54 protein-coding genes and 1 other RNA gene (1 of these 55 only partly in view) are annotated in these 55,719 nt (G+C 62.7%); 38 read left to right on the top strand and 17 right to left on the bottom strand.

Annotation, left to right across the window (positions count from 1 at the left end; translation table 11 throughout):
• Nucleotides 1–280, bottom strand: the 5' end (the start) of a protein-coding gene (gene rhlB / locus PPA02S_RS14545; protein WP_028635225.1) for an ATP-dependent RNA helicase RhlB. 1,178 nt of this gene lie to the left of the window's left edge; only the first 280 of its 1,458 coding nucleotides appear in the window; the start codon lies at nt 278–280; its stop codon lies beyond the left edge, outside the window.
• Between the two features lie 100 nt (nt 281–380).
• Entirely contained in the window at nt 381–1,037 is a 657-nt protein-coding gene (locus PPA02S_RS14540) for an alpha/beta hydrolase (protein ID WP_028635224.1), read from the bottom strand.
• 333 nt (nt 1,038–1,370) lie between these two features.
• On the opposite strand from PPA02S_RS14540, the gene PPA02S_RS14535 reads away from it, so the two are divergent.
• The 4 genes from PPA02S_RS14535 (at nt 1,371) to PPA02S_RS14520 (ending at nt 5,528) form a co-directional block, all read left to right on the top strand.
• Entirely contained in the window at nt 1,371–2,399 is a 1,029-nt protein-coding gene (locus tag PPA02S_RS14535; RefSeq protein ID WP_028635223.1) for an amino acid ABC transporter substrate-binding protein, read from the top strand.
• A gap of 67 nt (nt 2,400–2,466) precedes the next feature.
• Nucleotides 2,467–3,645 (top strand): amino acid ABC transporter permease, encoded by a 1,179-nt coding sequence (locus tag PPA02S_RS14530; RefSeq protein WP_028635222.1) that lies wholly within the window; start codon nt 2,467–2,469, stop codon nt 3,643–3,645.
• Nucleotides 3,646–3,655: 10 nt separating this feature from the next.
• Nucleotides 3,656–4,753 (top strand): amino acid ABC transporter permease, encoded by a 1,098-nt coding sequence (locus PPA02S_RS14525; protein WP_028635221.1) that lies wholly within the window; start codon nt 3,656–3,658, stop codon nt 4,751–4,753.
• Nucleotides 4,754–4,763: 10 nt separating this feature from the next.
• Nucleotides 4,764–5,528, top strand: coding sequence for an amino acid ABC transporter ATP-binding protein (locus tag PPA02S_RS14520; RefSeq protein WP_028635220.1), 765 nt, complete (start codon nt 4,764–4,766; stop codon nt 5,526–5,528).
• Between the two features lie 36 nt (nt 5,529–5,564).
• On the opposite strand, the gene algW is transcribed toward PPA02S_RS14520, so the two are convergent.
• A complete protein-coding gene (algW, locus tag PPA02S_RS14515; RefSeq protein ID WP_028635219.1) occupies nt 5,565–6,725 on the bottom strand; it encodes a Do family serine endopeptidase AlgW in 1,161 nt (386 codons plus the stop codon).
• 180 nt (nt 6,726–6,905) lie between these two features.
• Between algW and PPA02S_RS14510 the strand changes: the two genes are divergently transcribed.
• The 4 genes from PPA02S_RS14510 to cysN all read left to right on the top strand — a co-directional run bounded on the left by PPA02S_RS14510 (nt 6,906) and on the right by cysN (nt 11,226).
• The gene (locus PPA02S_RS14510; protein WP_028635218.1) at nt 6,906–7,664 is read left to right on the top strand and encodes a Nif3-like dinuclear metal center hexameric protein; all 759 of its coding nucleotides are present in this window, start codon (nt 6,906–6,908) and stop codon (nt 7,662–7,664) included.
• Nucleotides 7,665–7,909: 245 nt separating this feature from the next.
• A complete protein-coding gene (gene cysD, locus PPA02S_RS14505) occupies nt 7,910–8,827 on the top strand; it encodes a sulfate adenylyltransferase subunit CysD (RefSeq protein ID WP_028635217.1) in 918 nt (305 codons plus the stop codon).
• Between the two features lie 102 nt (nt 8,828–8,929).
• Nucleotides 8,930–9,271: a four helix bundle protein gene (locus tag PPA02S_RS14500; RefSeq protein WP_028635216.1), complete on the top strand. Its 342-nt coding sequence runs from the start codon at nt 8,930–8,932 to the stop codon at nt 9,269–9,271.
• Nucleotides 9,272–9,324: 53 nt separating this feature from the next.
• Nucleotides 9,325–11,226 (top strand): sulfate adenylyltransferase subunit CysN, encoded by a 1,902-nt coding sequence (gene cysN / locus PPA02S_RS14495; RefSeq protein WP_028635215.1) that lies wholly within the window; start codon nt 9,325–9,327, stop codon nt 11,224–11,226.
• 461 nt (nt 11,227–11,687) lie between these two features.
• Here cysN and PPA02S_RS14490 read toward each other — a convergent pair whose 3' ends face one another.
• The 6 genes from PPA02S_RS14490 to oxdA are packed head-to-tail and all read right to left on the bottom strand — an operon-like array spanning nt 11,688 to nt 17,731.
• On the bottom strand, nt 11,688–12,896 hold the full coding sequence (locus tag PPA02S_RS14490) for a GTP-binding protein (RefSeq protein ID WP_028635214.1): 1,209 nt from the start codon (nt 12,894–12,896) through the stop codon (nt 11,688–11,690).
• Nucleotides 12,893–13,540 (bottom strand): nitrile hydratase subunit beta, encoded by a 648-nt coding sequence (nthB, locus tag PPA02S_RS14485; RefSeq protein WP_028635213.1) that lies wholly within the window; start codon nt 13,538–13,540, stop codon nt 12,893–12,895. Before nthB ends, PPA02S_RS14490 begins: the two co-directional genes overlap by 4 nt.
• A gap of 36 nt (nt 13,541–13,576) precedes the next feature.
• Complete coding sequence (gene nthA, locus PPA02S_RS14480) at nt 13,577–14,176, bottom strand: nitrile hydratase subunit alpha (protein ID WP_028635212.1); 600 nt, start codon at nt 14,174–14,176, stop codon at nt 13,577–13,579.
• A gap of 29 nt (nt 14,177–14,205) precedes the next feature.
• Nucleotides 14,206–15,720 (bottom strand): amidase, encoded by a 1,515-nt coding sequence (locus tag PPA02S_RS14475; protein WP_028635211.1) that lies wholly within the window; start codon nt 15,718–15,720, stop codon nt 14,206–14,208.
• A 47-nt stretch (nt 15,721–15,767) separates the two neighbouring features.
• Nucleotides 15,768–16,634 (bottom strand): transporter, encoded by an 867-nt coding sequence (locus tag PPA02S_RS14470; RefSeq protein WP_028635210.1) that lies wholly within the window; start codon nt 16,632–16,634, stop codon nt 15,768–15,770.
• Nucleotides 16,635–16,645: 11 nt separating this feature from the next.
• Nucleotides 16,646–17,731 carry an aliphatic aldoxime dehydratase gene (oxdA, locus tag PPA02S_RS14465; protein WP_028635209.1) on the bottom strand — a complete coding sequence of 362 codons (1,086 nt, stop codon included), beginning with the start codon at nt 17,729–17,731 and terminating at the stop codon, nt 16,646–16,648.
• A gap of 356 nt (nt 17,732–18,087) precedes the next feature.
• Here oxdA and PPA02S_RS14460 point away from each other — a divergent pair, with 356 nt between their 5' ends.
• Nucleotides 18,088–19,038 carry an AraC-like ligand-binding domain-containing protein gene (locus PPA02S_RS14460; RefSeq protein WP_028635208.1) on the top strand — a complete coding sequence of 317 codons (951 nt, stop codon included), beginning with the start codon at nt 18,088–18,090 and terminating at the stop codon, nt 19,036–19,038.
• 33 nt (nt 19,039–19,071) lie between these two features.
• Here PPA02S_RS14460 and PPA02S_RS14455 read toward each other — a convergent pair whose 3' ends face one another.
• The gene (locus PPA02S_RS14455) at nt 19,072–19,551 is read right to left on the bottom strand and encodes an Lrp/AsnC family transcriptional regulator (RefSeq protein WP_028635207.1); all 480 of its coding nucleotides are present in this window, start codon (nt 19,549–19,551) and stop codon (nt 19,072–19,074) included.
• 126 nt (nt 19,552–19,677) lie between these two features.
• On the opposite strand from PPA02S_RS14455, the gene PPA02S_RS14450 reads away from it, so the two are divergent.
• Nucleotides 19,678–20,874 carry a methionine gamma-lyase gene (locus PPA02S_RS14450; protein WP_028635206.1) on the top strand — a complete coding sequence of 399 codons (1,197 nt, stop codon included), beginning with the start codon at nt 19,678–19,680 and terminating at the stop codon, nt 20,872–20,874.
• A 291-nt stretch (nt 20,875–21,165) separates the two neighbouring features.
• Here PPA02S_RS14450 and PPA02S_RS14445 read toward each other — a convergent pair whose 3' ends face one another.
• Nucleotides 21,166–21,603 carry a Z-ring associated ZapG family protein gene (locus tag PPA02S_RS14445; RefSeq protein ID WP_028635205.1) on the bottom strand — a complete coding sequence of 146 codons (438 nt, stop codon included), beginning with the start codon at nt 21,601–21,603 and terminating at the stop codon, nt 21,166–21,168.
• 135 nt (nt 21,604–21,738) lie between these two features.
• Here PPA02S_RS14445 and PPA02S_RS14440 point away from each other — a divergent pair, with 135 nt between their 5' ends.
• The 3 genes from PPA02S_RS14440 to zapE all read left to right on the top strand — a co-directional run bounded on the left by PPA02S_RS14440 (nt 21,739) and on the right by zapE (nt 24,952).
• Entirely contained in the window at nt 21,739–22,374 is a 636-nt protein-coding gene (locus tag PPA02S_RS14440; protein ID WP_028635204.1) for an alpha/beta hydrolase, read from the top strand.
• Nucleotides 22,375–22,399: 25 nt separating this feature from the next.
• Complete coding sequence (locus PPA02S_RS14435; protein ID WP_028635203.1) at nt 22,400–23,749, top strand: tryptophan--tRNA ligase; 1,350 nt, start codon at nt 22,400–22,402, stop codon at nt 23,747–23,749.
• A 108-nt stretch (nt 23,750–23,857) separates the two neighbouring features.
• Nucleotides 23,858–24,952 (top strand): cell division protein ZapE, encoded by a 1,095-nt coding sequence (gene zapE, locus PPA02S_RS14430; RefSeq protein ID WP_028635202.1) that lies wholly within the window; start codon nt 23,858–23,860, stop codon nt 24,950–24,952.
• A gap of 114 nt (nt 24,953–25,066) precedes the next feature.
• Here zapE and PPA02S_RS14425 read toward each other — a convergent pair whose 3' ends face one another.
• Complete coding sequence (locus tag PPA02S_RS14425; RefSeq protein ID WP_174435890.1) at nt 25,067–25,987, bottom strand: GlxA family transcriptional regulator; 921 nt, start codon at nt 25,985–25,987, stop codon at nt 25,067–25,069.
• A gap of 224 nt (nt 25,988–26,211) precedes the next feature.
• Nucleotides 26,212–27,252, bottom strand: a complete 1,041-nt coding sequence (locus tag PPA02S_RS14420) for an NADP(H)-dependent aldo-keto reductase (RefSeq protein ID WP_028635200.1) — start codon at nt 27,250–27,252, stop codon at nt 26,212–26,214.
• A 258-nt stretch (nt 27,253–27,510) separates the two neighbouring features.
• On the opposite strand from PPA02S_RS14420, the gene rplM reads away from it, so the two are divergent.
• The 7 genes from rplM (at nt 27,511) to PPA02S_RS14385 (ending at nt 32,372) form a co-directional block, all read left to right on the top strand.
• The gene (gene rplM, locus PPA02S_RS14415) at nt 27,511–27,939 is read left to right on the top strand and encodes a 50S ribosomal protein L13 (protein WP_008097538.1); all 429 of its coding nucleotides are present in this window, start codon (nt 27,511–27,513) and stop codon (nt 27,937–27,939) included.
• Between the two features lie 14 nt (nt 27,940–27,953).
• Nucleotides 27,954–28,346 (top strand): 30S ribosomal protein S9, encoded by a 393-nt coding sequence (gene rpsI, locus PPA02S_RS14410; protein ID WP_003251821.1) that lies wholly within the window; start codon nt 27,954–27,956, stop codon nt 28,344–28,346.
• 262 nt (nt 28,347–28,608) lie between these two features.
• Nucleotides 28,609–29,202, top strand: coding sequence for a ubiquinol-cytochrome c reductase iron-sulfur subunit (gene petA / locus PPA02S_RS14405; protein WP_028635199.1), 594 nt, complete (start codon nt 28,609–28,611; stop codon nt 29,200–29,202).
• A complete protein-coding gene (locus PPA02S_RS14400; RefSeq protein ID WP_028635198.1) occupies nt 29,202–30,413 on the top strand; it encodes a cytochrome b in 1,212 nt (403 codons plus the stop codon). Before petA ends, PPA02S_RS14400 begins: the two co-directional genes overlap by 1 nt.
• Nucleotides 30,413–31,192 carry a cytochrome c1 gene (locus tag PPA02S_RS14395; RefSeq protein ID WP_028635197.1) on the top strand — a complete coding sequence of 260 codons (780 nt, stop codon included), beginning with the start codon at nt 30,413–30,415 and terminating at the stop codon, nt 31,190–31,192. The genes PPA02S_RS14400 and PPA02S_RS14395 overlap by 1 nt, the downstream gene beginning before the upstream one ends.
• Nucleotides 31,193–31,309: 117 nt before the next feature.
• Nucleotides 31,310–31,933 carry a glutathione S-transferase N-terminal domain-containing protein gene (locus PPA02S_RS14390; protein ID WP_028635196.1) on the top strand — a complete coding sequence of 208 codons (624 nt, stop codon included), beginning with the start codon at nt 31,310–31,312 and terminating at the stop codon, nt 31,931–31,933.
• Nucleotides 31,934–31,943: 10 nt separating this feature from the next.
• Nucleotides 31,944–32,372, top strand: a complete 429-nt coding sequence (locus PPA02S_RS14385; protein WP_028635195.1) for a ClpXP protease specificity-enhancing factor — start codon at nt 31,944–31,946, stop codon at nt 32,370–32,372.
• A 72-nt stretch (nt 32,373–32,444) separates the two neighbouring features.
• Here PPA02S_RS14385 and PPA02S_RS14380 read toward each other — a convergent pair whose 3' ends face one another.
• The 4 genes from PPA02S_RS14380 to PPA02S_RS14365 all read right to left on the bottom strand — a co-directional run bounded on the left by PPA02S_RS14380 (nt 32,445) and on the right by PPA02S_RS14365 (nt 35,888).
• Nucleotides 32,445–33,023, bottom strand: a complete 579-nt coding sequence (locus PPA02S_RS14380; protein ID WP_028635194.1) for a BON domain-containing protein — start codon at nt 33,021–33,023, stop codon at nt 32,445–32,447.
• Entirely contained in the window at nt 33,020–33,613 is a 594-nt protein-coding gene (locus PPA02S_RS14375; RefSeq protein ID WP_028635193.1) for a phosphoheptose isomerase, read from the bottom strand. The genes PPA02S_RS14380 and PPA02S_RS14375 overlap by 4 nt, the downstream gene beginning before the upstream one ends.
• Before the next feature lie 86 nt (nt 33,614–33,699).
• Complete coding sequence (locus tag PPA02S_RS14370) at nt 33,700–34,071, bottom strand: YraN family protein (RefSeq protein ID WP_028635192.1); 372 nt, start codon at nt 34,069–34,071, stop codon at nt 33,700–33,702.
• The gene (locus PPA02S_RS14365; RefSeq protein WP_028635191.1) at nt 34,071–35,888 is read right to left on the bottom strand and encodes a penicillin-binding protein activator; all 1,818 of its coding nucleotides are present in this window, start codon (nt 35,886–35,888) and stop codon (nt 34,071–34,073) included. Before PPA02S_RS14365 ends, PPA02S_RS14370 begins: the two co-directional genes overlap by 1 nt.
• Before the next feature lie 186 nt (nt 35,889–36,074).
• Here PPA02S_RS14365 and rsmI point away from each other — a divergent pair, with 186 nt between their 5' ends.
• The 18 genes from rsmI (at nt 36,075) to lpxC (ending at nt 55,504) form a co-directional block, all read left to right on the top strand.
• Nucleotides 36,075–36,950 carry a 16S rRNA (cytidine(1402)-2'-O)-methyltransferase gene (gene rsmI, locus PPA02S_RS14360; protein ID WP_028635190.1) on the top strand — a complete coding sequence of 292 codons (876 nt, stop codon included), beginning with the start codon at nt 36,075–36,077 and terminating at the stop codon, nt 36,948–36,950.
• Nucleotides 36,951–37,017: 67 nt separating this feature from the next.
• An RNA gene (gene rnpB, locus PPA02S_RS22395) (RNase P RNA component class A) lies at nt 37,018–37,390 on the top strand.
• A 307-nt stretch (nt 37,391–37,697) separates the two neighbouring features.
• Nucleotides 37,698–38,153, top strand: a complete 456-nt coding sequence (mraZ, locus tag PPA02S_RS14355) for a division/cell wall cluster transcriptional repressor MraZ (RefSeq protein WP_004575120.1) — start codon at nt 37,698–37,700, stop codon at nt 38,151–38,153.
• Entirely contained in the window at nt 38,150–39,097 is a 948-nt protein-coding gene (gene rsmH, locus PPA02S_RS14350; RefSeq protein WP_028635189.1) for a 16S rRNA (cytosine(1402)-N(4))-methyltransferase RsmH, read from the top strand. Before mraZ ends, rsmH begins: the two co-directional genes overlap by 4 nt.
• Nucleotides 39,094–39,387 carry a cell division protein FtsL gene (ftsL, locus tag PPA02S_RS14345; protein WP_028635188.1) on the top strand — a complete coding sequence of 98 codons (294 nt, stop codon included), beginning with the start codon at nt 39,094–39,096 and terminating at the stop codon, nt 39,385–39,387. The genes rsmH and ftsL overlap by 4 nt, the downstream gene beginning before the upstream one ends.
• On the top strand, nt 39,387–41,126 hold the full coding sequence (locus tag PPA02S_RS14340) for a peptidoglycan D,D-transpeptidase FtsI family protein (RefSeq protein WP_161629597.1): 1,740 nt from the start codon (nt 39,387–39,389) through the stop codon (nt 41,124–41,126). The genes ftsL and PPA02S_RS14340 overlap by 1 nt, the downstream gene beginning before the upstream one ends.
• Complete coding sequence (locus PPA02S_RS14335) at nt 41,126–42,613, top strand: UDP-N-acetylmuramoyl-L-alanyl-D-glutamate--2,6-diaminopimelate ligase (RefSeq protein ID WP_028635186.1); 1,488 nt, start codon at nt 41,126–41,128, stop codon at nt 42,611–42,613. The genes PPA02S_RS14340 and PPA02S_RS14335 overlap by 1 nt, the downstream gene beginning before the upstream one ends.
• Nucleotides 42,606–43,973: a UDP-N-acetylmuramoyl-tripeptide--D-alanyl-D-alanine ligase gene (locus PPA02S_RS14330; RefSeq protein WP_028635185.1), complete on the top strand. Its 1,368-nt coding sequence runs from the start codon at nt 42,606–42,608 to the stop codon at nt 43,971–43,973. The genes PPA02S_RS14335 and PPA02S_RS14330 overlap by 8 nt, the downstream gene beginning before the upstream one ends.
• The gene (mraY, locus tag PPA02S_RS14325) at nt 43,973–45,055 is read left to right on the top strand and encodes a phospho-N-acetylmuramoyl-pentapeptide-transferase (RefSeq protein WP_028635184.1); all 1,083 of its coding nucleotides are present in this window, start codon (nt 43,973–43,975) and stop codon (nt 45,053–45,055) included. The genes PPA02S_RS14330 and mraY overlap by 1 nt, the downstream gene beginning before the upstream one ends.
• A gap of 6 nt (nt 45,056–45,061) precedes the next feature.
• Nucleotides 45,062–46,408, top strand: coding sequence for a UDP-N-acetylmuramoyl-L-alanine--D-glutamate ligase (gene murD, locus PPA02S_RS14320; protein ID WP_028635183.1), 1,347 nt, complete (start codon nt 45,062–45,064; stop codon nt 46,406–46,408).
• Entirely contained in the window at nt 46,408–47,619 is a 1,212-nt protein-coding gene (gene ftsW / locus PPA02S_RS14315; RefSeq protein ID WP_174435888.1) for a putative lipid II flippase FtsW, read from the top strand. Before murD ends, ftsW begins: the two co-directional genes overlap by 1 nt.
• Nucleotides 47,609–48,688 (top strand): undecaprenyldiphospho-muramoylpentapeptide beta-N-acetylglucosaminyltransferase, encoded by a 1,080-nt coding sequence (gene murG, locus PPA02S_RS14310; RefSeq protein WP_028635181.1) that lies wholly within the window; start codon nt 47,609–47,611, stop codon nt 48,686–48,688. Before ftsW ends, murG begins: the two co-directional genes overlap by 11 nt.
• On the top strand, nt 48,681–50,129 hold the full coding sequence (gene murC, locus PPA02S_RS14305; RefSeq protein WP_028635180.1) for a UDP-N-acetylmuramate--L-alanine ligase: 1,449 nt from the start codon (nt 48,681–48,683) through the stop codon (nt 50,127–50,129). The genes murG and murC overlap by 8 nt, the downstream gene beginning before the upstream one ends.
• Complete coding sequence (locus PPA02S_RS14300) at nt 50,126–51,082, top strand: D-alanine--D-alanine ligase (RefSeq protein WP_028635179.1); 957 nt, start codon at nt 50,126–50,128, stop codon at nt 51,080–51,082. Before murC ends, PPA02S_RS14300 begins: the two co-directional genes overlap by 4 nt.
• A gap of 5 nt (nt 51,083–51,087) precedes the next feature.
• A complete protein-coding gene (locus tag PPA02S_RS14295; RefSeq protein ID WP_028635178.1) occupies nt 51,088–51,957 on the top strand; it encodes a cell division protein FtsQ/DivIB in 870 nt (289 codons plus the stop codon).
• A 14-nt stretch (nt 51,958–51,971) separates the two neighbouring features.
• The gene (gene ftsA, locus PPA02S_RS14290) at nt 51,972–53,228 is read left to right on the top strand and encodes a cell division protein FtsA (protein ID WP_015271706.1); all 1,257 of its coding nucleotides are present in this window, start codon (nt 51,972–51,974) and stop codon (nt 53,226–53,228) included.
• Between the two features lie 55 nt (nt 53,229–53,283).
• Entirely contained in the window at nt 53,284–54,480 is a 1,197-nt protein-coding gene (ftsZ, locus tag PPA02S_RS14285; RefSeq protein WP_003251871.1) for a cell division protein FtsZ, read from the top strand.
• Nucleotides 54,481–54,592: 112 nt separating this feature from the next.
• On the top strand, nt 54,593–55,504 hold the full coding sequence (gene lpxC / locus PPA02S_RS14280; RefSeq protein ID WP_028635177.1) for a UDP-3-O-acyl-N-acetylglucosamine deacetylase: 912 nt from the start codon (nt 54,593–54,595) through the stop codon (nt 55,502–55,504).
• Nucleotides 55,505–55,719: the final 215 nt, after the last annotated feature.

Raw genomic sequence — 55,719 nt, 5'->3', positions numbered from 1 at the left:
CTTCCTGCGGCTCGACCACGAAGTCTTCCGGCTTCCACAGGCTGGCCTGCGGCTTGGGCTTGCGCTCGCGGCGCGGTTTTTCTTTTGCCGGCGTTGCCGCCGCAGGCGCGGTTGCCACCGGCTGGCTGGCCTTGGGGGCAGGTTTGGCGCGCGGTGGCTTGGGTGCGGTTACTGGACGGGCCTCGGAAACGGGCGCGGGCGATGCAACGCTGGCAGCAGGCGCGACAGCCTGCGGGGCGTCGTCTCCCTTGCCGAATATTTTTTTAAGTGCCTTGAGCACGGTCGTCTCGTCAACTGGTTAAGGAATGTACGCCGGGCAGTGTAATGCAAGAACCCTGCGCGGCGTAGTGGAACTGACGCACAACTACAGGCGGCTTGGGTTATTGAAGTTGCCTGGCCAGCCAGTGGTAGATGTCGTTCAGCTCCTCGACCACCACCTCGTGCTCCATGGGGTACTCCTGCCAGGTTGCGGCAATGCCCCAGGTATTGAGGTATTCAAAGGCGGTACGGCCCATCGACGGGATCACCACCGGGTCATGCACGCCGTGCAGGCACAGCGCCGGGGTGCGCTGCTGGCAGGCACTGAGCTGATGCCCTTCACTGAACGTTGGCGCGTAGGTAGACAGTGCCAGCACCCCGCCCAGGGCCTCCTGCCACTTTATATAGGCGGTGTGCAGCACCACCGCGCCGCCCTGGGAGAAACCGGCCAGGAAGATGCGTGACAGGCTGACGCCCTTGGCCTGCTCGGCCTTGATCAGCGCGATGACCTGGTCGGCCGACGCGTCAAGCTGCGCCTCGTCGATGGCGCGGGCCGGGCTCATGGCCTTGATGTCGTACCAGCTGGGCATGGCGTAGCCGCCGTTGATGGTGACCGGCTGGGTCGGCGCCTGGGGCATGATGAAGCGCGTGCTGTTCAGCCGCTCCTGCATGAATTCAGCCACAGGTAGGAAGTCGTAACGGTCGGCCCCCAGGCCGTGCAACCAGATCACACAGGCATCTGCGGTGGTCTGGGGTTCCAGGATCAGTGGGTCGGTCATTGCTGCTCCGAAAGTGTGCGGTTAGGCGGTTAGCGTGCATGAATATAAAGCGCGTGTGCAGCGCGCGAGAACGAGAATGTCGCAACGCTGAAACTTTACCCACTTGACTCTGGCTTAATCGCTCCAGCCAAGCGAACTGGTACGCGCTTTGCAATTCCATCTGTGATGCAAAGGGTAGGCCGGGAACGGTAACACCCTCTGTAAGCGAAGGCTGTCACAGAACAGCCCATTGCGCCAATTGACCCAATAACAAGCCAATACGGGTCGGATGCGCCTCAAAAGGGTGCGGTGCAATTCCGGCTCGATACAACAAGAGCGATGTGGAGGTAGTGAATGAAGATGTTGAAAACCACCCTGGCAGTCCTGACCGCTGCCGCCGCGCTGGGCGCCGTGAGCACTGCCCAGGCCGGCGCCACTCTCGATGCGGTTAAAAAGAAGGGCTTCGTCCAGTGTGGCGTGAGTGACGGCTTGCCTGGCTTCTCGGTACCGGATGCCCAGGGCAAGATCATCGGCATCGATGCCGACGTCTGCCGCGCCGTCGCGGCGGCGGTGTTCGGCGACGCGACCAAGGTCAAGTTCAGCCAGCTCAACGCCAAGGAGCGCTTCACCGCCCTGCAGTCGGGCGAAGTCGACGTGCTGTCGCGCAACACCACCTGGACCAGCTCGCGCGATGCCGGCATGGGCCTGGTGTTCACCGGTGTCACCTACTACGACGGCGTCGGTTTCCTGGTCAACAAGAAGCTGGGTGTTTCCAGCGCCAAGGAACTCGATGGCGCTACCATCTGCATCCAGGCAGGTACCACCACCGAGCTGAACGTGTCGGACTTCTTCCGCGCCAACAACCTGAAGTACACCCCGATCACCTTCGACACCTCTGACGAAAGCGCCAAGTCGCTGGAGTCGGGCCGTTGCGACGTACTGACCTCTGACAAGTCGCAGCTGTTCGCCCAGCGCTCGAAGCTGGCCGCACCCACCGAGTATGTAGTGCTGCCAGAAACCATCTCCAAGGAGCCCTTGGGCCCGGTGGTGCGCAAAGGCGACGAAGAGTGGTTCAGCATCGTCAAGTGGACGCTGTTCGCCATGCTCAACGCCGAAGAGGCGGGTATTACCTCCAAGAACGTCGAAGCCGAAGCCAAGGGCACCAAGAACCCTGACGTGGCCCGCTTGCTGGGTGGCGACGGTGAATACGGCAAGGACCTCAAGCTACCCAAAGACTGGGTAGTGCAGATCGTCAAGCAAGTCGGCAACTACGGCGAAGTGTTCGAGAAGAACCTGGGCCAGAGCACCGACCTGAAGATCGACCGTGGCATGAACGCCCTGTGGAACAACGGCGGCATCCAGTACGCGCCACCTGTGCGCTGATGGTTGCACCCTGCGGCGGCATCCTGCCGCCGCAGGCAGTTCGGCACCCTCTCTTCCGGGGCATTTCATGCAAAATCGAATCGGCGCACAAAAGGGTTTATCCCTGAGCGATCCACGTGTGCGTGCGTGGCTGTTCCAGATCCTCACCATTGTCTTCGTGGTGGGTCTGGGCTGGTACCTGTTTCACAACACGCAAACCAACCTGCAACACCGCGGTATTACCTCGGGCTTCGACTTCCTCGACCGCAGTGCCGGCTTCGGCATCGCCCAGCACCTGATCCCCTACGTGGAATCGGACAGCTACGCCCGGGTATTCGTCATCGGCTTGCTCAACACCCTGCTGGTGACACTGATCGGCGTGGTGCTGGCCACCATTCTTGGCTTCATCATCGGTGTGGCGCGGTTGTCGCCGAACTGGATGATCAACAAGCTGGCGACGGTGTATGTGGAAACCTTCCGCAACATCCCGCCGCTGCTGCAGATCCTGTTCTGGTACTTCGCGGTGTTTCTCACGCTGCCGGGGCCCAGGGGCAGCATCAACATCGACGACACCTTCTTCATCAGCAACCGTGGCCTGAACATGCCGGGGGCCTCCATGGCCGAGGGCTTCTGGCCATTCGTCATCGCCGTTGCCCTGGCTGTGCTGGCCGTGGTGGTGATGGTGCGGCGGGCCAACCGGCGTTTCGAAGAAACAGGTGAGCCCTTTCACAAGTTCTGGGTGGGCCTGGCCTTGCTCGTGGTCATCCCCGGTGCCTGCGTGCTGCTGTTCGGCAGCCCTGTGCAGTGGGAAGTGCCGCAATTGAAAGGCTTCAACTTCGTGGGTGGCTGGGTGCTGATCCCCGAGCTGCTGGCATTGACCTTGGCGCTGACCATCTACACCGCCGCGTTCATTGCCGAGATCGTGCGTTCGGGTATCCGTTCGGTGAGCCACGGCCAGACCGAGGCTGCACGGTCGCTGGGCCTGCGCGAAGGGCCGACCCTGCGCAAGGTGATCATCCCCCAGGCACTGCGGGTGATCATTCCGCCGCTCACCAGCCAGTACCTGAACCTGGCCAAGAACTCGTCGCTGGCGGCCGGTATCGGCTACCCGGAAATGGTCTCGCTGTTTGCCGGCACGGTGTTGAACCAGACCGGCCAGGCCATTGAGGTGATCGCCATCACCATGAGTGTCTATCTCGCCATCAGCATCAGCATTTCGCTGTTGATGAACTGGTACAACAAGCGCATTGCGCTGATCGAGCGGTGAGGATACGCCTGTGAATGCCCATGTTTTCAAACCTGACATGCCGCCACCGGTAAAAACCGTCGGCGTGCTCGCCTGGATGCGTGCCAACCTGTTTTCCAGCTGGCTCAATACACTGCTCACCCTGTTCGCCGTGTATCTGCTGTGGCTGATCGTGCCGCCGTTGCTGCAATGGGCGCTGATCGATGCCAACTGGGTGGGTACCACCCGCGCCGACTGCACCAAGGAGGGCGCCTGCTGGGTGTTCGTGCAGCAGCGCTTTGGCCAGTTCATGTACGGCTACTACCCTGCCGAGTTGCGCTGGCGGGTGGACCTTACCGTGTGGCTGGCGGTACTCGGCGCGGCACCGTTGTTCATCAGCCGCTTCCCGCGCAAGGCGGTGTACGGCCTGGGCTTCCTGGTGCTGTACCCGGTGCTGGCCTATACCCTGCTGCACGGCGGCTACCTGGGCCTGGACACGGTGGCTACCAGCCAGTGGGGCGGGCTGATGCTGACCCTGGTCATCGCCACGGTCGGCATCGTCGGTGCCTTGCCCCTGGGCATTGTGCTGGCGCTGGGCAGGCGCTCGCGCATGCCGGCGGTGAAGGTGGTGTGTGTGACCTTCATCGAGTTCTGGCGCGGCGTGCCACTGATCACCGTGCTGTTCATGTCGTCCGTGATGCTGCCGTTGTTCCTGCCCGAGGGCATGAGCTTCGACAAGCTGCTGCGGGCCATGATCGGTGTGATTCTGTTCCAGTCGGCGTATATCGCCGAGGTGGTGCGCGGTGGCTTGCAGGCCATTCCCAAAGGCCAGTACGAGGCTGCGGCGGCCATGGGCCTGGGTTACTGGCGCTCGATGGGCCTGGTGATCCTGCCCCAGGCGCTGAAGCTGGTGATCCCCGGCATCGTCAACACCTTCATTGCCCTGTTCAAGGACACCAGCCTGGTGATCATCATCGGCCTGTTCGACCTGCTCAACAGCGTCAAGCAAGCAGCTGCCGACCCGGCCTGGCTGGGTATGGCCACCGAGGGCTACGTGTTCGCGGCCCTGGTGTTCTGGATTTTCTGTTTCGGTATGTCCCGCTACTCCATGCATCTGGAGCGCAAGCTGGACACTGGCCACAAGCGTTAGGAGTTTCGAAATGAGTGAAGCGATCAAGCAGCCTGCTGGCCCCGAAGGCATCATCCAGATGCAGGGCGTGAACAAGTGGTATGGCCAGTTCCATGTGCTCAAGGACATCAACCTGAACGTGCGCCAGGGCGAGCGCATCGTGCTGTGCGGGCCGTCGGGTTCGGGCAAGTCCACCACCATCCGCTGCCTCAACCGCCTGGAGGAACACCAGCAGGGGCGCATTGTGGTCGACGGGGTAGAGCTGACCAACGACCTGAAGCAGATCGAGGCCATCCGCCGCGAGGTGGGCATGGTGTTCCAGCACTTCAACCTGTTCCCCCACCTGAGCATCCTGGAAAACTGCACACTGGCGCCCATGTGGGTACGCAAGATGCCGCGGCGCAAGGCCGAGGAAATCGCCATGCACTACCTGGAGCGGGTACGCATTCCGGAGCAGGCGCACAAATTCCCGGGGCAGTTGTCCGGTGGCCAGCAGCAGCGGGTGGCCATTGCCCGTGCCCTGTGCATGAAGCCCAAGATCATGCTGTTCGATGAACCGACTTCGGCGCTGGATCCGGAAATGGTCAAGGAAGTGCTCGATACCATGGTGGGGCTGGCTGAAGACGGCATGACCATGCTGTGCGTTACCCACGAGATGGGCTTTGCCCGCACCGTGGCCAACCGGGTGATCTTCATGGACAAGGGAGAGATTGTGGAGCAGGCCGCGCCGGATGATTTCTTCGACCGGCCGCGCAGTGACCGTACCCGGTTGTTCCTGAGCCAGATCTTGCATTGATGCAGGTAGGGGCTGCAAAGCAGCCCCTTTTACAGGCTATTTCTCTTCCTGTTTGGCCACTGGCGCTGGCGGCGGCCTCAGGCCTACTTCGGCCACCAGCTTCAACTGCTGCCCATTGCGCATCACCTCGATGGTGATCTTCTCGTTGGGCTTGATGCGCGCCACCTGGTTCATCGACTTGCGTCCGTCACCGGCCGGTTCGCCGTTGATGCTCAGAATCACGTCACCCAGCTGCAACCCGGCCCTGGCCGCCGGCCCCTCGCGGAATATACCCGCGACCACGATGCCTGGCCGGTCTTTCATGCCGAACGATTCAGCCAGTTCGGTGCTCAGTGGCTGCACTTCGATACCCAACCAGCCACGGATCACCTGGCCGTGCTCGACGATGGACTTCATCACTTCGAGCGCCAGTTTCACCGGGATGGCAAAACCGATGCCCTGGGAGCCGCCAGACTTGGAGAAGATCGCGGTGTTGATGCCGATCAGGTTGCCATTGGCATCCACCAGTGCACCGCCGGAGTTACCCGGGTTGATCGCCGCGTCGGTCTGGATGAAGTCTTCGTAGTTGTTCAGCCCCAGCTGGTTGCGGCCGGTGGCGCTGATAATGCCCATGGTCACCGTCTGGCCTACGCCGAACGGGTTGCCGATGGCCAGCGAGACATCGCCGATACGGATGGTGTCGGAGCGGCCGATGGTAATGGCCGGCAGTTTCTTCAGGTCGATCTTCAGCACCGCCAGGTCGGTTTCCGGGTCGCTGCCGATAACCCGGGCCAGGGTCTCGCGGCCGTCTTTCAGGGCCACGACGATCTGGTCGGCACCGCTGGTGACGTGGTTGTTGGTGAGCAGGTAACCCTCGGGGCTCATGATGACTGCCGAGCCCAGGCTGGACTCCCAACGCCGCTGCTTGGGCAGGTTGTCCCCGAAGAAGCGGCGGAACTGCGGGTCTTCGAACAATGGGTGCGAGCTCTTGTTCACCACCTTGGTGGTGTACAGGTTGACCACCGCGGGGGCGGCCAGGGTCACGGCATCAGCGTAGGAAACCGGGCCCTGGACCACGCGTGTGGTCTGGGGCGCCTGTTGCAGGTTGACATCCTGGCTGGGCAGGCCGACCCACTCGGGGAAACGCTGGATGATCAGCACGGCAATGAGCACACCGGTGAGCAGGGGCCAGCCAAAGTAACGCAACGCCTTGAACATGAACGAGTCCTGGATAGAGCAGGGGGCCAGCGGCCACCGAGTGGGGCATGCAGGGGTACGTGAACCGCACGCGCAGGCACCGGTTCCCCCGGTGCCGACGACGGCCCATAATGGCCGGCATTATACGGGCGTTCAGCCGGCGTTGTGCCTGTGGGATGCGCAGATTTCGAGGAGAATTTAATGGCCGTCGCTCTCAATACCCTGGTCGAGGAAGCCGAGCGCTTTCTGGGCAGCAGCAAGGTCCAGGACTATTGCCCCAACGGCCTGCAGGTCGAAGGCCGGCCCCAGGTTGGCCGTATCGTCAGCGGCGTGACTGCCAGCCAGGCGTTGCTGGACGCGGCCGTGGAGGCGCAGGCTGACCTGGTGCTGGTGCACCACGGCTACTTCTGGAAGGGCGAAAACCCCTGCATCACCGGGATTCGTCAGCGGCGCCTGAAAACCCTGCTGAACCATGACATCAGCCTGCTGGCGTTCCACCTGCCGCTGGACCTGCACCCCGAGGTGGGTAACAACGTGCAGCTGGCGCGCCAGCTGGATATCACTGTCGAAGGCGCACTGGACCCGGCCAACCCCAAGGTGGTTGGGCTGGTCGGGTCACTGGTAGAACCCATGACCGCTCGCGACTTTGCCCGTCGGGTGCAGGAGGTGCTGGGCCGTGAACCGCTGCTGGTGGAGGGTGAGCAGATGATTCGCCGGGTAGGCTGGTGCACCGGGGGCGGGCAGGGCTACATCGACGATGCCATTGCCGCAGGAGTGGACCTGTACCTGACCGGTGAGGCTTCGGAGCAGACGTATCACAGTGCCCGCGAGAATGGGGTCAGCTTCATTGCCGCCGGGCACCACGCCACCGAGCGGTATGGCGTGCAGGCGCTGGGTGATTACCTGGCGCGGCGGTTTGCCGTGGAGCACCTGTTCATCGATTGCCCGAACCCCATCTGACCTTGGCGGCCTCATCGCCGGCAAGCTCGCCCCCACAGGGATCGCACAGCATTCAAAGCCTGTGTCAGCCCTGTGGGAGCGGGTTTACCCGCGAAGGGCCTGGCCTGCAACGCCCAAACCCCCAGTCATATGGTTAGACGCTTTCGATCTAGCCAGCCGCCTAAATAGAAGCATCTGCTGTGATAGAGTGGCTCGCTCGAACACGGCCCGCTGGCCGTCCATAAGATCGTTTTTCGTGAGTAGCCATGGTCGACAAACTGACGCACTTGAAACAGCTGGAGGCGGAAAGCATCCACATCATCCGCGAGGTGGCCGCCGAGTTCGACAACCCGGTGATGCTGTACTCGATCGGCAAGGATTCCGCCGTGATGCTGCACCTGGCGCGCAAGGCTTTCTTCCCGGGCAAGCTGCCGTTCCCGGTGATGCACGTCGACACCCGCTGGAAATTCCAGGAAATGTACCGCTTCCGCGACAAGATGGTCGAGGAAATGGGCCTGGAACTGATCACCCACGTCAACCCTGAAGGGGTGGCGCAGGGCATCAACCCATTCACCCATGGCAGTTCCAAGCACACCGACATCATGAAGACCCAGGGCCTGAAGCAGGCACTGGACAAGCACGGCTTCGATGCCGCCTTCGGTGGTGCGCGCCGCGACGAAGAGAAGTCGCGGGCCAAGGAGCGCGTGTATTCGTTCCGCGACAGCAAGCACCGCTGGGACCCGAAAAACCAGCGCCCCGAGCTGTGGAACGTATACAACGGCAAGGTCAACAAGGGCGAGTCGATCCGCGTCTTCCCGCTGTCGAACTGGACCGAGCTGGACATCTGGCAGTACATCTACCTCGAAGGCATCCCGATCGTGCCGCTGTACTTCGCCGCCGAGCGTGAAGTGATCGAGAAGAACGGCACCCTGATCATGATCGACGACGAGCGTATCCTCGAACACCTCTCCGAGGAAGAGAAGGCGCGTATCGTCAAGAAGAAGGTGCGTTTCCGTACCCTTGGCTGCTACCCGCTCACGGGCGCTGTCGAGTCGGAAGCCGAGACGCTCACCGACATCATTCAGGAAATGCTCCTGACGCGCACTTCCGAGCGCCAAGGCCGGGTCATCGACCACGATGGCGCCGGCTCCATGGAAGACAAGAAACGCCAAGGGTATTTTTAAGCTTCAAGTTACAAGCGGCAAGCTGCAAGACAGAAGCAGAGCGCGTAGCGTTTGAGCCTTGTGGATTGCCGCCTGCATTGCGGGCGGCCCGGAGCGCTCGTAATGGATTTTGAGAAGCTGGCAGTTTGGCAACGGAGTAAGCGTCTGGCCATTGAGTTGTACCGGACACTGGCTGGGTGTCGTGATTATGGATTCAAGGATCAGATCACGCGGTCGGCACTTTCCATCCCGTCCAATATTGCCGAGGGCATGGAGCGGCGCGGGAGCAGAGAGAAGGTTTGGTATCTCAGCGTTGCGAAAGCGTCCTGCGGGGAGTTGCGTACGCAGCTGATGGTCGGTGGTGAGATAGGTTACATCGACGCTGGGCTGGCTACCGGCTGGATTAACGAAACCCGCGAGCTCTCCCGAATGCTAAGTGGGTTGATCAACAGAATTTCTAACTAGTTGTACGCCGACAAGCTTGCCGCTTGAAGCTGACAGCTTGGAGCTTGAATGAAATGAGTCACCAATCCGATTTGATCAGCGAGGACATCCTCGCCTACCTGGCCCAGCACGAGCGTAAGGAACTGCTGCGTTTCCTCACCTGCGGCAACGTGGATGACGGCAAGAGCACCCTGATCGGGCGCCTGCTGCACGACTCGAAGATGATCTACGAGGACCACCTCGAGGCCATCACCCGTGATTCGAAGAAGTCTGGCACCACGGGCGAGGAAGTCGACCTGGCGCTGCTGGTGGACGGCCTGCAGGCCGAGCGGGAGCAGGGCATCACCATCGATGTGGCCTACCGCTATTTCTCCACTGCCAAGCGCAAGTTCATCATCGCCGACACCCCGGGCCACGAGCAGTACACCCGCAACATGGCCACCGGCGCGTCCACCTGCGACCTGGCGATCATTCTGGTTGATGCCCGCTATGGCGTGCAGACCCAAACCCGCCGCCACAGCTACATCGCGTCGCTGCTGGGCATCAAGCACATTGTGGTCGCGGTCAACAAGATGGACCTCAAGGGCTTTGACGAGCAGGTGTTCGAGTCGATCAAGGCCGACTACCTGGCGTTCGCCGAAGCAATCAACCTGACGCCAAGCAGCCTGCACTTCGTGCCGATGTCCGCGCTCAAGGGCGACAACGTGGTCAACCACAGCGAGCGTTCGCCGTGGTATGCCGGCCCGACGCTGATGGAAATCCTGGAAACCGTTGAAGTGTCGGCTGACCGCAACTTCACCGACCTGCGCTTCCCGGTGCAGTACGTGAACCGGCCGAACCTGAACTTCCGTGGCTTCGCCGGTACCCTGGCCAGCGGCGTGGTGCACAAGGGCGACGAGGTCGTGGTGCTGCCATCGGGCAAGAGCAGCCGCGTGAAATCCATTGTTACCTACGAAGGTGAACTGGAAAGCGCAGGCCCCGGCCAGGCGGTGACGCTGACAATGGAAGACGAGATCGATATCTCCCGTGGCGACCTGCTGGTGCATGCCGACAATGTGCCGCCGGTAACTGACCAGTTCGACGCCATGCTGGTGTGGATGGCCGAAGAGCCGATGCTGCCGGGCAAGAAATACGACATCAAGCGTGCCACCAGCTACGTGCCTGGCTCGATTGCCAGCATCACCCACAAGGTGGATGTGAACACCCTGGAGAAGGGCAGTGCCAGCGCGCTGCAACTGAACGAGATCGGCCAGGTCAAGGTGGCCCTGGATGCGTCTATTGCCCTGGATGGCTATGACAGCAACCGCACCACCGGTGCCTTCATCGTCATCGACCGCCTGACTAACGGCACCGTCGGCGCGGGCATGATCATCGCGCCCCCTGTGCTGCCCCACGGCAATACCGGCCAGCACGGCAAGCTGGCGCACGTGTCCACCGAGGAACGTGCGCTGCGCTTCGGCCAGCAGCCTGCCACCGTGCTGTTCAGTGGCTTGTCCGGTGCCGGCAAGAGCACCCTGGCCTATGCGGTGGAGCGCAAGCTGTTCGACATGGGCCGGGCGGTGTATGTGCTCGATGGCCAGAACCTGCGCCATGACCTGAACAAGGGCCTGCCACAGGACCGCGCCGGGCGTACTGAAAACTGGCGCCGCGCCGCCCATGTGGCGCGCCAGTTCAACGAAGCCGGCCTGCTGACGTTGGCAGCGTTCGTGGCCCCGGATGCCGAAGGCCGTGAGCAGGCCAAGGCGCTGATCGGCAAAGACCGCCTGGTGACGGTGTATGTTCAGGCCTCGCCGCTGGCGTGCCGCGAGCGTGACCCCCAAGGGCTTTACGCAGCCGGCGGCGACAACATCCCGGGTGAGAGCTTCCCGTTCGATGTGCCGCTGGATGCGGACGTTGTGATCGACACCCAGGCCACCAGCGTGGACGAAGGCGTCAAGTTGGTGCTGGACGCGCTTCGCCAGCGTGGTGCGATCTGACGGCGTTTGAATGTTAGGCTGGGGCGAGCTGCGCTCGCTCTGGCAGAACTACAAATAACCGTTGAGCCAGCAGGGACCTGTGGGAGCGGCTTCAGCCGCGAACACCGGCGCAGCCGGTGCCCTCCACCGCGCTGTCTGCTTCGCGGGTAAACCCGCTCCCACAGGTGTGGTGCGATCTGACGGCGTTTGACGGTTAGGCTGGGGCGGGCTGCGCTCGCTCTGGCAGAACTGCAAATAACCGTTGAGCCAGCAGGGACCTGTGGGAGCAACTGTCTTCCACAACAATCTACAAGTTAGCGCAATCACTGTGGGAGCAACTGTCTTCCACAAGATCTCAAAACTGGCGCAATCACTGTGGGAGCGGGTTTACCCGCGAACACCGGCGAAGCCGGTGCCCTGCACCGCGCTGTCTGCTTCGCGGGTGAACCCGCTCCCACAGGGGGGCGGGCTTGCTTGCGAAATCAATGCTCTGCGCGAAAGCGCAGCTCGCGATCTTCCAGCTGTACCCAGCTCTCCGGCCCCGCCAAGATCTCCTCCTCGCTCAGCAAGCATCCATCCAGCGCCACCCTCAGCGCATCAACGTCCAGCCCCTGGCCGATGAACACGATTTCCTGCCGGCAATCGCCCACGTTCTCATCCCATTTACTCATGATCGCCTGGCGCCGATAGGCTTCCAGCGGCCACTGTGCCTGCTCGACGAAGCGCCACCAGCGCCCGCTGTATTCCCACTCGAACCGCCCGCCGCTCAACGCCAGCATGCCGATTTCGAAAAACCGGCTGGCCGACCAGAAATAGCCCTTGCAGCGCAGCAGGTGCCCGTGTGCCCACGGCTGTTCGAACAACGCCCGCAGCCGTTGCGGATGGAAGGGCGCGCGCTCACGGTACACCCATGACGTGATGCCGTAGGTTTCCGATTCCGGCTCCGGCTGTGCCTCACGGTCCATCTGCTGCATCCAGCCCGGCGACTGCGCCAGGCTCGGCAGGTCGAACAGGTGCGTACCCAGCACGTTGGCCAGGTCCGTTTCGCCGCGCACCATCGGCACGATGCGCGCACGCGGGTTCAACTGGCGCAGCAGGGCCTCCAGCGCCGGGTAGCGCTGGGGTTCCAGCAGGTCGAGCTTGTTCACCAGAATGACGTCGGCATACTCCACCTGTTCGACCAGCAGGTCGCCCAACGGCCGCTGCCCGGGCTCACCCCCGGCCGGGGCAGCGGCACCCAACAAACCTTCGAAGCTGCTGGCGTCGACCACCGTGGCCAGCGTGTCCAGGCGCGCCAACTCACTCAGGCTGAACCCGTCACGGTCGAGAAAGGCGAAGGTTTCGGCCACCGGCATGGGCTCGGAGATCCCCGTGGATTCGATCAGCAGGTAGTCATAGCAGCCGGCCCTGGCCAGCGCGCTTACCTGCTCCAGCAGGTCGGCGCGCAGGGTGCAGCAGATACAGCCGTTGGTCATCTCCACCAGCCGGTCGCTGCCACGCTCCAGGGTGACGTTACGCCCAACGTTCTCGGCGTCTATATTCACCTCGCTCATGTCGTTGACGATGACCGCCACCCGCAACCCCTGGCGGTTATGCAGGATGTGATTGAGCAGGGTGGTCTTGCCTGCGCCGAGAAAACCCGACAGTACGGTCACGGGCAGCCGAAGGGGGTTGTCGGCTGCACGGCTCATGCCGGCTGCACCGGGTCCAGGTAGCTCTCAAACAGGTCGACCACCACACGCCCGTCGTCTGCCGCCTCGCCCCACAGGTCCCGCACCTCGAACTGCACGTGGTAGGTGGGTTGCAGCGCCGCCGAGCGGTCACCGTGGCCGATGCTGTCGGGGAACGGCCAGCGTTCGCGGGTGCGGTGCAGCACCACGCCTTCCTTGCCCCGCACGTAGGCGGGGCAACGCACGTGGCCGGCGAAGCGCTCGTCACGTACCCGTACCCGCTGGCCCACCTCGAACGGCGGGCGGTCGGTGATGGCCGCCCGCCCCTTGCTGTGGGGCGGGTTGGCCAACTTGAACGGTGAGCCCAGGGCTTCGTCCAGCGCCTCCTGGGTGATGGCCTGCGCCTCCACCAGCAGCGAGGCGGTGGCGATGACATAGCGTTCGTAATAGGTGGTGCCCACATGCTGGCGCACATCCAGGCGCTCCACGGCATGGCGGGCCTCGTCGATGCTGAACAGGCCCAGGTGGTCACTGGCCACGAACATCAGGCTGTACGCCAGGTGCTCCCAGTCTTCCTTGAAGACCGGTTTGTAGCTGAGGGTGTCGATGCGGTGGGCGACCTTGCCGAAGCCCTGAAAACCGCCGAGATCGTGAAATCCGTCCATTGCGCTTTACCTGTGTGGAATGGGGAAAAGGTGCGCCTAGCGCACCACGGGCAGGGCGACGCCGATCAGCACATCCTTGGTGACCAGGCGGCGCAGCGCCTCTTCATCCAGGTGCTCGCTGCCGGCCGGGCGTTGGGGCAGTACCAGGTAGCGGCTCTCGGCACTGGTGTCCCACACACAGACCTGCATGTCGGGCGGCAGCTCGGTGCCGAGTTCGCGCAATACCGTGCGGCCTTCGCGCACCAGGCGGGCGCGGAATTCGAAGCTCTTGTACCACTCAGGTGGCAGGCCGAGCACCGGCCAGTTGGTGCACGAGCAGAGGCTGCAGACGATCACGTTCTTGACCGTGGGGGTGTCTTCCAGGGCCACGATGTACTCGCCCTGGGGGCCGGTGTAGCCGTACTCGGCGCAGGCGGCGGTGCCGTCTTCCAGCAACAGGCGGCGGTAATCTTCATCGACCCAGGCACGGGCGACCACCCGCGCGCCGTTGGCCGGGTCCCACTGGTTCTCCATCAGGTCGGTGAGCTGTTCGATGTAGCCGTCGGGCACCATGCCCTTGTCCTGCATCACTTTCAGCAGCGCCCGGGCACGCTGGCCCGGGGTCGAGGTGTCGGTGGTTGGCACTGATGTGCTCATGATGGTGGGCTCCTGATCAGGCATTGCGGTCAAAGGGTTCGCCAGTCGACGCTGGCTTCGAAGGCGCTGGCGGCCTGGTACAGCAGGCCCTCGGCGTAGTGCTTGCCCACCAGCATCAGGCCCACCGGCAGGCCGTCCACGTTCCCGCACGGGATGGACATGGCCGGGTGGCCGGTGATGTCCTGGGCGCTGGTGTTGCCGATCATCTCCAGCGCCCGGGCTACGTATTCGCTGATCGAACAGCCTGCCGGCGGGTGGGGTTGGGCGATGATCGGCACGGTTGGCAGCACCAGCAGGTCGTAGCGCTGCAGCGCCTGGTCATACCCTGCGCGGGCCAGGCGGGCAATGTTCTGGGCCTTGGCGTAGTAGCGCCCGTGGTACCGCTCCAGGCCGTACTGGCCCACCAGCATGCACAGCTTCAGTGAGGGCGACAGCACATCAGCCTGGTTGCGCCAGCCGGCCTGTTTGTCCAGCAGCGCCACGTCGTACAAGCCCTTCCAGTTGAACCCGGCGCCGTTTGCGTGCATCAGCTGGTGGGTCAGGCCCTCGCAACCGATGGGGTGCCACAGCGCGCCGGCCAGCCGATGCTCGGCGACGGATACCGGTTCCACCACCGCGCCCAGTGCGCTCAGGCGTTCGATGGCGGCGTGCACGGTGTCGCGTACCCGTGGGTCCAGGTTGTCCAGCTCGAAGCCTTCCTGGAGGACGCCGATGCGCAGGCCGCTGACGCCGCGGTCCAGATACTGGGTGTAGTGGTCCACCTGCGGCGCGGCCTGGCGCGGGTCCAGGCCGTCGGCACCGGCCAGCACCTCCAGCATCAGCGCGTTGTCGCGCACGTTGGCGGTGATGGGGCCAGCGTGGTCGATGGTCGCCTCGATGGCCATGATGCCGGTGTAGGGCACCAGGCCGTGGGTGGGCTTCATGCCGTAGGTACCGCAGAAGGCCGACGGGATGCGAATGGAGCCGCCCTGGTCACCGCCAATGGCCATGTCCACCTGGCCAGCGGCGACCAGCGCCGCACTGCCCGAGGACGAGCCCCCGGACGCGTAACCGTGACGGTGCGGGTTGTGGACCGGGGCAGGGTCGGACGTGTGGCTGCCGCCGGAGATGCAGTAGTGCTCGCAGGTCGCCTTGCCGACGATGGTGGCCCCGGCCTCCAGCAGGCGTGTCACCACGGTGGCGTCGAACCCCGGCACGAACCCTTCCAGGGGGGCGGCGCCGTTCATCATCGGCACACCGGCCAGGGCGATGTTGTCCTTCAGGGCCACACTGCGCCCGGCCAGCTTGCCATCGCTAGCACCACTGATTTCGGTGCGCTGGTACCAGGCATTCAGCGGGTTTTCGGCGTCGGTCGGGCGATGGCTGGTGCGCGGCTTGCCAGCTGTGACCGGGGTGTAGTCGGGCAACTCGTCGATCAGGTCATAGGCATCGAAGCTGCCTTGCATCAGTGCCAGGTACTCCGTGGCCTGTTCGGGGCTCAGTTGCATGTGCAGACGTTGGGCGAGGTCTTGTATCTGTGTTGCGGTGGGGCGGACGATGGCCATGGGGCAATCCTTTCAGGTATTGGGTGATGAATGCGGGGTACGCTGCCTCAGAAGATGTGTGCATAGCGCAGGTTGATGCGCAGGTTCTCCTTGGGCCCGTTGTCCACCGACAGGTCGCGCCCCAGTTGCAGCTGCAGCTGGTCCTGCGCAGTGACGAAACGGGTGGCGGTCAGGCGCAGGTTGGTAGTGCCTAGGCGGTTGTCCTGGTCCACCCGCGCGACCTCGGTTTCGCCGCCCCAGGTGCGGCCGACGCCAACGGCAAAGGTGGTGGCCGTGTCCGGCATGTAGCGGGCCATGATCTGTGCAGCGTAGGACACGTCCTGCTCCAGTTTCTGGCCAGCTGGCCCGTAATCGTCGTTGTCGCCATACCAGGTGGCGCCACCGACCAGGTCCACCGCCCAGTGGGCGTCGAAGTGCTTGATGTAGGCGCCCTGCAGTTCGAACTTCCACCGGTTTTCGCCGATGTTCAGCGGGTCATCGCGGTCGTAGTTGCCCGTGGGCACGAACAGGTACGGGGTCAGGCTGAGGGTGTCCCGGGCTTCGTTGAGCCGTAGCTTGAACGGCGCAGCCAGGATCAAGTCGCCGATACCGTCGGCATTGCCCAGAGGCGACGCATCGCCGCTGCTGGACACATGGCCGAAGGGCAGCAGGAACTGTGGGTCGACGGTCACCGTGTCACTCAGGGCGATGACGTGCAGCAAGCGCAGAATGCCCACCTCCGACCTGAGCTTGAAGTCCGAGCTTATCTTGTGGCCCTGGGCGTAGGCCGCGTTGGTGGTGGAGTGCTGGTAGTACAGCGCACCGATGGTGGCGCCCACCGGGTACTGTTCGTAGTCCCCGGGTGCCACTTCCACGGCCTGGGCTGCGGCGGCTGGCAGCAACGCGCTTAGGGTAAGCAGGCGCAACTTGTTCATGCCGTGCGCCCTCATGATGCGTGCGCCTGGTGCGGGCAGCCGGTAGCGGCGGGTAGCGCATCGCGCATCATGCCGGTATGGGGGTGGCAGTTGATGTACTCGAACAGCTGCTGGCGGCCATCGCTCACGGACACCTCATGGTACAAGCGCAGTTTTTCCAGGCCGCTTGCCACGCGGAAGAAGGTGACGAAGATGCGCAGGTGGGTAGGGTGCGACTCGGCCCAGCGCTCGAGCTTTTCAACCGACCGCCAGTGGCCGATGTTGTAGCTTGAGTCGAGCAGGTTGCCCTGCAGGTCGATATTGCGTACGAAGCGGTTGCTGTAGCAGCCCAGTGGCGCCCCCTGGTCACGCAAGAAATCCATGCCTGCCTGCAGGGTGGGAAGGATCTCGTCAAGGTACAGCGAGCGTTCCTCGGCCTCGGCCTCCACCCAGTCCTGCCCGGAACGAATCAACGCAATGTTGTCATGGCCGCGCACCACCACCCGGCCGCCTTTGGCAGGGTCACCACTGACGATGCGCAATTCGCCGTCGGGCAGCATCCAGTCGGTCTGTGACACCGGGAAACGGTCGCGCATGGAGCCCCAGTAGCCATGTTCCTCGATCTCGCCGCTGGTGCTGTCCATTACAGCGCCTACACCCGGCAGCCGGTCCTGGAAGGCATACAGCGTTTCGAACTGTTCTGCCCGTGGGGCGATGATCTCGCGGAAATATCCGAGCCCATCCTGCAGCCGCGCTTCGGCTGCCCACCACTGGGCCACTTCCGGTGAGTTCAGCCAGCGGCCATAGGCGGCCGGGTCTTTCCAGTAGCCGACCACCATCAGGTTGTCGTAGCCACTGTTGTCGGTGTGGTGGGTCAGGTCATGGTTCAGCGGGCCATCGGCCAGGCTGAAGCTCGCCACGATCTGGCCCATGGCCTGCAGCGCGGCGGGCTGGTGTTGCTGGCCCTGGTACTGCACGCCCAGGTAAGCCATCACCACCTGCTGCATGTGCTCGCCGGCGCGGGCCACCCACATGGGGAAGGGCGGTTGGTAGTCGTCGGGCACACGGCGGGACAGGCTTCTTGGGCACTTGAGGTGCTTGTCGATCGCGGATTCCATAGGCTGCTCCTTTCTTCTTGATGTTCATCAGGCCGCACGCAGTGGCCTTGGAGGGCACCGGGGAAATGGCCGGTGTTGCCTAAACGTTATGCAGCGCAAGGCCCATCCGCTTTGTTCGGCGTGACAACCGATTGGCTGGAAAGGACAGGTTCACGCCACGGAGGCAGGCGTGTTCGAGGGTGGTGCCGGGCGCGCGCCACGTGCGCCATTGGGAGGCACTTACTGGGGCGTGCTGCTGCCCCGGCAGCGTGGGGCGGCGGTTACCGGGCTGGCGTGGAACTTGCTGAAAAATCGGTTGGCGAGTTGCCCGCGACTCTCCCGATTCATGACGCAGTCCGCCTTGTGAGGTAAGTGCCATGCCTGTGCCCAGCCACTACTCGACCGTCGCAGTGGAAGCGCCACGTCGTTTCGATTACTGGAAGGATGTGGTCTGCCAGCACTGCCTCAAGGCCGACAGCCAACCCGCGTCGCAGAGCGATTTCGAAGGCATGCTGGCGGTGAAGGGCATCGGTGCGCTCGAGCTCTATACCCTGTCCTCACCCCTGCATCACTGGGCGCGCAAACCGGGTCACGTGCGCAGCGATCCGAATGACGACCTGTGGCTGGCATTCACCCCAAAAGGCTTCGGGCAATTCGAGCAAGGTGGGCGACAGGCTGCGTTTTCTGCCGAGGACGTGTTTCTTTACGACGCAGACCAGTGTTTCCGTTTCAGCCTGGGTGGTACCGAAAACCACCTGCTGCGTATCCCCCGGGCGTGGCTGGCTACCCGTGTACCGGCCATCGAGCAACGCACCGGCATGCTGCTGGATCAGCGGCGGCCGGGCGTATTGCCATTGCGGGCAATGATTCAGCAGGCAGCCAGCCACGGTACGGTTGGCAGCGACGTGCTCAGCGAGCGCTACGCCGACACCTTGCTCGATCTGCTGGTATTGAGCCTTGAGTGGCAGGACCTGACCGTCACTCAGCACGAACTTGACCTGCATGGCCGGGTCATGCACTACATCCGCCAGCACCTGGCCGACCCCGACCTCAACCTGGAACGCCTGGCGCAGGTGCATCATGTGTCGACGCGCACCGTTACCCGGGCCTTCGCCCGCCACCAGAAAACCCCGGCGGCGGCCATCTGGAAAGAGCGCCTGGATGCCAGCCGCACTGCGTTGGAGCGCGGCCGAGTCAAGAGCATTTCCCAGGCGGCGCTGGATTATGGCTTCAGCGATTTTTCCCATTACAGCCACGCGTTTCGCAAGGCATTTGGTGTGGCGCCGTGCACTTTATTGAACCGGGGCACGAAAGTGTCTTTGGACTGAAACGGCGCTTGCATGCACCACGGCCGGTGTTGTTCAAATGTGTTTTTCCGCGACGGGGACCATTCGCCGCTCCTTCACCGCCTTGTAGGAAAAACTCGAATAGATCTCCTTCACCCCCGGCAGGCGCTGCAGCACCTCACGGGCAAATTCGCCGAAGGACTCCAGGTCGCTGGCCACGATTTCCAGCAAAAAATCGTACCGCCCGGAAATGTGATGGCAGGCGACAATCTCGGGTATCTCCATCAGCCGCTGCTCGAACGCCAGCGCCATGGGCTTGGTGTGGGAATCCATCATGATGCTGACGAAGGCGGTTACCCCGAACCCTAGCGACTTGGGTGAAAGCATGGCCTGGTAGCCGGTGATATAGCCGTTCTCCTCCAGCAGCTTGACCCTGCGCCAGCAGGGCGAGGTAGTCAGCGATACCAGGTCGGCGAGTTCAGCGACCGTCAGGCGGGCATTGTTCTGCAAGGCGGCGAGCAGGGCGCGGTCGATGCGGTCCAGGGGTGCAGGCATGATTTGCCCTCAAATATTCAGGTTTATTGTTTCTGTTCCAAAGCAGCGTAGTTAGGCTGGCGATTTTGGAAAAATTCTTGGATTGTGCTGGCATAAGCTTAGAGCAACCTACAAGAGGCAGTTGCCATGCGCGGCTCCGACAACAACACCGGTTTTTCTACGCGGGCGATCCATTACGGGTACGACCCCTTGACCCAGGGCGGTGCCTTGGTGCCGCCTGTCTACCAAACTGCCACCTATGCCTTCCCTACGGTTGAGTACGGTGCTGCGTGCTTTGCCGGGGAGCAGGCCGGGCATTTCTACAGCCGTATTTCCAACCCCACCCTGGCCCTGCTGGAGCAGCGCATGGCCTCCTTGGAGGGCGGCGAAGCGGGGCTGGCGCTGGCTTCGGGCATGGGTGCCATTACCTCGACGATGTGGACGCTGCTGCGCCCGGGCGACGAGTTGATTGTCGGGCGCACGCTGTATGGCTGCACGTTCGCCTTTCTGCACCATGGCATCGGCGAGTTCGGGGTAAAGGTTCACCACGTGGACCTGAACGATGCGGCGGCATTGAGGGCGGCGCTCAACGACCGCACGCGCATGATCTACTTCGAGACGCCAGCCAACCCGACCATGCAACTGGTCGACATCGCGGCGGTTGCCGAGGCCGTACGCGGGCGGGATGTGCGGGTGGTGGTCGACAACACCTACTGCACCCCTTACCTGCAACGCCCGCTGGAGCTCGGTGCCGACCTGGTGGTGCATTCGGCCACCAAGTACCTGAGCGGTCACGGTGACATTACTGCGGGGCTGGTGGTGGGGCGCCAGGCTTTGGTCGACCGCATCCGCCTGGAGGGGCTCAAGGACATGACCGGGGCGGTGCTGTCGCCCCATGACGCGGCGCTGCTGATGCGCGGCATCAAGACCCTGGCGCTGCGCATGGACCGCCACTGCGCTAATGCCGGGCAGGTGGCGCAGTACCTCGCAGCCCAGCCGCAGGTCGAACTGATCCATTACCCGGGGCTGCCAACCTTTGCCCAGCATGCGTTGGCCAACCGCCAGATGCGCTTGCCCGGTGGCATGATCGCTTTCGAGCTCAAGGGCGGTATCGAGGCCGGGCGACGATTCATGAATGCCTTGCAGCTGTTCGCACGGGCCGTGAGCCTGGGGGATGCCGAGTCGTTGGCCCAGCACCCGGCGAGCATGACCCACTCCAGCTACACGCCCCAGGAGAGGGCGCATCACGGCATTTCCGAAGGGCTGGTGCGTTTGTCGGTGGGGCTGGAGGATGTGGAGGATCTGCTGGCGGATGTTGAGCAGGCGCTGCAGGCTTGCTTGTGACTTTGACATGCCTGTTTGGAAGCTTTGCCCGATGCCTGATCCAGCGCGGCGAACGCATGCTGGATGTGCTGGTGACGTTACCAGCACATCCAAGAGGAGTTGCACCATGGAAGCAGTCCCAACATGTATCGACGTGTTCATTTGCCGCACAGGCGGTGACGATGAAGAAGGTGGCCAGTCCTGGCGCAAGCCTTGACCTGAGTAGAAAACCCCGCTTCGGCGGGGTTTTCTTCAGCTCTTCCACGGGGCAAGAAAAAGGCCTCTTTCGAGGCCTTGATTCTTTTCAGTGACTCAATGCTTGAGCCCGTAGCTCTCGTCCAGCATGCCTGGCGAGTTCGGCGTCTTGGGCGCGTAGTCGCGGGGCACTTCGGCCGTGTCCTTCGGTGGGGTCAGGCGGTCACGGTGCCCGTGGGCGCCTTCTGAATGCAGTGCGGCCAGCAGGCGTTGGCGGGTCAGCTCGTCCAGGGCCAGGTGGTTGGCACCGTCGGCCAGGTGATCCTGCACATCCTGGTAGCTCTGGTTCAGCTTCTTCACCAGCACCGCCGTGCTGTTGAAATGGGTAACTACCTGGTTCTGGTAGCTGTCGAAACGCTGCTGGATGTCATCCAGCTGGCGCTGTGTGCTGCTGGGGGCGGCATTGGGCAACAGGCGGGCCACGACGAAACCTACGACCACGCCAATGACCAGGGCCAGGGTCGGCAACAACCAAACAAGGAGCGAGAGTTCCACGAGTCCTTCCTCTATAAACGGCTTTGCTTTACGTTAACGGCTCAGACCTGCGCTGTATACCGCGAGCGATCGCAAATCAGAACAGAATTCCTCACCTAGACGAATCGACCTCTCTCAAGGTCACGGAGTAGTGCCTTGCTTGTCCGAGAAACCGCCTTGTTCATCGACGGCCCCAGTGGCCCGCTCGAAGCCTTGTACCTGGACGTTGCCGATGCCCGTGGCGCGGTGCTGATCTGCCATCCCAACCCGGTCCAGGGCGGCACCATGCTCAACAAGGTGGTCTCGACGCTGCAACGCACCGCCCGCGATGCCGGCTATGTGACCCTGCGTTTCAACTACCGCGGTGTCGGGCAAAGCGCCGGCACCCATGACATGGGCGCTGGCGAGGTGGCCGATGCACAAGCCGCGGCCGCCTGGCTGCGGGCCACGCACCCTGCGCTGCCAGTGGTGTTGATGGGCTTCTCGTTCGGCGGCTTCGTGGCCACCAGCCTGGCCGGCCGCCTGGAAGCCGACGGCGTGACGTTGCAGCACCTGTTCATGATTGCCCCGGCGGTGATGCGCCTGACCGCAGCGTTCCCGCTGCCGGAGCAGTGCCCGATCACGGTGGTGCAGCCCGAAGCGGACGAAGTTGTGGAACCGCAGCTGGTTTACGATTGGTCCCACAACCTGTCGCGCCCCCATGAGCTGCTGAAAGTGGCAGAATGCGGACACTTCTTCCATGGCAAGCTGACCGATCTGAAGGATCTGCTGCTGCCACGCCTTTCGAACTGAGCCAAGCCTGAATAAGCGAACACCCATGACCACGCGCATCCTTACCGGTATCACCACCACCGGCACTCCGCACCTGGGCAACTATGCCGGTGCCATCCGCCCGGCGATTCGTGCCAGCCAGCAGCCCGGCGCCGACTCGTTCTATTTCCTGGCCGACTACCACGCGCTGATCAAGTGCGACGACCCGCTGCGCATCCAGCGCTCGCGCCTTGAAATCGCCGCCACCTGGCTGGCCGGTGGCCTGGACCCGAACACGGTGACCTTCTACCGCCAGTCCGACATCCCGGAAATCCCCGAGCTGACCTGGCTGCTGACCTGCGTTGCCGCCAAGGGCCTGCTCAACCGCGCCCATGCCTACAAGGCCTCGGTGGACAAGAACGTGGAAAACGGCGAAGACCCGGATGCCGGCGTTTCCATGGGCCTGTTCAGCTACCCGGTACTGATGGCGGCAGACATCCTGATGTTCAACGCCAACAAGGTGCCGGTGGGCCGTGACCAGATCCAGCACGTGGAAATGGCCCGCGATATCGGCCAGCGCTTCAACCACCTGTTCGGCCAGGGTCAGGACTTCTTCGCCCTGCCAGAGGCCGTGATCGAGGAAAGTGTTGCGACCCTGCCGGGCCTGGATGGGCGCAAGATGTCCAAGAGCTACGACAACACCATTCCGCTGTTCACCAGCGCCAAGGACATGAAGGATGCGATCTCGCGCATCGTCACCGACTCGCGCGCCCCTGGCGAGGCGAAAGACCCGGACAACGCGCACCTGTTCACCCTGTTCCAGGCGTTCTCCACGCCAGCGCAATGCACCGAGTTCCGCGCGGAGCTGGAGCAAGGCCTGGGCTGGGGTGAAGCAAAACAGCGCCTGTTCCAGTTGCTGGACGGCCAGTTGGCCGAAAAGCGCGAGTACTACCACCAGTTGATCGCTCGCCCGGCCGACCTGGAAGACATCCTGCTGGCGGGTGCTGCCAAGGCGCGCAAAATCGCCACCCCGTTCCTTGAGCAACTGCGTGAAGCGGTAGGCTTGCGCTCGTTCCGCAGCAGCGTACAGGCTGCCGCCGACGTGAAGAAAAAGGCCACCAAAAGTGCCCGCTTCGTCAGCTTCCGTGACGAAGACGGCAGCTTCCGCTTCCGCCTGTTGGCCGCCGATGGCGAGCAACTGCTGCTGTCGCGCAGTTTTGCCGACGGCAAGAGCGCAGGGGCCGTAAGCAAACAGCTGCAGCAGGGTGGCGAGGCCGATGTTCGCGCCGAGGGCCTGGGCTTTGGCCTGTGGTTGAACGGCGAGCACGTTGCCGACGGGCCGCAGTGCAGCAGCGTCGAGGCCCGTGATGCGGCCATCGAAAGCCTGCGTGCAGCCCTGCAGCCGCAACAAGGTTGAATGTAGGAAATGCATTCAGGCTGAGGCATTTCGCCGCAAGTCTGATTGCCATTAAGCGGGCCGGTCGCTACAGTGACGGCCCGTTTTTTGTTGCCTCGCTAACGAATCATGACTCCCTTAGAACGCTATCAAGCAGATCTGAAACGTCCCGACTTCTTCCATGACGCGGCGCAGGAAAATGCGGTGCGTCACCTGCAGCGCCTGTACGACGATCTGGTGCATGCACAGAACAGCAAGCCGGGCATGTTCGGCAAACTGTTTGGCAAAAAGGAGCAGACCCCGGTCAAGGGCCTGTACTTCTGGGGTGGGGTAGGGCGAGGCAAGACCTACCTGGTCGATACCTTCTACGAGGCGCTGCCGTTCAAGCAGAAGATGCGCACGCACTTCCACCGCTTCATGAAGCGGGTGCACGAGGAAATGAAAACCCTCAAGGGCGAGAAGAACCCGCTGACCATTATTGCCAAGCGCTTCAGCGAAGAGGCCAAGGTCATCTGCTTCGACGAATTCTTCGTGTCGGATATCACCGATGCCATGATCCTTGGCACCTTGATGGAAGAACTGTTCAAGAACGGTGTATCGCTGGTGGCCACGTCCAACATCGTGCCGGACGGCCTCTACAAGGATGGTCTGCAACGTGCGCGCTTCCTGCCGGCCATTGCCATGATCAAGCAGTACACCGACGTGGTGAACGTCGATAGCGGGGTCGATTACCGTCTGCGCCACCTGGAGCAGGCCGAACTGTTCCATCACCCGCTCGATGAAGCCGCTCAGCAGAGCATGCGCGCCAGCTTCAAGGCGCTGACGCCTGAGTGCACCCAGGCGGTGGAAAACGATGTGCTGATGATCGAGAACCGCCCGATCCACGCGCTGCGCACCTGCGACGACGTGGCCTGGTTCGACTTCCGCGCGTTGTGCGACGGGCCGCGCAGCCAGAACGACTATATCGAACTGGGTAAGATCTTCCATGCCGTGTTGCTGAGCAATGTGGAGCAGATGGGCGTCGCCACCGACGACATCGCCCGCCGCTTCATCAACATGGTGGACGAGTTCTACGACCGCAACGTCAAGCTGATCATCTCAGCCGAGGTGGAGCTCAAAGACCTGTACACCGGCGGCCGCCTGAGCTTCGAGTTCCAGCGCACGCTAAGCCGGCTGCTGGAAATGCAGTCCCACGAGTTCCTGTCCCGCCCCCACAAGCCCTAGCGGGCAGCTGCAAGCTATAAGCGGCAAGCGGCAAGCTAAAGCCAGTGCGGTGTACGCGCTGCTGTGGCTTTTTCTTGCAGCTTGCAGCTTATAGCTTGCCGCTGCAGGCGGCTCTTAGGCCTCCTGCATGAATTGCTGGCGATACTGGTTGGGTGACAGTTCGGTGTGCTGGCGGAACAGCCGCGCGAAGAAACTGGCATCGTCGTAGCCGACCTCGTAACTGATGGTCTTGATGCTCTTGCGGGTGCTGGACAACAACCCCTTGGCTGTCTCGATCCGCAGGCGTTGCAGGTAATGCAGCGGCTTGTCGCCTGTGGCGCCCTGGAAGCGGCGCATGAAATTGCGGATGCTCATGCCGTGGTTGCGGGCCACGTCCTCGAAGCGGAACTTGTCTGCGAAATGCTCTTCGAGCCAGTGCTGGATCTGCAGGATGATCAGGTCCTGGTGCAGCTTCTGGCCACCAAAGCCCATGCGCCCCGGCGAGTAGTTGCGCTGCACCTCGTAAAGGATGTCGCGGGATACCGCACGTGCCACGTTGGCCCCGCAGAAACGCTCGATCAGGTAGATGTACAGGTCGCACGCCGATGTAGCGCCGCCCGCACAATACAGGTTGTCGGCATCGGTCAGGTGCTTGTCCTGGTTCAGGCGGATCTTCGGAAAGCGTTCGGCGAAGCTGGCGAAGAATCGCCAGTAGGTGGTGGCCTCCTTGCCATCCAGCAGGCCGGACTCGGCCAGCCAGAACACCCCGCTTGCCTCTGCGCACAGCACCGCACCGCGGGCATGTTGTGCCCGTAGCCAGGGCAATACCTGGGGGTAGCGTTGCAGCAGGTTGTCGAAATCGTCCCAGAAGGCCGGCAGGATGATCACATCCGCATCTTCCAGCCCACCGTCCACGGGCAATTGCACATTGCTGAAACTTTCCACGGGCAGGCCGTCAGGGCTCACCAAGTGAATCTCGAACATGGGCTGCAAGCCCAGGCCCAGCTGCTTGCTGTAACGCAGGCTGGCGAGGTGGAAGAAGTCCTTGGCCTGCATCAAGGTAGAAGCGAACACCTTGTCAATGGCCAGGATGCTGACGCGCCGCAGCGACGCGGGGGGTTGGGTAAACATCATTGTCATTGTTCTTATAGGGGGGAGTGGTCAATCACTGGCTGGATCGTCTTATTTTTTTCGGCCAGCGGCAAGGGGGGGCAGCGGCAAGCGGCAAGCAGCAAGCAGCTAGCGGTGAGCTGCTTGCTGCAACAGAAGGCGGCTGCGGCTCAAGGTGCCGGGTTGGGTTGGTCCTGGTGGATGGCCTCGATTGCGGCCAAGAGTTCGTCGCTCAGGGTCAGTGACAGGCTGGCCAGGTTGCTGTCCAGCTGCTCCAGGCTGGTGGCACCGATGATGTTGCTGGTCACGAAGGGTTGGCGGGTGACGAAGGCCAGGGCCATCTGTGCCGGGTCCAGGCCGTGCTCGCGGGCCAGTTGCACGTAACGGCTGCAGGCATGGGTGGTCTGCGGGTTGGAGTAGCGGGCGAAGCGGCTGAACAGGGTCAGGCGCGCGTTTTGCGGCCGGGCACCGTTCTCGTACTTGCCCGACAGCATGCCGAAGGCCAGGGGCGAGTAGGCCAGCAGGCCGCACTGTTCACGGATCGCGACCTCGGCCAGGCCCACCTCGAAGCTGCGGTTGAGCAGGTTGTAGGGGTTCTGGATCGAAACGGCGCGTGGCCAGCCCCGGCTCTCGGCCAACTGCAGGAACTTCATGGTGCCCCACGGCGTTTCGTTGGACAGGCCGATGTGGCGGATCTTGCCCGCGCGCACCTGCTCGTCCAGCACCTCGAGGGTTTCTTCCAGCGGCGTGAAGTGGTCCTGGGGCAGGTGCTGGTAGCCCAGCTTGCCGAAGAAGTTGGTGCTGCGCTCGGGCCAGTGCAGTTGGTACAGGTCGATGCGGTCTGTTTGCAGGCGCTTGAGGCTTTCGTCCAGGGCCGCGACGATGTGCTGGCGGTTATGCCTGAGCTGGCCATCGCGGATGTGGCTGATGCCATTGCCGGGGCCCGCCACCTTGCTGGCCAGCACCCAGTCGTCACGGTCACCCTGGCTGGCAAACCAGTTGCCGATGACGCGCTCGGTGGCCGCGTAGGTCTCGGGGCGTGGCGGCACCGGGTACATTTCGGCGGTGTCGATGAAGTTGATGCCGGCGGCCTTGGCGCGGCCAATCTGGGCAAAGGCCTCGGCCTGATCGTTCTGTTCGCCCCAGGTCATGGTGCCCAGGCACAGGGCGCTGACGTTGAGGTCGGTACGGCCGAGCTGGCGGTATTCCATCGGTTGCATACTCCTTCAGAAAGTTTGTTCATCAAAGCAGGTTGAAATTTTTCGCGCAATCTGGATAATTCAGCGCCTCTCCGTGTGGCGGAAGTGATGCACCACCACGCAGGAAGAACCCCGTCGAACATTGGCGTGCCTGACCCGAGCCCCCAAAAGCGTCAGCGTTCGGCTGCGCGCTTGCCCTTGGCAAGCCGTGCACTATCCAGTAAGATTCGCCGTCTATTTTTCGCTGGGCGGCCTCTGAGGCTTTAGAGAATGAAAACTTTTACTGCTAAACCGGAAACAGTAAAGCGCGAGTGGTTCGTAGTCGACGCCGCTGGCCAGACCCTGGGTCGTCTGGCTACCGAAATCGCTAGCCGTCTGCGTGGCAAACACAAGCCAGAATACACTCCTCACGTTGACACCGGCGACTACATCGTCGTCATCAACGCCGAGCAGATTCGTGTAACGGGTGCCAAGTCTTCCGACAAAATGTACTACTCCCACTCCGGTTTCCCGGGCGGCATCAAGGAAATCAACTTCGAGAAGTTGATCGCCAAGGCCCCTGAGCGTGTTATCGAAACCGCGGTCAAAGGCATGCTGCCTAAGAACCCGCTGGGTCGCGACATGTACCGTAAGCTGAAAGTGTACGCGGGTGCAGCTCACCCACACACTGCTCAGCAGCCTCAAGAACTGAAGATCTAACGGGATAGTTCATTATGTCGGCGACTCAAAATTACGGCACTGGCCGTCGCAAGACCGCAACCGCTCGCGTATTCCTGCGTCCGGGTACTGGTAACATCTCCATCAACAACCGTTCTCTGGACGTGTTCTTCGGTCGTGAAACCGCTCGCATGGTTGTTCGTCAGCCACTCGAGCTGACCGAAAGCGTCGAGAAGTTCGACATCTACGTCACCGTTTCCGGTGGTGGTGTCAGCGGTCAGGCCGGTGCGATCCGTCACGGTATCACCCGCGCCCTGATGGAATACGACGAAACTCTGCGTGGCGCTCTGCGTCGTGCTGGCTACGTCACCCGCGACGCTCGTGAAGTCGAGCGTAAGAAAGTGGGTCTGCGTAAAGCGCGTAAGCGTCCTCAGTACTCCAAGCGTTAATACCGCTTCGGCAGTCGAAAAAAGCCCGGTTCCTTGGAACCGGGCTTTTTTTTTCGCCTGAACTAACCTGTCAGCATGTCGGTGACCGCTTGTCGCATAGACGCAGATCAAGCAAAGCGTGGGTTGTCCCCCTGCACTGGGGTAATCACCTTGTCAGTGTGTGGATTTGTTTCTTACCATGGCGGCCAATTTTTAGCGCACTGACACAACCTAAGTACGAGCCTGGTTCAACAGGCCAAGCAAGCTGATGGGAGAGGACTGAATGAGCAATGACGGCGTCAACGCAGGCCGGCGCCGCTTCCTCGTAGCCGCGACATCCGTGGTCGGGGCAGCGGGAGCAGTGGGGGCTGCGGTACCGTTCGTGGGGTCATGGTTCCCCAGCGCCAAGGCGAAAGCCGCAGGTGCACCGGTAAAGGTAAATATCGCCAAGGTTGAGCCAGGGCAGCAAATGGTCGCCGAATGGCGAGGCCAGCCAGTATTCATCGTGCGGCGAACGGATGAGATCCTCGGCAACCTGAAAAAAATCACCGGCGAGTTGTCCGACCCGGATTCCAAAGCCTCGGTGCAGCCGACCTACGTCGACCCGCAAGTGCGCTCCATCAAGCCTGAAATTCTCATCCTGGTAGGGCTGTGTACGCATCTGGGCTGCTCCCCCACCTTCCGTCCCGAAGTTGCACCCGCCGATCTGGGCCCCAAGTGGGTCGGTGGCTACTTCTGCCCCTGCCACGGTTCCCACTACGACCTGGCCGGGCGTGTTTACAAATCGCAGCCTGCCCCTCTTAACCTGCCAGTGCCACCGCACTCCTATGAGTCGGATGAGATCGTCGTCATTGGCGTCGACCAGGAGAATGCATGATGAGCAAATTCATGGACTGGGTCGACGCACGCTTCCCCGCCACCAAGATGTGGGAAGAACACCTCAGCAAGTACTACGCGCCCAAGAACTTCAACTTCCTGTACTTCTTCGGTTCCCTGGCGCTGCTGGTGCTGGTCAACCAGATCGTGACCGGTGTGTGGCTGACCATGAGCTTTACACCGTCGGCCGAGGAGGCGTTTGCCTCGGTCGAGTACATCATGCGCGATGTGGAATACGGCTGGATTCTGCGTTACCTGCACTCCACCGGGGCGTCGGCGTTCTTCATCGTGGTGTACCTGCACATGTTCCGCGGCCTGCTCTACGGCTCTTACCAGAAGCCCAGAGAGCTGGTCTGGCTGTTCGGCATGCTGATCTACCTGGCGCTGATGGCGGAGGCCTTCATGGGCTACCTGCTGCCCTGGGGCCAGATGTCGTACTGGGGCGCACAGGTGATCATCTCGCTGTTTGGCGCCATTCCGGTGATCGGCGATGACCTCACCCAGTGGATTCGTGGCGACTACCTGATTTCGGGTATCACCTTGAACCGGTTCTTCGCCCTGCATGTGGTGGCGTTGCCGATCGTCATCCTGGGCCTGGTGGTGCTGCACATCCTGGCGCTGCACGAGGTGGGCTCGAACAACCCCGATGGCGTCGACATCAAGAAGCACAAGGACGAAAACGGTATTCCGCTGGATGGCATTCCGTTCCACCCTTACTACACGGTGAAAGACATCGTAGGCGTAGTGGTGTTCTTGTTCGTGTTCTGCTCCGTGGTGTTCTTCTTCCCGGAAATGGGCGGTTACTTCCTGGAAAAACCCAACTTCGAGCAAGCCAACGCCTTCAAGACGCCCGAACACATTGCCCCTGTCTGGTACTTCACACCGTTCTACGCCATTCTGCGCGCGGTGCCTGACAAGCTGATGGGCGTGATCGCCATGGGTGCCGCCATCGCCGTGCTGTTCGTACTGCCCTGGCTCGACCGCAGCCCGGTGCGCTCCATGCGCTACAAGGGCTGGATCAGCAAGCTCTTCCTGCTGGTGTTCTGTGTTGCCTTCGTGATCCTGGGTGTCCTGGGCGTACTGGCACCGACCCCGGGGCGTACCTTGTTGTCGCAGGTGTGCACGGTGTTGTACTTCGCCTACTTCCTGCTGATGCCGTTCTACACAAGGCTCGAGAAGACCAAACCGGTTCCGGAAAGGGTGACTGGCTGATGAAAAAGTTGATTGCAGTATTTTTGCTGGCCGTGATGCCTGCCATTGGATCCGCCGCTGAACACGGGGTAGAGCTGGACAAGGTCGATATCGACCTGGCTGACAAGGCCGCCATGCAGGACGGTGCACGCACCTTCGCCAACTATTGCATGGGTTGCCACAGTGCCAAGTTCCAGCGTTATGAGCGGGTGGCCGACGACCTGGGCATCCCACACGAGGTGATGCTCGACAACTTAGTGTTCACCGGTGCCAAGATTGGTGACCACATGCAGATTGGCATGAAGCCCGCTGATGCCAAGACCTGGTTCGGTGCGGCACCACCCGACCTGACCCTGGTGGCGCGCGTGCGTGGTACCGACTGGCTGTACAGCTACCTGCGGGCCTTCTACGAGGACCCGTCGCGCCCTTACGGAGTGAACAACAAGGTGTTCCCCAACGTCGGCATGCCCAACGTGTTGGTCGGCCTGCAGGGCAATCAGGTCATCGGTTGCAAGCAGGTGCAGACGGTGGTGGATGGGAAGAAACAATTTGACCCATTGACCGGCAGCCCTTTGACCCATGAGGCCTGCGACCAGCTGACCATCACGCCGAATTCCGGTACCCTGACGACCGAGCAGTTCGACGAGAAGGTCAAGAACCTGGTGACCTTCCTGGCCTATTCGGCCAACCCGGTCAAACTGGAAAGCCAGCGCATCGGTACCTACGTGTTGCTGTACCTGGCTTTCTTCTTCGTATTCGCCTACTTGCTCAAGCGTGAATACTGGAAGGACGTGCACTGATCACGCAGTAGTTTCTGGTTGTTGAACGCGCCCGCGGCCCCCTGGCAATACTGCCAGGGGGCCGCGGGCGCGTTTTCATTTATAGTTTTACAAGCATCCCCTGCGAGGAGGCGCTACATGGGCGTAACCAACAGGTTAGCCTGCTATTCCGATCCTGCTGACCACTACTCTCACCGCGTGCGCCTTGTGCTGGCCGAGAAAGGTGTCAGCGTGCAGGTCATCGATGTCGACCCCAGCCGGGTGCCGCCCAAGCTGGCCGAGGTCAACCCGTATGGCAGCGTGCCAACCTTGGTCGACCGTGACCTGGTGTTGTATGAGTCGACCGTGGTAATGGAGTACCTGGAGGAGCGTTACCCGCACCCGCCGCTGATGCCGGTGTACCCGGTTGCACGTGGCAACAGCCGTTTGCTGATGCACCGCATCCAGCGCGACTGGTGCAGCCTGGCTGACCAGGTACTGGGCCCTCGCAGCAGCGAGCCAGCCCGGGCCAATGCGCGCAAGGCGCTGCGCGAGAGCCTGACCGGGGTGTCGCCGTTGTTCGGTGAGTTCGCCTGCTTCATGAGCGAGGAGCAAAGCCTGGTCGATTGCTGTCTATTGCCCATACTCTGGCGCTTGCCGATCATGGGTATCGAATTGCCGCGGCAAGCCAAGCCGCTGCTGGATTACATGGAGCGTCAGTTTGCCCGGGAGCCGTTCCTGGCCAGCCTATCCTCCGTTGAACGTGAAATGCGCAAGCTTTAAGGAGCTGTTGATGAACTCCAGTCGCCCCTATCTGGTTCGAGCACTGTACGAGTGGATCGTCGACAACGATTGCACGCCCCATATGCTGGTCAACGCCGAGTACCCGAAGGTGCAGGTGCCGGATGGCTTTGCCACCGATGGCCAGATTGTCCTGAACATTTCCCCAAGCGCGGTGCGCAGTTTGCACATGGACAACGACGCGGTCAGCTTCGAGGGCCGCTTTGGCGGCGTGCCTCATTCGCTGTTCGTGCCTATTGCTGCAGTGCTGGGTATCTACGCACGCGAGAATGGCCAGGGCATGGTCTTCGAGTTGGAGTCGCCTCTGGAGGAGGAAGCGCTTGAAGACGACGCTGTGCAACCGGATGACGATGGGCCGCCAGAAGGTGGCGGTCAGCCTCCGCGCCCCAGTGGCCGGCCCAGCTTGAAAGTGGTCAAGTAATAAAAAAGGCGATCCGTAAGGATCGCCTTTTTTTCACGGTGTCTGGCACAGGCGCCAAGAAACCCAGCCTAATCAGTCGATATATTCGAACAGCTTGACGATTTTCTGCACGCCCGACACGCCCTGCACCACGGCGGTAGCCGAATTGGCCTCCTGTTGGGTTACCAGGCCCAGCAGGTACACGATGCCATTTTCGGTAATCACCTTGATGCGCGAGCTTGGCACGCCGGAGTCTGCCAGCATCTGGGTCTTGATCTTGGTGGTCAGCCAGGCGTCGTTATTGCGCGCCAGGATGGAAGAGGGCTGCATCACTTGCAGCTCGTTATGCACCTTCTTCACCCGCTGGACCTGGCTGGCGGTCTGTTCCGCCAGGGCCTTGAGGTCGGCCCGTGGGGTTTGGCCAGCCAGCAGGACGATACCGTTGTAGCTGCTGACAACGATGTGCGAGCCCTTGTCCAGGTCTGGGCTGGCCTTGGCGATGTTGACCGATGCCTTGGTCTCGATCAGCGAATCATCGATCTTGCTACCGATGGTGCGGGTACCGCGATCATCCTCGATCGGCGAATTACGGGTTGAGTTGAGCACCGAACTGCAACCGGTGACACTCAGGCACAGGGTCAGGGCCAAAAGGCCGACGCGCATAGGGGTCATTCTTCACTCCCGAACAGTTGGCTGTCGATCAGATCGCACAGGCAGTGGATCGCCAGCAGGTGGACTTCCTGGATGCGAGCGGTGACCGTCGAGGGTACACGGATCTCGACGTCTTCGGGCAGCAGCAGCGAGGCCATGCCTCCGCCGTCGCGGCCCGTCAGTGCTACGACAATCATTTCGCGATCGTGTGCGGCCTGGATGGCCTGGATCACGTTGGCAGAATTGCCGCTGGTGGAGATCGCCAGCAACACATCCCCGGGCTGCCCCAGGGCGCGAATCTGCTTGGAAAAGACCTCGTTGTAACTGTAGTCATTGGCAATCGAGGTGAGGGTGGAGCTGTCAGTGGTCAGGGCGATGGCCGGCAGGCTGGGGCGCTCGCGCTCGAAGCGGTTGAGCAGCTCCGAAGAGAAATGCTGCGCGTCGCCGGCCGAGCCGCCATTGCCGCACGCGAGCATCTTGCCCTCGTTCAGCAGTGCGTTGACCATGACCAGGCTGGCGTGCTCGATATGCGGTGCCAGGATGTCCATTGCCTGTTGCTTGGTGTCGATGCTGGCCTGGAACAGCCGGCGAATTCGGGATTGCATGTCCATCTGGTGACCTTAAGTGGGGCGGTGGCCGGCGCGGCGCGCAACGGTGACCAGCCCGCGAAACATAGAGCAAAAAAAATGAAGTGGGTTCAGCATTCGAAGGCGTTTTTCAGCCATTGAAGCGGCCTGCCAGCATGCTGGCTGCCTTGCAGGGCGACCACATCGAAGCGGCAGGGGTGGTCGCCCCAAAGGGGTTGCTGGTGCAGGAACACACGGGCGGCAAGCACCACTCTGTTCTGCTTACGCCGATCAATGCTGCCGAGGGCGCCACCAAAGCCCGCATGCAAGCGGTAGCGGACTTCGACGAATACTACTGTATCGGCGTCGAGCATGACCAGATCAAGCTCGCCGCCTTTGCATCGCCAGTTGCGAGCCAGCAGTTGCAGGCCCTGCCCTTGAAGGTGTTCAAGGGCCTGGGTTTCTGCAGCCTGCCCGGCGCGTGTGGGCGACGCCGTTGCCATCAGCGAGCAGTGTCGGGCAGGCGCTTGACCTGGCCGCCGGCAAACTCGGCCCACGGCAGCTGACGCTCGACACGCTGGCTGGCATTCATGCTCAGGCTACCCGACAGCCCCTGGATGCGGTTGTCTGGCAGTGCCTTGAGTTGGCCCAGGCGCGGCGCCAGGCTATAGGCATCCACCCCCATGGCATACAGGCGGCCAAGGCTGCCAGCAGCTTGTGGCCATTGCTGCACCACCTGCTGACGCAGGCTGTTGCTCGTATCCAGCAGCCACGGGGTTTCGCAGAAGCGGATGCCGTTCATGTCGTTGTACTGGTTCACGTCACCGCTGGCGCTGTAGAGGTTCGAGGTGGCGTACACCGGTACATCGCCCGCGTACTGGAAGTTGAGTGTGGGCTTGATCTGCTGGGCCTGTTGCGGCGTGGAGGCCAGGAAGATGAAGTCGATGTCCTGGCGGCGCGAGGGCTGCGCGGCGATGTTGCCACCCACGGTGCTCTGCAGGCTCTTGGCCCGGCCTTCGCTTTGGCGCAGCTGGAACAGGTCGGCAATCTGCTGGGCAAGGGCTACCGGTTGCGCAATGCGCTCTGCGGCAAGCAGGGTGCCGCCGTTGGCTTCCCAGTCCTTGCGGAAGGCGGCGAGTACGCGATCACCCCATTCGCCACTGGGCACCAGTGCCACGGCGCGCACCATGCCGTCGGCGCGTGCCCGGCGTGACACTTCGCGCGCTTCGTCTTCGGCCGCCAGACCAAACTGGAAGAGCTGTGGCGGTGCGGTCTGGCCGGCGTCTGCGTAGTTGAGTGCCAGGGTGGTGACAGGCAGCTGCGGCTTGGCCGCCAACTGCTTGACCAGGGGTTTTTCCAGCGGGCCGATCACCAACTGCACGCCATCGGCCTGGGCCTGGCGGTAGAAGTCGTCCAGCGAGCCGATGCGCGAGCTGTCCACTACCTGCACGGCTGGGGTTGGCTGGCCGGATTGCTGGGCTTGCAAGTGGGCGGCCATGAAGCCATCGCGAAGCGCGCGTGCTACACCGGCCAGCGGGCCTTCTTGAGGCAGCAGCAAGGCGATCTTGGTGAGTGGCTGGCTGGCCAGTGCCTTGAGCTTGGTCAGGGCCGATGGCAGCTGTTGGGCGGCGGGGTGGTCCGGGTGCTGTTTCACCCAGGCGTCGATGGCTGCCTGCTGTTGCTCCAGGGTGCCGGCGCTTTTCACCGCCAGCGCAAGGCTGGCCCAACCGTTGAGCACCGGATCGGTGCCAGGCTGTTGCAGTTGCTCGGCCGGCAGTGCGGCGACCAGCGCCCAGATGGCGTCGTTGTTGGCGCTGGCAGCGGCGCCGCTGAGCAGCGGTGCCAACAGCACACGCTGCTGTGCGGCAGGCAGTGCCTGGCCGTCGGCTTCGAGGGCGGCAGCGTGCACACTGTAGGTGCGGACCTGCTGCTCGGCCGGCAGCTCAGCGGTGTGCTGCAGGCTGGGGTGAGCCAGAGCTGCGAGGGCCGCCTTGGGTTGGTTGCGGCTCATCGCCAGTTCCGCCCCCAGGGTGCTGGCGAACACTTGCTGTGCCGGCTTGAGCGTATCTACGGGGACTTGTTCGAGGATGCGTGCGGCGCGTGGGAAGTCTTTTTGCTTGTAAGCCAGGTCTGCTGCGCTCAGGCGCAGCAGGGCAGCGTCCTCGGCAGATTTGCTGGAAGCGGCCTTCTCGAGCAATTGCTCGATGCTGGCGTCCGGGGTACGTGGCAGCTCGCCGAGGCTGGATGAGGGCGAGCTGGCGCAGGCTGCAAGCAGAGCAGCAAGACAGAGGGCTGTGAGCAGCCGCAGGCAAGCGATCATGTAATAGTCCTGTTACTCGATCAAGTTGGCCGGCAATTGTACCCAAGCACTGGCCGGGGCGCGATGTCGCCGTGTTGATCCTTCACTATAGGTGGCCTTGCGCAGACCGAAAGCGAACTTCTTTGCGCCCTGTTGCGGGTGCTCGGGCTACAATGGCGCCTTTGATCCAGATGACAGGTGCGTGCAGTGACTGATGTGGCAGGGGCTTCCAAAACCGCAATAGGGACGCTTTACGTCGTGGCCACCCCTATCGGCAACCTTGACGACATGAGCGCCAGGGCGCTGAAGGTGCTGGCGGACGTGGCCCTGATTGCAGCCGAAGACACGCGTCACTCCATCCGCCTGTTGCAGCATTTTGGTATAGAAACACCATTGGCCGCGTGCCATGAACACAACGAGCGTGATGAAGGGGGGCGCTTCCTCACCCGTCTGCTGGCAGGGGATGACGTGGCGCTGGTGTCCGATGCCGGCACGCCGCTGATATCCGACCCGGGTTACCACCTGGTGCGTCAGGCGCGCCAGGCCGGGGTCAGGGTGGTGCCGGTGCCAGGCGCCTGCGCGTTGATCGCCGCGCTATCGGCCGCGGGCCTGCCATCGGACCGCTTCATTTTCGAGGGTTTTCTGCCCGCCAAGGCGGCAGGCCGCCGCGCCCGCCTTGAGCAGCTCAAAGAGGAGCCGCGCACGCTGATCTTCTATGAGGCCCCGCATCGCATTCTGGAATGCCTGGAAGACATGGAGTCGGTATTGGGCGGTGAACGCCCTGCGGTTCTGGCCCGTGAACTGACCAAGACCTTCGAAACCCTGAAGGGGGTACCCCTGGCGGAACTGCATGCCTTCGTGGCGGGTGACAGCAACCAGCAGCGTGGCGAGTGCGTGGTGTTGGTGGGCGGCTGGTCGGCGCCGGAAGGTGAGCAGGCCATCAGTACCGAAGCGCAACGAGTGCTGGACCTGTTGCTGGCTGAGTTACCGCTCAAGCGGGCAGCAGCACTGGCTGCTGACATAACCGGCGTGCGCAAGAACCTGCTGTATCAACTGGCCCTGGAAAAACAGAAGGCTAAATAGTGGCAATTTGATATATGTGCCGGTATCGCTTGTTCTTGAAGGCGACTACCGTTACTCTTTGCGGCGGAGAGTCGATCGGACAGTCGCTGCCTGTTTAAGTTCCGCAGTTCTGCTGCGCAACTGCAGGGGGAGGAAAGTCCGGGCTCCGCAGGGCAGAGTGCCAGGTAACGCCTGGGAGGCGCGAGCCTACGGAAAGTGCCACAGAAAATAACCGCCTAAGCGCTTCGGCGCCGGTAAGGGTGAAAAGGTGCGGTAAGAGCGCACCGCACGTCTGGCAACAGTTCGTGGCTAGGTAAACCCCACTCGGAGCAAGACCAAATAGGGTTCCATCAGGCGTGGCCCGCGTCGGAACCGGGTAGGTTGCTAGAGGCGTCCAGTGATGGCCGTCGTAGAGGAATGACTGTCCTCGACAAAACCCGGCTTACAGATCGACTCTCCACCTTTTCTCCCTGCTTGAATCGATAGCAGATCCCCTCTGGTAATGCCGAAAAAATCTTACTCTTCATAAATTACTTTAAGTTCCAGCGCCAGGCGCCTGGGTGGGTTTGATTTTTCTCGTCTTTTTATATCCCCGGTATTCCTTCCCCCTTCTTTTATTGCGCTAAATCTCGGTCCTGTAAGGCTTTTCCTTCCGAACGTGCCTTGACGGTGCTGCGGGCGGATTCCTATAGTGTGCGCAAGTGGCAGAAAGTGGGATGAAGTGGGTTTTCTGGCACAAAAACGCTACCATTGTGGGGAATCGCAGCCGTGTTCCGCGGAGCCAACGCCGTCAGCCTCGATGCAAAGGGCCGTCTCGCCATGCCGAGCCGGTACCGTGACGAGCTCGATTCGCGCTGCAATGGCCAGCTCATCGTGACCATTGACGCTGTTGACCCCTGCTTGTGTGTCTATCCGCTCGACGAGTGGGAACAAATAGAAGCCAAGTTGCGTGCCTTGCCGTCGCTTCGTGAAGAAAACCGCCGCCTGCAGCGTTTGCTGATCGGCAATGCGGTTGACCTGGAGCTCGATGGCAGTGGCCGTTTCCTGGTGCCACCCCGCCTGCGGGAGTACGCCAAGCTGGACAAGAAGGCGATGCTGGTGGGGCAACTGAACAAATTCCAGCTGTGGGATGAAGATGCCTGGAACGCGGTTTCGGCAGCCGACCTTGCAGCTATTCAACAACCGGGCGCCATGCCCGACGAACTGCGTGACCTGATCCTGTGACCATAGATAGCGGCTTCAACCACATCACCGTCCTGCTCGACGAAGCGGTCGAGGCATTGGCCTTGCGCGCCGACGGTTGCTATCTGGACGGTACCTTCGGCCGTGGCGGCCACAGTCGATTGATCCTGAGCCGGCTCGGGCCGCAGGGGCGGCTGCTGGGGTTCGACAAAGATCCACAGGCGATTGCCACGGGGCAAGCGCTGGCGGCCGAAGACGGCCGCTTTGTCATTGTGCAGCGCAGCTTTGCCGAATTGGGTGCGGAGGTTGCCGAGCGCGGGTTGCACGGCAAGGTCAGTGGTGTGCTGCTGGACCTGGGCGTGTCGTCGCCGCAACTGGACGACCCGGAGCGCGGTTTCAGCTTCCTCAATGATGGCCCCCTGGACATGCGCATGAACCCGGCCCAGGGCATCAGCGCCGCCGAGTTCATCGCCACCGCACCTGCAGAAGAAATTGCCCGCGTGTTCAAGGAATACGGTGAAGAGCGCTTTGCCGGCCGCATGGCACGTGCTGTGGTCGAGCGCCGTGAAGCCCAGCCGTTCACCCGCACTGCCGACCTGGCAGAAGTGCTCAAGGTGGCCAACCCGGCCTGGGAGAAGGGCAAGAACCCGGCGACCCGCGCTTTCCAGGGCCTGCGCATCCACGTCAACAATGAGCTTGGCGACCTGGAGGCCGGGCTGGAAGCCGCGCTTGACGCCCTGGAAGTCGGCGGCCGCCTGGCTGTCATCAGCTTCCACTCGCTGGAAGACCGCATCGTCAAGCTGTTCATGCGCAAGCTGGTCAAGGGCGAGGCCGACAACCTGCCGCGTAACCTGCCCGTGCAGCACAAGGTGTTCGAGCCCAAGATCAAGCTTATCGGCAAGGCCCAGTTCGCCTCTGAGGCCGAGCTCAAGGCCAACCCACGGTCGCGCAGTGCGGTAATGCGTGTGGCGGAGAGACTGCGGTGAGCAAGCTGTTCGCCAAGCCCCTGCCAGGCGGAAGCTTCCTGATGCTCCTGCTGTTCGTCGGCGTGCTGATTTCGGCCATCGCTGTATCGTACAGCGCGCACTGGAACCGCCAGTTGCTCAATACCCTCTACGGCGAGCTGAATGACCGCGACAAGGCCCAGGCCGAGTGGGGCCGGCTTATCCTCGAACAGAGCACCTGGACCGCTTCCAGCCGCATCGAGAACCTGGCGTCCGAGCAATTGAAGATGCGCGTGCCTGCCGCTGACGAAGTGCGAATGGTGACGCCATGATGAAGCTCGAAGGCGCACTGTACCCATGGCGGTTTCGCGTGGTCATCGGCCTGCTGGCGCTGATGGTGGGCGCCATCTGCTGGCGCATCGTCGATCTGCAGGTGGTCGACCGTGACTTCCTCAAGGGCCAGGGCGATGCCCGCAGCCTGCGTCATATTCCCATCCCGGCACACCGCGGCCTGATCACCGACCGCAATGGTGAGCCTCTGGCCGTGAGTACGCCGGTCACCACTTTGTGGGCCAACCCTAAGGAAATGCAGGCCTCGCGCGACCGCTGGCCGCAACTGGCTGCTGCCTTGGGGCAGAACGCCCAGCAGTTGACCGAGCGCCTGACCCAGCAGGCCAGCAAAGAATTCATCTACCTGGTACGTGGCCTGACCCCGGAGCAGGGCCAGCATGTGCTGGACCTGAAGGTGCCGGGTGTGTACGGGCTGGAAGAATTCCGTCGCTTCTACCCGGCCGGCGATGTGACCGCGCACATGGTTGGCTTCACCGACCTGGACGACCATGGCCGCGAAGGGGTCGAACTGGCCTACGACGAGTGGCTGGCGGGCGTGCCGGGCAAGCGACAAGTGATCAAGGATCGGCGTGGCCGGCTGATCAAGGACATTCAGGTTACCAAGAACGCCAAGGCCGGGAAGACCTTGGCGTTGTCGATAGACCTGCGCCTGCAATACCTGGCCACCCGTGAGCTGCGCAACGCCATCGCCGAACAGGACGCCAAGGCGGGCAGCCTGGTGATCATGGACGTCAAGACTGGCGAAGTGCTGGCCATGGTCAACCAGCCCACCTACAACCCCAACAACCGTCGCAGCATGTTCCCGGCAGCCATGCGCAACAGGGCGATCATCGACGTGTTCGAGCCGGGTTCCACGGTCAAGCCGATCTCCATGAGCGCCGCCTTGCAGAGCGGCCGCTGGAAGCCCACCGACAAGGTCGAGGTCTACCCTGGCAGCCTGCAGATCGGCCGTTACACCATCAAGGACGTGTCCAAGAGCGAGGGCCCGATCCTCGACCTGACCGGTATCCTGATCAACTCCAGTAACGTGGGCATGAGCAAGATCGCCTTCGACATTGGCGGCGAAGCCATTTACCGGGTGATGTCCCAGGTGGGCCTGGGCCAGTACACAGGCCTGGGGTTCCCGGGTGAACGGGTGGGTAACCTGCCTAACCACCGGGAATGGCGCAAGGCCGAAACGGCCACCTTGTCCTATGGCTATGGCGTATCGGTGACTGCCCTGCAACTGGTGCATGCCTACGCGGCGCTGGCCAACGACGGCAAGATGGTGCCGCTGTCGATCCTCAAGGTCGACAAGGCGCCTGAAGCCGTGCAGGCCATCCCCAAGGAAACCGCTGAAACCGTGCAGGGCATGTTGCAACAGGTGATTGAAGCACCGCGCGGCGTGTTCCGTGCCCAGGTGCCGTTCTATCACGTGGCGGGCAAGTCGGGTACGGCGCGTAAGGCCACGGTGGGCTCCAAGGGCTACACCGAGAACGCCTACCGTTCGTTGTTCGCAGGCTTCGGCCCCATGAGCGACCCACGCTACGCCATCGTCGTGGTGATCGACGAACCAGGCAAGGGCGGCTACTTCGGTGGCCTGGTGTCGGCACCGGTCTTCAGCAAGGTCATGTCCGGCACCCTGCGGCTGATGAACGTACCGCCAGACAACCTGCCCCCACCGGCACCGGCCGAGCAATCGCAAGTCAATGCAGCCGCCGCCAAGGGAGGGCGTGGATAATGACGATGCCACTGAGCAAACTGTTTGCCCACGCCAGCCGTGACCCGCTGATTCGCGAGTTGACCCTGGACAGCCGCCAGGTGCGCCCTGGCGACCTGTTCCTGGCCGTACCGGGTGCCAAGATCGATGGGCGCGGTCACATTGCCGATGCCCTTGCCCGTGGCGCCGCGGCTGTGGCCTACGAAGAGCAGGGCGCCAACGTGTTGCCCCTGACCGACGTACCGCTGATTCCGGTAAAAGGCCTGGTCGCCCAGTTGTCGGACATTGCTGGCCGCTTCTATGGCGACCCCGGCCGCCAGCTGAACCTGCTGGGCGTGACCGGTACCAATGGTAAGACCAGCGTTACCCAACTGGTTGCCCAGGCACTGGATGCGTTGGGCCAGCGTTGCGGCCTGATCGGCACGCTGGGTACCGGCTTCTATGGCGAGCTGCAGAGCGGGCGGCTGACCACACCCGATCCCATCGCCGTGCAGGCCACCCTCTACGACCTCAAGAAGCAGGGCGCCAAGGCCGTCGCCATGGAAGTCTCTTCCCATGCCCTGGAGCAGGGGCGTGTGGCTGCGCTCGACTTCGACATTGCGGTGATGACCAACCTGTCCCGCGATCACCTGGATTACCACGGCAGCATGCAGGCCTATGAAGCGGCCAAGGCCAAGCTGTTCGCCTGGCCCAGCTTGCGCTGCCAAGTGGTCAACCTGGATGACACGTTCGGCCAGCGCCTGGCAGACGCCTATGCCAGGCGCCCTGTCGGTGATCATATCGAGACCCGGCTGATCAGTTATAGCCTGGAAAACCCGGACGCCACGCTGTTCTGCCGCGAGGCTGTGTTCACCGATGAGGGCGTGTGCGCCACCCTGGTCACGGCGCAGGGCGAACGCACGCTGCGCAGCCAGCTGCTGGGCCGTTTCAACCTGAGCAACATGCTGGCCGCCGTCGCCAGCCTGCTGGCGCTGGACTACGCGCTGGACGAAATCCTCAAGATCACCCCGCAACTGCAAGGGCCGGTAGGCCGCATGCAGCGCCTGGGGGGCGGTAGCAAACCGCTGGTGGTGGTGGACTATGCACACACACCCGATGCCCTGGACAAAGTACTGGAAGCACTGCGCCCGCATGCGCACGGCCAGCTGCTGTGCCTGTTTGGCTGCGGCGGCGATCGCGACCGCGGCAAGCGCCCGCTGATGGCCGAAGTCGCCGAGCGCCTGGCCGACCGGGTGCTGGTCACCGATGACAACCCGCGCAGCGAAGACCCACAGCGCATCTTCGATGACATCCGCCCGGGGTTTTCCGCGCCAGATGCGGTGGCCTTCGTCTCTGGCCGCGGCGCAGCCATTGCCCAACTGATCGCCGGTGCTGCCGCCGACGATGTGATCGTGCTGGCCGGCAAGGGGCACGAGGATTACCAGGAGATCAATGGCGAACGTCACGCCTTCTCCGATTTGATCGAAGCCGACAAGGCACTCGCAGCCTGGGAGGCACCACATGCTTGAGCCCATGACCCTCAGCCAGCTGACGGGCGCACTTGGCGGTCGCCTGAGCGGTGCCGACGCGCGCTTCGATGGCGTGAGCATCGACAGCCGCAGCGTGGGTGCCGGGCAGCTGTTCGTTGCCTTGGCCGGCCCGCGTTTCGATGGCCATGACTACCTGGCCGATGTGCAGGCCAAGGGCGCAGTTGCGGCATTGGTCGAGCACGAAGTGGCAGGCGTCGACCTGCCGCAACTGGTGGTCGCCGACTGCCGTGTGGCCCTGGGCCAGCTTGGCGCGCTGAACCGTGCCCGGTTCCACAACCCGGTGGTGGCCATTACCGGCTCCAGTGGCAAGACCACGGTGAAGGAAATGCTCGCCAGCATCCTGCGCACCCGCGGCCTGGTGCATGCCACCCGTGGCAACCTGAACAACGACCTGGGTGCGCCGCTGACCCTGCTTGAAATCGCGCCCGAGCACAGCGCGGCAGTGATCGAGCTGGGCGCCTCGCGCATTGGCGAAATCCGCTACACCGTCGGCCTGACCAAACCGCAGGTGGTCATCATCAACAACGCCGGTACCGCCCATGTAGGCGAGTTCGGCGGCCCGGAAAAGATCGTCGAGGCCAAGGGCGAGATCCTGGAAGGCCTGGGTGAAGGTGGCATTGCCATCCTCAATTTGGCCGACAAGGCGTTCGATATCTGGCGCAAACGCGCCGGTAGCCATCGCGTCATCAGCTTCGCCCTGGATAACCCCGGGGCCGACTTCCATGCCAGTCACCTTGGCCGGGATGTACGTGGCTGCCCGGCCTTCACCCTGCATGGCGCTGGCGGTGAAGTCACCGTGCAACTGAACCTGCTGGGCGTGCACAACGTCAGCAACGCACTGGCTGCCGCTGCCGCTGCCCACGCCGTGGGCGTGAGCCTGAGCGGCATCGCCGCGGGCCTGGCTGCCGTGCAGCCGGTCAAGGGCCGTACCGTGGCGCAGATCGCGTCGGGTGGGGCCTGTGTTATCGACGACAGCTACAACGCAAATCCCACCTCCATGTGCGCGGCCATTGATATACTCGCCGCCTTTTCCGGGCGTACCGTCCTGGTGCTTGGAGATATCGGCGAACTGGGGCAGTGGGCAGAGGAAGGCCACCGTCAGGTGGGTGACTATGCCCGCGGCAAAGTCGATGCCCTTTACGCGGTGGGTGCCAACATGGCCCACGCGGTACAGGCATTCGGCGCACATGGCCGCCATTTCGCGACGCAAGCTGAGCTCATCGACGCTGTCAGTGCCGAGAACGTCAGCGACACCACCATATTGATAAAAGGCTCGCGCAGCGCTGCGATGGAAAACGTCGTGGCTGCACTGTGCGGTGCCAGCGGGGAGAAACATTAATGCTGCTGCTGTTGGCCGAGTATCTGCAACAGTTCCACAAGGGCTTCGCGGTCTTCCAGTACCTGTCCCTGCGCGGGATTCTGGGTGTACTGACCGCGTTGTCGATGGCGCTGTGGCTGGGGCCGTGGATGATCCGTACCCTGCAAATCCGTCAGATCGGCCAGGCCGTGCGCAACGACGGGCCGCAATCGCACCTCTCCAAGTCCGGCACCCCGACCATGGGCGGTGCGCTGATCCTTTCCGCCATCGCCGTCAGCACGCTGCTGTGGGCTGACCTTACCAACCGTTACGTGTGGGTGGTGCTGATCGTCACCCTGGCTTTCGGTGCCATCGGCTGGGTGGACGACTACCGCAAGGTCATCGAGAAAAACTCCCGTGGGCTGCCCAGCCGCTGGAAATACTTCTGGCAGTCGGTGTTCGGCCTGGCTGCAGCGGTATTCCTGTACAAGACCGCGCCAACCAGTGTCGAAACCACGCTGATACTGCCGTTCATCAAGGACGTCACCATCCCGCTGGGCATCGGCTTCGTGGTGCTGACCTATTTCGTCATCGTCGGCTCCAGCAACGCCGTCAACCTCACCGACGGCCTCGATGGCCTGGCGATCATGCCGACGGTGATGGTGGGTGGGGCGCTGGGCATCTTCTGCTACCTGTCGGGCAACGTGAAGTTCGCCGAATACCTGCTGATCCCGTACGTGCCGGGCTCGGGCGAGTTGATCGTGTTCTGCGGTGCGCTGATCGGTGCCGGCCTGGGCTTCCTGTGGTTCAACACTTACCCGGCGCAGGTATTCATGGGCGACGTGGGCGCGCTCGCGCTGGGCGCGGCACTGGGCACCATTGCCGTCATCGTCCGCCAGGAAATCGTGCTGTTCATCATGGGCGGCGTGTTCGTGATGGAAACCCTGTCGGTGGTGATCCAGGTGGCGTCGTTCAAGCTCACCGGCAAGCGCGTGTTCCGCATGGCGCCGATACACCACCACTTTGAACTCAAGGGCTGGCCGGAGCCACGGGTGATTGTCCGCTTCTGGATCATCACCGTGATTCTGGTGCTGGTTGGCCTTGCAACCCTGAAACTGAGGTAGACGAGCGTGTCACTGATCGCTTCCGACCAATTCCGCATCGTTGTCGGCCTCGGCAAGAGCGGCATGTCCCTGGTTCGCTTCCTGGCGAGCCGGGGCATCGCCTTTGCGGTCGCCGACACCCGCGAGCAACCGCCGGAACTGGACACCCTGCGCCGTGACTACCCGCAGGTGGAAGTACGCTGTGGCGAACTGGATGTCGACTTCCTGTGCCGCGCCAGCGAGCTGTATGTGAGCCCTGGCCTGGCCCTTTCCACCCCGGCGCTGCAACAGGCGGCGGCACGGGGGGTGAAGCTTTCCGGCGACATCGAGCTGTTTGCCCTCCATGCCAAGGCACCGATCATCGCCATCAGCGGCTCCAACGCCAAGAGCACTGTCACCACACTGGTGGGCGAGATGGCGGCCAAGGCCGGCAAGCGCGTAGCGGTGGGCGGTAACCTCGGCACGCCGGCGCTGGACCTGCTGGCCGATGACGTCGAGCTGTACGTGATGGAGCTGTCCAGCTTCCAGCTGGAAACCACTGACCAGCTCAATGCCGAAGTGGCCACGGTGCTGAACATCAGCGAAGACCACATGGACCGCTACAGCGGCCTGCCGGCCTATCACCTGGCCAAGCACCGCATCTTCCGTGGGGCGCGCCAGGTGGTGGTCAACCGCCAGGATGCACTCAGCCGACCACTGCCGGTCGAAGGCCGCCCGTGCTGGACATTTGGCCTGAACCAACCGGACTTCAAGGCCTTCGGCCTGCGCGAAGTGGATGGCGAGAAATACCTGGCGTTCGAGTTCCAGAACCTGATGCCGGTGCGCGAGCTGAAGATTCGTGGCGCCCACAACCAGAGCAACGCCCTGGCTGCCCTGGCCTTGGGGCACGCGGCAGGGCTTGCCTTCGCGCCCATGCTGGAGGCCCTGCGCGCATTCGGTGGCTTGGCCCACCGTTGCCAGTGGGTGCGCGAGCGCGATGGCGTGAACTGGTATGACGATTCCAAGGCGACCAACGTTGGGGCAGCCCTGGCTGCCATCGAAGGTTTGGGCGCCGACATTGAGGGCAAGCTGGTGCTGATCGCCGGGGGGGATGGCAAAGGTGCCGAGTTCACGGCGTTGCGTGAGCCGGTCAAGCGTTTCTGCCGCGCGGTAGTGCTGCTGGGCCGTGACGCCGAGCGCCTGGCCGACGCACTGGGCGACGACGTGCCGCTGGTGCGCGTCGGCACCCTGGAAGATGCCGTGCGCCAATGCGCCGAGCTGGCCCAGCGCGGGGACGCCGTGCTGCTGTCGCCGGCCTGCGCCAGCCTCGACATGTTCAGGAACTTCGAAGAACGCGGGCGCCTGTTTGCCCAGGCCGCGGAGGCACTCGCATGATCTTCGGTGTCCTCAAGCCTTACCCGTCGCCACTGATCAGTGGCCGTGGCATCGACCTGGACTTCGCGCTGCTGGCAGGTTGCCTGGCCTTGCTGGGCCTTGGCCTGGTGATGATCACCTCGGCTTCGTCGGAAGTGGCTGCCGTGCAGTCGGGTAACCCGCTCTACCACATGTACCGCCACCTGGTGTACGTATTCCTGGGCCTGGTCGCCTGCGGCGCGACCATGATGGTGCCGATCGCCACTTGGCAGCGCATGGGCTTCATGATGCTGCTGGGCGCCTTCGGCCTGCTGGTGCTGGTGCTGGTGCCCGGCATTGGCCGCGAGGTGAACGGCTCGATGCGCTGGATCGGCTTCAGTTTCTTCAACGTGCAGCCGTCTGAAATCGCCAAGGTATTCGTGGTCATCTACCTCGCCGGTTACCTGGTGCGGCGCCAGACCGAGGTGCGCGAAAGCTGGATGGGCTTCTTCAAGCCGTTCATCGTGCTGCTGCCCATGGCCGGCCTGTTGCTGATGGAGCCGGATTTCGGCGCCACCGTGGTCATGATGGGTGCGGCAGCTGCCATGCTGTTCCTCGGCGGGGTGGGGCTGTTCCGCTTCAGCCTGATGGTGGTGCTGGCGGTGGTGGCGGTGTTCGTGCTGGTACAGGCGCAGCCCTATCGAATGGCGCGGCTGATCACCTTCACCGACCCCTGGTCCGACCAGTTCGGCTCGGGTTACCAGCTTACCCAGGCGCTGATTGCCTTCGGCCGTGGCGAGTGGCTGGGCGTGGGCCTGGGCAACAGTGTGCAGAAGCAGTTCTACCTGCCAGAAGCCCACACCGACTTCGTGTTCTCGGTGCTGGCAGAAGAGCTGGGCGTGGTCGGCTCGCTGGTTACCATCGCGCTGTTCGTATTCGTCACCGTGCGTGCCCTTTACATCGGTTTGTGGGCCGAGAAAGCCAAGCAGTTCTTTGCTGCCTACATGGCATTCGGCCTGGCCTTCCTGTGGATTGGCCAGTTCCTGATCAACATCGGCGTGAACGTCGGCCTGTTGCCGACCAAGGGCCTGACCCTGCCGTTCCTCAGTTATGGCGGTAGTTCCCTGGTGATTTGCTGCGCCTGCGTGGGCCTGTTGCTGCGCATCGAGTGGGAAAGCCGCACGCACCTGGGTAGCGAGGAACATGAATTCAGCGAGAGCGATTTTGCCGAGGAGCCCAGTCATGGCCGCTGACGGCAAAAACGTATTGATCATGGCAGGCGGCACCGGGGGCCACGTGTTCCCGGCCCTGGCCTGCGCCCGTGAGTTCCAGGCCCGCGGGTATGCCGTGCACTGGCTGGGTACGCCGCGTGGCATCGAGAACGAACTGGTGCCTCAGGCAGGTCTGCCGTTGCACCGCATCGAGGTCAGCGGTTTGCGCGGCAAGGGCAAGCTGTCGCTGCTGAAGGCGCCGCTGATGCTGATCAAGTCGATCTTGCAGGCCCGGCGTGTGATCCGTCAGCTCAAGCCGGTCTGCGTGCTGGGCTTCGGTGGCTACGTCACCGGCCCAGGCGGTGTGGCGGCCAAGCTGTGCGGTGTGCCGCTGGTCATCCACGAGCAAAACGCCCGGGCCGGTACCGCCAACCGCTTGCTGGCACCGCTGTCGGCGCGGGTGTGCGAGGCGTTCCCGAATACATTCGACGCCAGCGACAAGCGCCGTACCACGGGTAACCCGGTGCGCCCTGAGCTGTTCATGGACGCACAGCGCACGCCGCTGGCTGCGCGCCCGGCACGCCTGCTGGTACTCGGCGGTAGCCTGGGTGCGGAACCATTGAACAAATTGTTGCCTAAGGCGCTGTCCGAAGTGCCTGCGGCCGTCAGGCCAGAGGTGTTCCATCAGGCCGGCAAGCAGCATGCGCCGGTCACCGCCGAGCGTTATCGCGAGGCTGGCATAGAGGCTCAGGTAGAGCCCTTCATCAAGGACATGGCCCATGCCTACGGCTGGGCTGATCTGGTGGTGTGCCGGGCCGGCGCCCTGACTGTCAGCGAGCTGGCGGCAGCGGGCCTGCCTTCGATGCTGGTGCCCTTGCCCCATGCCATCGACGACCACCAGACCCATAACGCCCAATATCTGGCCCGTGAAGGCGCTGCCTTCCTGATGCCACAAGCGACAACTGGCGCAGCGCAGCTCGCTGAACGCCTGAACGAGGTGCTGATGCAACCCGAGAAACTCACTGTCATGGCTGGTACGGCAAGACGCCTGGCCAAACCTGCTGCAACCAGCACCGTAGTCGACATCTGCCTGGAGGTGGCCCATGGTTGAGAGCCAGAAAGCCATGCCCCAGCCGAAAATGGGCCGTATCCGTCGCATTCACTTCGTCGGCATTGGCGGTGTGGGCATGTGCGGCATCGCCGAGGTGCTGCTGAACCTGGGCTATGAAGTGTCCGGTTCCGACCTGAAGGCCTCGCCTGTCACCGAGCGCCTGGAATCGTTCGGCGCCCAGATCTTCGTCGGCCACCGCGCCGAGAATGCGGCCACCGCCGATGTGCTGGTGGTGTCTAGCGCGATCAACCCTGCCAACCCGGAAGTGGCCACCGCGCTGGAGCGCCGTATCCCGGTGGTACCGCGCGCCGAGATGCTTGCCGAACTGATGCGTTACCGCCATGGTGTGGCGGTTGCCGGCACCCACGGCAAGACCACCACCACCAGCCTGCTGGCATCGGTGTTCGCTGCAGGCGGCCTGGACCCTACGTTCGTCATCGGTGGCCGCCTGACTGCAGCCGGCACCAACGCCCAGCTGGGCACCAGCCGCTACCTGATCGCCGAAGCCGACGAGAGCGACGCCAGCTTCCTGCACCTGCAACCGATGGTTGCCGTGGTCACCAACATCGACGCCGACCACATGGCCACCTACGAAGGTGACTTCAACAAGCTGAAGAAAACCTTCGTCGAGTTCCTGCACAACCTGCCGTTCTACGGCCTGGCCGTGATGTGCCTGGACGACCCGGTAGTGCGCGAGATCCTGCCGCAGGTCAAGCGCCCGACGGTGACGTACGGCTTCAGCGAAGAGGCCGACATCCGCGCCATCAACGTGCGCCAGCAGGGCATGCAAACCCACTTCACCGTGCTGCGCCGCGACTGCGAGCCGCTGGAAGTGTCGGTGAACATGCCGGGCAACCACAACGTGCTGAACGCCCTGGCTACCATCGCCATCGCCACCGACGAAGGCATTGCCGACGACGCCATCATCCAGGGCCTGTCCGGCTTCCAGGGTGTCGGCCGGCGCTTCCAGGTGTATGGCGAACTGCCGGTAGACGGTGGCAGCGTGATGCTGGTGGACGACTACGGCCATCACCCTACCGAAGTGGCTGCTGTGATCAAGGCGGTACGCGGTGGCTGGCCCAGCCGCCGCCTGGTGATCGTGTATCAGCCGCACCGCTACAGCCGTACCCGTGACCTGTACGACGATTTCGTCCAGGTGCTGGGCGATGCTAACGTGCTGCTGTTGATGGAGGTGTACCCGGCCGGTGAGGAGCCGATCCCGGGCGCCGACAGCCGCCAGCTGTGCCACAGCATCCGCCAGCGCGGCAAGCTGGACCCGATCTACATCGAACGTGGCGCCGAGCTGGCGCCGCTGGTCAAGCCCTTGCTGCGTGCCGGCGACATCCTGATTTGCCAGGGGGCCGGCGACGTCGGCGGCCTGGCCCCGCAATTGATGAAAAGCCCGCTGTTCGCTGGCGCCAAGCAGGAGAAGTCGAAATGACCAGCGCCTACGACACGTTGCACTCCACCCTGGACGTCAAGGCGTTCGGCCGCGTCGCGGTACTGTACGGCGGCAAGAGCGCCGAACGCGAAGTGTCGCTGAAGTCCGGGGCTGCCGTGATCAGCGCGTTGACGGCAGCGGGTGTTGACGTGGTTGCCATCGATGTGGGCGACGACCTGCTCACCCGCCTGCAAAGCGAGAAGGTCGACCGTGCGTTCATCATCCTTCATGGTCGCGGCGGCGAAGACGGCAGCATGCAAGGCTTGCTGGAGTGTCTGGGCATCCCTTACACCGGCAGTGGCATCCTCGCGTCGGCGCTGGCCATGGACAAGCTGCGCACCAAGCAGGTGTGGCAGAGCCTGGGCATCCCCACGCCACGCCACGCAGTATTGGCAAGCGAAAGCGATTGTTTGCGTGCCAGCACGGAACTGGGCTTCCCGCTCATCGTCAAACCTGCCCATGAAGGCTCCAGCATCGGCATGGCCAAGGTGAACAGCGAGCAGGAACTGGTCGCCGCCTGGCAAGACGCCGCCAACTACGATTCCCAGGTACTCGTTGAACAGTGGATTCACGGCCCGGAGTTCACCATTGCGGTACTGCGCGGGCAGGTGCTGCCGCCAATCGCCCTGGGTACCCCGCACGTGTTCTACGACTACGACGCCAAGTACATCGCCAACGACACCCAGTACCGCATTCCCTGCGGGCTGGACAGTGTCAAGGAACAGGAACTGATCGACCTGACCGCCCGTGCTTGCGATGCCATCGGCATCGAAGGCTGGGGTCGGCTGGACGTGATGCAGGACGAGCAGGGCCGGTTCTGGCTGCTCGAAGTCAACACCGCACCCGGCATGACTGATCATAGCCTGGTGCCCATGGCGGCCCGCGCGGCCGGCCTGGACTTCCAGCAACTGGTGCTGGCGATCCTGGCCGACAGCATGGCGACGCGAGGTTAACCATCATGCAAGGCGCGATGATACGTCAGCAGCAACCCGTTACCGGCCGTAGCAAGCCGGTGCCGCGTGGTGCCAGCCGGCTGGTGGCCGACGAGCCCGTATCGGCGCGCCTGCCGCGGCCTAGCCTGGGCGGCCTCAAGCGCCTGCTGTGGCCGGTGCTGCTGGTAGCCGCAGGTTTTGGTGCGTACGAGGGCGCGGTGCGGCTGATGCCTTATGCCGACCGGCCCATCACCAAGATCGACGTGCAGGGCGACCTGACCTACATCAGCCAGCAGTCCGTGCAGCAGCGCATCGCCCCCTACGTGGCGGCCAGCTTCTTCACCGTCGACCTGCCGGCGATGCGTACCGAGCTTGAGCAGATGCCCTGGATTGCCCACGCCGAAGTACGCCGTGTATGGCCGGACGAGGTCGTGATCCGCCTTGAAGAACAACTGCCGGTGGCGCGCTGGGGTGATGAAGCCTTGCTCAACAACCAGGGCCAGGCATTCACCCCGCGCGAGCTGGCCAACTACGAGCACCTGCCGCAGCTGGCCGGGCCGCAGCGTGCACAGCAACAAGTCATGCAGCAGTATCAGGTACTGAGCCAGATGCTGCGCCCCCTGGGCTTTTCCATCGCACGCCTGGAGCTGCGCGAGCGGGGCAGCTGGTTCCTGACCACGGGTGCGAGCAGCGCCGGGCCAGGCATCGAGTTGCTGCTGGGGCGCGACCATCTGGTAGAGAAGATGCGCCGTTTCATTGCCATTTACGACAAGACGCTTAAAGAGCAGATCGCCAACATCGCCCGCATCGATCTGCGATACGCCAACGGGCTTGCCGTTGGCTGGCGGGAACCGATTGCACCGACGACGGCCCAACCCGCCGTTGCGAAGAATTAGAGAGAGGCAGGACCATGGCAAACGCGCATAGCGGCAAAATGATCGTCGGGCTGGACATTGGCACCTCCAAGGTGGTGGCGCTGGTGGGTGAGGTGGGCGAGGACGGCACCCTGGAAATCGTCGGGATCGGCACCCATCCGTCCCGGGGCCTGAAAAAAGGCGTGGTGGTGAACATCGAGTCCACCGTGCAGTCGATCCAGCGTGCCGTTGAAGAAGCGCAGCTGATGGCCGGTTGCCGCATTCACTCGGCATTCGTCGGCGTAGCCGGTAACCACATCCGCAGCCTCAACTCCCACGGTATCGTCGCCATTCGCGACCGTGAGGTCAGCCTGGCCGACCTGGAGCGGGTACTGGATGCGGCCCAGGCCGTCGCCATCCCGGCAGACCAGCGTGTGCTGCACACCCTGCCGCAGGACTATGTGATCGACAACCAGGAAGGTGTGCGCGAGCCGCTGGGCATGTCGGGCGTACGCCTGGAGGCCAAGGTTCACGTGGTGACCTGCGCCGTCAACGCTGCCCAGAACATCGAAAAGTGCGTGCGCCGCTGCGGCCTTGAAATCGACGACATCATCCTCGAGCAACTGGCCTCGGCCTACTCGGTGCTGACCGATGACGAGAAAGAGCTGGGTGTGTGCCTGGTGGACATCGGTGGGGGTACCACCGACATCGCCATCTTCACCGAAGGCGCCATCCGCCACACGGCGGTGATCCCGATTGCCGGCGACCAGGTGACCAATGACATTGCCATGGCCCTGCGCACGCCCACACAGTACGCCGAGGAGATCAAGATCCGTTACGCCTGTGCCCTGGCCAAGCTGGCTGGCGCCGGCGAAACCATCAAGGTGCCAAGCGTGGGCGACCGTCCGCCGCGCGAACTATCGCGCCAGGCCCTGGCCGAAGTCGTGGAGCCGCGTTACGACGAGCTCTTCACGCTGATCCAGGCCGAACTGCGCCGCAGCGGCTACGAGGACCTGGTGCCCGCGGGCATCGTCCTCACCGGCGGTACTGCAAAAATGGAAGGCGCCGTTGAACTGGCCGAAGAAATCTTCCACATGCCGGTACGCCTGGGCGTACCGCACAGCGTTCGGGGGCTGAGCGACGTGGTGCGCAACCCGATTTATTCCACCGGTGTGGGCTTGCTTACCTACGGCCTGCAAAAGCAGACCGAAGACCTGCCTTTGACCGGCAACAGCAGCAACAACAGCTATGGCGATGAACCGAAGGCCCCGGTGCTTGAGCGCTTCAAGCGGTGGGTTCAAGGCAACTTCTAAGTTTCAAAGCAGTAGTGGTAGGCGCGACAACTAGAGAACTGTAAGGAGAGGGAAAATGTTCGAGCTCGTAGACAACGTCCCGCAAAGCCCGGTCATCAAGGTGATCGGTGTAGGTGGTGGTGGCGGCAACGCCGTCAACCACATGGTCAAGAGCAGCATTGAAGGCGTGGAATTCATCTGCGCCAACACCGATGCTCAAGCCCTGAAAAACATCGGTGCACGCACCATCCTGCAATTGGGCACTGGCGTGACCAAGGGCCTGGGTGCAGGTGCCAATCCGGAAGTCGGCCGCCAGGCCGCGCTGGAAGACCGTGAGCGCATCGCCGAAGTGCTGCAAGGCACCAACATGGTGTTCATCACCACTGGCATGGGCGGCGGTACCGGTACCGGTGCAGCACCGATCATTGCCGAAGTGGCCAAGGAAATGGGCATCCTCACCGTTGCGGTGGTGACGCGTCCGTTCCCGTTCGAAGGCCGCAAGCGCATGCAGATCGCCGACGAAGGCATCCGCATGCTGGCTGAAAGCGTCGACTCGTTGATCACCATCCCCAACGAGAAGCTGCTGACCATCCTGGGCAAGGATGCAAGCCTGCTGTCTGCCTTCGCCAAGGCGGATGACGTGCTGGCCGGCGCCGTGCGCGGTATCTCCGACATCATCAAGCGCCCTGGCATGATCAACGTCGACTTTGCCGACGTGCGCACCGTGATGGGCGAGATGGGCATGGCCATGATGGGTACCGGCTGCGCCAGTGGCCCGAACCGGGCTCGCGAGGCCACCGAGGCGGCCATCCGCAACCCGCTGCTTGAAGACGTCAACCTGCAGGGCGCCCGTGGCATCCTGGTGAACATCACCGCAGGCCCTGACCTGTCGCTGGGTGAATACTCCGATGTGGGTAGCATCATCGAAGCCTTCGCCTCCGACCACGCGATGGTCAAGGTGGGTACCGTGATCGACCCGGACATGCGCGACGAGCTGCACGTCACCGTTGTGGCTACTGGCCTGGGTGCGCGTATCGAGAAGCCGGTCAAGGTCGTCGACAACACCCTGCAAACTGCCCAGCAGGCCTACGAGGCATCCAACCCTGCCCCGGTGCGCCAGGAGCAGCCAGCGGTCAACTACCGTGACCTGGAGCGCCCGACCGTGATGCGCAACCAGGCCCACGCCGGTGCCGCCGCAGCCGCCAAGCTGAACCCTCAGGATGACCTGGATTACCTCGATATTCCGGCCTTCCTGCGTCGTCAGGCCGATTAATGAAATTTATCAGGGGTATAAGGGTGATTGGTATTCATCAAAGGTTGGGTCTGTTATCATCCCCAGCCTTTGTTGATACCTGTTCGCAATTTGCGCTGAAGCGGCCAATGCCATGATTAAACAACGCACCCTGAAGAATACCATCCGTGCCACAGGTGTCGGTCTGCACTCCGGGGAGAAGGTCTACCTGACCCTCAAGCCTGCACCTGTTGACACCGGCATCGTCTTCCGCCGCGCCGACCTGGACCCTGTGGTCGAGATCCCTGCGCGTGCGGCCAACGTCGGCGAAACAACCATGTCGACGACGCTGGTCAACGGTGACGTCAAGGTCGATACGGTCGAGCACTTGCTCTCCGCCATGGCGGGTTTGGGCATCGATAACGCCTACGTCGAGCTCTCCGCCTCGGAAGTGCCGATCATGGATGGCAGCGCCGGACCTTTTGTATTCCTGATTCAGTCTGCCGGCCTGGAAGAACAGGACGCAGCCAAGAAGTTCATCCGCATCCTGCGTGAGGTAACCGTGGAAGAGGGCGACAAGCGCGCCACGTTCCTGCCTTTCGAAGGTTTCAAGGTGAGCTTCGAGATCGACTTCGATCACCCGGTGCTTCGCAACCGGACCCAGAGCGCCAGCGTCGACTTTTCCAGCACGTCGTTCGTGAAGGAAGTGAGCCGCGCCCGCACCTTCGGCTTCATGCGTGACATCGAATACCTGCGCAAGCACAACCTTGCGTTGGGTGGTAGCGTCGAGAACGCCATCGTGGTCGACGAGGAAGGTGTACTGAACGAAGACGGCCTTCGCTACGAAGACGAATTCGTGAAGCACAAGATCCTCGATGCCATTGGCGACCTCTACCTGCTGGGCAACAGCCTGATCGGCGAGTTCAAGGGCTTCAAGTCCGGGCACGCGCTGAACAACCAGCTGCTGCGCAAGTTGATTGCTGAAACTGATGCTTGGGAAGTGGTTACGTTCGAAGACGCCAGTACGGCACCGATCTCCTACATGCGCCCTGTTGCGGCTGTGTAAGTTCGAACATTCTCTAGTTCATTAAGGCCACCTTCGGGTGGCCTTTTTTATGGTTCAACTACCTGCTCGAACCCATCTCAACCACTCCATTCCGTTACAGTCCCGCCCGGTATTTTTGCTGTTGCTGTTGCTTCTAAGCGCGCGATAGCTCAGGCGACGCAGATTGCGACTTCAGGAGGCCGAGCGGAGGGCTTGCGGAGGGAGGTGACGGGCAT

It is taken from the genome of Pseudomonas parafulva NBRC 16636 = DSM 17004, assembly GCF_000730645.1.
Taxonomy (GTDB): domain Bacteria; phylum Pseudomonadota; class Gammaproteobacteria; order Pseudomonadales; family Pseudomonadaceae; genus Aquipseudomonas; species Aquipseudomonas parafulva.
This window is presented reverse-complemented; position numbering and strand designations above follow the sequence as displayed.

What these genes read in the sequence shown, in the direction of transcription:
- PPA02S_RS14540 (WP_028635224.1), bottom strand. Translation starts at nt 1,037, where the DNA reads ATGACCGACCCACTGATCCTGGAACCCCAGACCACCGCAGATGCCTGT.
- PPA02S_RS14535 (WP_028635223.1), top strand. Translation starts at nt 1,371, where the DNA reads ATGAAGATGTTGAAAACCACCCTGGCAGTCCTGACCGCTGCCGCCGCG.
- PPA02S_RS14530 (WP_028635222.1), top strand. Translation starts at nt 2,467, where the DNA reads ATGCAAAATCGAATCGGCGCACAAAAGGGTTTATCCCTGAGCGATCCA.
- PPA02S_RS14520 (WP_028635220.1), top strand. Translation starts at nt 4,764, where the DNA reads ATGAGTGAAGCGATCAAGCAGCCTGCTGGCCCCGAAGGCATCATCCAG.
- algW (WP_028635219.1), bottom strand. Translation starts at nt 6,725, where the DNA reads ATGTTCAAGGCGTTGCGTTACTTTGGCTGGCCCCTGCTCACCGGTGTG.
- PPA02S_RS14510 (WP_028635218.1), top strand. Translation starts at nt 6,906, where the DNA reads ATGGCCGTCGCTCTCAATACCCTGGTCGAGGAAGCCGAGCGCTTTCTG.
- cysD (WP_028635217.1), top strand. Translation starts at nt 7,910, where the DNA reads ATGGTCGACAAACTGACGCACTTGAAACAGCTGGAGGCGGAAAGCATC.
- PPA02S_RS14500 (WP_028635216.1), top strand. Translation starts at nt 8,930, where the DNA reads ATGGATTTTGAGAAGCTGGCAGTTTGGCAACGGAGTAAGCGTCTGGCC.
- cysN (WP_028635215.1), top strand. Translation starts at nt 9,325, where the DNA reads ATGAGTCACCAATCCGATTTGATCAGCGAGGACATCCTCGCCTACCTG.
- PPA02S_RS14490 (WP_028635214.1), bottom strand. Translation starts at nt 12,896, where the DNA reads ATGAGCCGTGCAGCCGACAACCCCCTTCGGCTGCCCGTGACCGTACTG.
- nthB (WP_028635213.1), bottom strand. Translation starts at nt 13,540, where the DNA reads ATGGACGGATTTCACGATCTCGGCGGTTTTCAGGGCTTCGGCAAGGTC.
- nthA (WP_028635212.1), bottom strand. Translation starts at nt 14,176, where the DNA reads ATGAGCACATCAGTGCCAACCACCGACACCTCGACCCCGGGCCAGCGT.
- PPA02S_RS14475 (WP_028635211.1), bottom strand. Translation starts at nt 15,720, where the DNA reads ATGGCCATCGTCCGCCCCACCGCAACACAGATACAAGACCTCGCCCAA.
- PPA02S_RS14470 (WP_028635210.1), bottom strand. Translation starts at nt 16,634, where the DNA reads ATGAACAAGTTGCGCCTGCTTACCCTAAGCGCGTTGCTGCCAGCCGCC.
- oxdA (WP_028635209.1), bottom strand. Translation starts at nt 17,731, where the DNA reads ATGGAATCCGCGATCGACAAGCACCTCAAGTGCCCAAGAAGCCTGTCC.
- PPA02S_RS14460 (WP_028635208.1), top strand. Translation starts at nt 18,088, where the DNA reads ATGCCTGTGCCCAGCCACTACTCGACCGTCGCAGTGGAAGCGCCACGT.
- PPA02S_RS14455 (WP_028635207.1), bottom strand. Translation starts at nt 19,551, where the DNA reads ATGCCTGCACCCCTGGACCGCATCGACCGCGCCCTGCTCGCCGCCTTG.
- PPA02S_RS14450 (WP_028635206.1), top strand. Translation starts at nt 19,678, where the DNA reads ATGCGCGGCTCCGACAACAACACCGGTTTTTCTACGCGGGCGATCCAT.
- PPA02S_RS14435 (WP_028635203.1), top strand. Translation starts at nt 22,400, where the DNA reads ATGACCACGCGCATCCTTACCGGTATCACCACCACCGGCACTCCGCAC.
- zapE (WP_028635202.1), top strand. Translation starts at nt 23,858, where the DNA reads ATGACTCCCTTAGAACGCTATCAAGCAGATCTGAAACGTCCCGACTTC.
- PPA02S_RS14425 (WP_174435890.1), bottom strand. Translation starts at nt 25,987, where the DNA reads ATGCAGGCCAAGGACTTCTTCCACCTCGCCAGCCTGCGTTACAGCAAG.
- PPA02S_RS14420 (WP_028635200.1), bottom strand. Translation starts at nt 27,252, where the DNA reads ATGGAATACCGCCAGCTCGGCCGTACCGACCTCAACGTCAGCGCCCTG.
- rplM (WP_008097538.1), top strand. Translation starts at nt 27,511, where the DNA reads ATGAAAACTTTTACTGCTAAACCGGAAACAGTAAAGCGCGAGTGGTTC.
- rpsI (WP_003251821.1), top strand. Translation starts at nt 27,954, where the DNA reads ATGTCGGCGACTCAAAATTACGGCACTGGCCGTCGCAAGACCGCAACC.
- petA (WP_028635199.1), top strand. Translation starts at nt 28,609, where the DNA reads ATGAGCAATGACGGCGTCAACGCAGGCCGGCGCCGCTTCCTCGTAGCC.
- PPA02S_RS14400 (WP_028635198.1), top strand. Translation starts at nt 29,202, where the DNA reads ATGAGCAAATTCATGGACTGGGTCGACGCACGCTTCCCCGCCACCAAG.
- PPA02S_RS14395 (WP_028635197.1), top strand. Translation starts at nt 30,413, where the DNA reads ATGAAAAAGTTGATTGCAGTATTTTTGCTGGCCGTGATGCCTGCCATT.
- PPA02S_RS14390 (WP_028635196.1), top strand. Translation starts at nt 31,310, where the DNA reads ATGGGCGTAACCAACAGGTTAGCCTGCTATTCCGATCCTGCTGACCAC.
- PPA02S_RS14385 (WP_028635195.1), top strand. Translation starts at nt 31,944, where the DNA reads ATGAACTCCAGTCGCCCCTATCTGGTTCGAGCACTGTACGAGTGGATC.
- PPA02S_RS14380 (WP_028635194.1), bottom strand. Translation starts at nt 33,023, where the DNA reads ATGACCCCTATGCGCGTCGGCCTTTTGGCCCTGACCCTGTGCCTGAGT.
- PPA02S_RS14375 (WP_028635193.1), bottom strand. Translation starts at nt 33,613, where the DNA reads ATGGACATGCAATCCCGAATTCGCCGGCTGTTCCAGGCCAGCATCGAC.
- PPA02S_RS14370 (WP_028635192.1), bottom strand. Translation starts at nt 34,071, where the DNA reads ATGGCAACGGCGTCGCCCACACGCGCCGGGCAGGCTGCAGAAACCCAG.
- PPA02S_RS14365 (WP_028635191.1), bottom strand. Translation starts at nt 35,888, where the DNA reads ATGATCGCTTGCCTGCGGCTGCTCACAGCCCTCTGTCTTGCTGCTCTG.
- PPA02S_RS14340 (WP_161629597.1), top strand. Translation starts at nt 39,387, where the DNA reads ATGAAGCTCGAAGGCGCACTGTACCCATGGCGGTTTCGCGTGGTCATC.
- PPA02S_RS14335 (WP_028635186.1), top strand. Translation starts at nt 41,126, where the DNA reads ATGACGATGCCACTGAGCAAACTGTTTGCCCACGCCAGCCGTGACCCG.
- PPA02S_RS14330 (WP_028635185.1), top strand. Translation starts at nt 42,606, where the DNA reads ATGCTTGAGCCCATGACCCTCAGCCAGCTGACGGGCGCACTTGGCGGT.
- mraY (WP_028635184.1), top strand. Translation starts at nt 43,973, where the DNA reads ATGCTGCTGCTGTTGGCCGAGTATCTGCAACAGTTCCACAAGGGCTTC.
- murG (WP_028635181.1), top strand. Translation starts at nt 47,609, where the DNA reads ATGGCCGCTGACGGCAAAAACGTATTGATCATGGCAGGCGGCACCGGG.
- murC (WP_028635180.1), top strand. Translation starts at nt 48,681, where the DNA reads ATGGTTGAGAGCCAGAAAGCCATGCCCCAGCCGAAAATGGGCCGTATC.
- PPA02S_RS14300 (WP_028635179.1), top strand. Translation starts at nt 50,126, where the DNA reads ATGACCAGCGCCTACGACACGTTGCACTCCACCCTGGACGTCAAGGCG.
- PPA02S_RS14295 (WP_028635178.1), top strand. Translation starts at nt 51,088, where the DNA reads ATGCAAGGCGCGATGATACGTCAGCAGCAACCCGTTACCGGCCGTAGC.
- ftsA (WP_015271706.1), top strand. Translation starts at nt 51,972, where the DNA reads ATGGCAAACGCGCATAGCGGCAAAATGATCGTCGGGCTGGACATTGGC.
- ftsZ (WP_003251871.1), top strand. Translation starts at nt 53,284, where the DNA reads ATGTTCGAGCTCGTAGACAACGTCCCGCAAAGCCCGGTCATCAAGGTG.
- lpxC (WP_028635177.1), top strand. Translation starts at nt 54,593, where the DNA reads ATGATTAAACAACGCACCCTGAAGAATACCATCCGTGCCACAGGTGTC.